54 protein-coding genes (2 of these 54 running past the window's edge) are annotated in these 56,044 nt (G+C 72.9%); 25 read left to right on the top strand and 29 right to left on the bottom strand.

All coding sequences use genetic code 11. From position 1 onward, the window contains the following. Both KBX43_RS08055 and KBX43_RS08050 read right to left on the bottom strand, forming a co-directional pair. On the bottom strand, window positions 1–138 hold the 5' portion of the coding sequence (locus tag KBX43_RS08055) for an inositol-3-phosphate synthase (protein WP_030499482.1). It extends 942 nt beyond the left edge of the window; 138 of the gene's 1,080 nt are visible here — the first part of the coding sequence; it begins with the start codon at window positions 136–138; its stop codon lies beyond the left edge, outside the window. A gap of 23 nt (window positions 139–161) precedes the next feature. Further along, complete coding sequence (locus KBX43_RS08050; RefSeq protein ID WP_030499481.1) at window positions 162–800, bottom strand: PadR family transcriptional regulator; 639 nt, start codon at window positions 798–800, stop codon at window positions 162–164. Between the two features lie 174 nt (window positions 801–974). On the opposite strand from KBX43_RS08050, the gene KBX43_RS08045 reads away from it, so the two are divergent. The 3 genes from KBX43_RS08045 to KBX43_RS08035 all read left to right on the top strand — a co-directional run bounded on the left by KBX43_RS08045 (window position 975) and on the right by KBX43_RS08035 (window position 6,120). Further along, the gene (locus KBX43_RS08045) at window positions 975–1,421 is read left to right on the top strand and encodes a DUF5318 domain-containing protein (protein ID WP_030499480.1); all 447 of its coding nucleotides are present in this window, start codon (window positions 975–977) and stop codon (window positions 1,419–1,421) included. Between the two features lie 194 nt (window positions 1,422–1,615). Further along, a complete protein-coding gene (locus tag KBX43_RS08040) occupies window positions 1,616–4,441 on the top strand; it encodes a transglycosylase domain-containing protein (RefSeq protein ID WP_210883934.1) in 2,826 nt (941 codons plus the stop codon). A gap of 122 nt (window positions 4,442–4,563) precedes the next feature. Further along, the gene (locus KBX43_RS08035) at window positions 4,564–6,120 is read left to right on the top strand and encodes a glycosyltransferase family 87 protein (protein ID WP_210883932.1); all 1,557 of its coding nucleotides are present in this window, start codon (window positions 4,564–4,566) and stop codon (window positions 6,118–6,120) included. Window positions 6,121–6,141: 21 nt separating this feature from the next. Here the strand turns inward: KBX43_RS08035 and KBX43_RS08030 are convergent, their stop codons facing one another. Together KBX43_RS08030 and KBX43_RS08025 are read right to left on the bottom strand one after the other, a co-directional pair. Further along, the gene (locus KBX43_RS08030; protein WP_210883926.1) at window positions 6,142–8,343 is read right to left on the bottom strand and encodes a hypothetical protein; all 2,202 of its coding nucleotides are present in this window, start codon (window positions 8,341–8,343) and stop codon (window positions 6,142–6,144) included. Then, window positions 8,340–9,122, bottom strand: coding sequence for a deoxyribonuclease IV (locus KBX43_RS08025; RefSeq protein WP_209963791.1), 783 nt, complete (start codon window positions 9,120–9,122; stop codon window positions 8,340–8,342). Before KBX43_RS08025 ends, KBX43_RS08030 begins: the two co-directional genes overlap by 4 nt. Window positions 9,123–9,761: 639 nt before the next feature. Here KBX43_RS08025 and rpsF point away from each other — a divergent pair. From rpsF to rplI, 4 genes are all read left to right on the top strand, one after another. Then, entirely contained in the window at window positions 9,762–10,052 is a 291-nt protein-coding gene (gene rpsF, locus KBX43_RS08020) for a 30S ribosomal protein S6 (RefSeq protein WP_013289357.1), read from the top strand. Between the two features lie 80 nt (window positions 10,053–10,132). Next, on the top strand, window positions 10,133–10,660 hold the full coding sequence (locus KBX43_RS08015; RefSeq protein WP_018788497.1) for a single-stranded DNA-binding protein: 528 nt from the start codon (window positions 10,133–10,135) through the stop codon (window positions 10,658–10,660). Between the two features lie 41 nt (window positions 10,661–10,701). Further along, window positions 10,702–10,941 (top strand): 30S ribosomal protein S18, encoded by a 240-nt coding sequence (rpsR, locus tag KBX43_RS08010; protein ID WP_007073789.1) that lies wholly within the window; start codon window positions 10,702–10,704, stop codon window positions 10,939–10,941. 14 nt (window positions 10,942–10,955) lie between these two features. Then, a complete protein-coding gene (gene rplI, locus KBX43_RS08005) occupies window positions 10,956–11,402 on the top strand; it encodes a 50S ribosomal protein L9 (RefSeq protein ID WP_013289354.1) in 447 nt (148 codons plus the stop codon). 92 nt (window positions 11,403–11,494) lie between these two features. Here the strand turns inward: rplI and KBX43_RS08000 are convergent, their stop codons facing one another. After that, window positions 11,495–13,213, bottom strand: a complete 1,719-nt coding sequence (locus KBX43_RS08000) for a hypothetical protein (protein WP_210883925.1) — start codon at window positions 13,211–13,213, stop codon at window positions 11,495–11,497. Between the two features lie 397 nt (window positions 13,214–13,610). Between KBX43_RS08000 and dnaB the strand changes: the two genes are divergently transcribed. Then, the gene (gene dnaB / locus KBX43_RS07995) at window positions 13,611–15,020 is read left to right on the top strand and encodes a replicative DNA helicase (RefSeq protein ID WP_043327703.1); all 1,410 of its coding nucleotides are present in this window, start codon (window positions 13,611–13,613) and stop codon (window positions 15,018–15,020) included. 6 nt (window positions 15,021–15,026) lie between these two features. Here the strand turns inward: dnaB and KBX43_RS07990 are convergent, their stop codons facing one another. From KBX43_RS07990 to KBX43_RS07970, 5 genes are all read right to left on the bottom strand, one after another. Beyond that, entirely contained in the window at window positions 15,027–15,707 is a 681-nt protein-coding gene (locus tag KBX43_RS07990; protein ID WP_043330810.1) for a maleylpyruvate isomerase N-terminal domain-containing protein, read from the bottom strand. A 107-nt stretch (window positions 15,708–15,814) separates the two neighbouring features. Next, a complete protein-coding gene (locus tag KBX43_RS07985; RefSeq protein ID WP_210883924.1) occupies window positions 15,815–16,195 on the bottom strand; it encodes a zf-TFIIB domain-containing protein in 381 nt (126 codons plus the stop codon). Window positions 16,196–16,218: 23 nt separating this feature from the next. Continuing rightward, window positions 16,219–16,851, bottom strand: coding sequence for a phosphoribosyltransferase (locus KBX43_RS07980; RefSeq protein WP_069089303.1), 633 nt, complete (start codon window positions 16,849–16,851; stop codon window positions 16,219–16,221). Then, a complete protein-coding gene (locus tag KBX43_RS07975) occupies window positions 16,848–18,191 on the bottom strand; it encodes a glycosyltransferase 87 family protein (RefSeq protein ID WP_209963785.1) in 1,344 nt (447 codons plus the stop codon). Before KBX43_RS07975 ends, KBX43_RS07980 begins: the two co-directional genes overlap by 4 nt. A gap of 40 nt (window positions 18,192–18,231) precedes the next feature. Further along, window positions 18,232–20,727: a putative bifunctional diguanylate cyclase/phosphodiesterase gene (locus KBX43_RS07970; protein WP_370446811.1), complete on the bottom strand. Its 2,496-nt coding sequence runs from the start codon at window positions 20,725–20,727 to the stop codon at window positions 18,232–18,234. 670 nt (window positions 20,728–21,397) lie between these two features. On the opposite strand from KBX43_RS07970, the gene KBX43_RS07965 reads away from it, so the two are divergent. The 5 genes from KBX43_RS07965 to KBX43_RS07945 all read left to right on the top strand — a co-directional run bounded on the left by KBX43_RS07965 (window position 21,398) and on the right by KBX43_RS07945 (window position 27,335). Then, on the top strand, window positions 21,398–24,382 hold the full coding sequence (locus KBX43_RS07965; protein ID WP_307851484.1) for a tetratricopeptide repeat protein: 2,985 nt from the start codon (window positions 21,398–21,400) through the stop codon (window positions 24,380–24,382). A 236-nt stretch (window positions 24,383–24,618) separates the two neighbouring features. Then, complete coding sequence (gene moaC, locus KBX43_RS07960) at window positions 24,619–25,110, top strand: cyclic pyranopterin monophosphate synthase MoaC (protein ID WP_043327705.1); 492 nt, start codon at window positions 24,619–24,621, stop codon at window positions 25,108–25,110. Then, a complete protein-coding gene (locus KBX43_RS07955; RefSeq protein ID WP_187693502.1) occupies window positions 25,083–25,577 on the top strand; it encodes a molybdenum cofactor biosynthesis protein B in 495 nt (164 codons plus the stop codon). The genes moaC and KBX43_RS07955 overlap by 28 nt, the downstream gene beginning before the upstream one ends. 37 nt (window positions 25,578–25,614) lie before the next feature. Next, a complete protein-coding gene (locus KBX43_RS07950) occupies window positions 25,615–26,874 on the top strand; it encodes a molybdopterin molybdotransferase MoeA (protein ID WP_210883923.1) in 1,260 nt (419 codons plus the stop codon). Window positions 26,875–26,909: 35 nt separating this feature from the next. After that, window positions 26,910–27,335 carry a molybdenum cofactor biosynthesis protein MoaE gene (locus KBX43_RS07945; protein WP_187693504.1) on the top strand — a complete coding sequence of 142 codons (426 nt, stop codon included), beginning with the start codon at window positions 26,910–26,912 and terminating at the stop codon, window positions 27,333–27,335. A 4-nt stretch (window positions 27,336–27,339) separates the two neighbouring features. On the opposite strand, the gene KBX43_RS07940 is transcribed toward KBX43_RS07945, so the two are convergent. Further along, window positions 27,340–28,761: a glycosyltransferase 87 family protein gene (locus KBX43_RS07940; RefSeq protein ID WP_210883922.1), complete on the bottom strand. Its 1,422-nt coding sequence runs from the start codon at window positions 28,759–28,761 to the stop codon at window positions 27,340–27,342. Window positions 28,762–28,966: 205 nt separating this feature from the next. Continuing rightward, window positions 28,967–29,512 carry a DoxX family protein gene (locus KBX43_RS07935; RefSeq protein ID WP_030499461.1) on the bottom strand — a complete coding sequence of 182 codons (546 nt, stop codon included), beginning with the start codon at window positions 29,510–29,512 and terminating at the stop codon, window positions 28,967–28,969. Between the two features lie 135 nt (window positions 29,513–29,647). Here KBX43_RS07935 and KBX43_RS07930 point away from each other — a divergent pair, with 135 nt between their 5' ends. After that, window positions 29,648–30,196 (top strand): GNAT family N-acetyltransferase, encoded by a 549-nt coding sequence (locus tag KBX43_RS07930; RefSeq protein WP_043330817.1) that lies wholly within the window; start codon window positions 29,648–29,650, stop codon window positions 30,194–30,196. 13 nt (window positions 30,197–30,209) lie between these two features. On the opposite strand, the gene KBX43_RS07925 is transcribed toward KBX43_RS07930, so the two are convergent. Next, entirely contained in the window at window positions 30,210–31,445 is a 1,236-nt protein-coding gene (locus KBX43_RS07925; RefSeq protein WP_030499459.1) for an ATP-binding protein, read from the bottom strand. 153 nt (window positions 31,446–31,598) lie between these two features. Further along, window positions 31,599–32,417 carry a flagellar basal body protein FliL gene (locus KBX43_RS07920; RefSeq protein ID WP_187693500.1) on the bottom strand — a complete coding sequence of 273 codons (819 nt, stop codon included), beginning with the start codon at window positions 32,415–32,417 and terminating at the stop codon, window positions 31,599–31,601. A gap of 85 nt (window positions 32,418–32,502) precedes the next feature. Between KBX43_RS07920 and KBX43_RS07915 the strand changes: the two genes are divergently transcribed. Beyond that, a complete protein-coding gene (locus tag KBX43_RS07915; RefSeq protein ID WP_231915612.1) occupies window positions 32,503–33,510 on the top strand; it encodes an EamA family transporter in 1,008 nt (335 codons plus the stop codon). A 10-nt stretch (window positions 33,511–33,520) separates the two neighbouring features. Further along, the gene (locus tag KBX43_RS07910) at window positions 33,521–34,150 is read left to right on the top strand and encodes an A24 family peptidase (protein ID WP_113974498.1); all 630 of its coding nucleotides are present in this window, start codon (window positions 33,521–33,523) and stop codon (window positions 34,148–34,150) included. An 11-nt stretch (window positions 34,151–34,161) separates the two neighbouring features. Here the strand turns inward: KBX43_RS07910 and KBX43_RS07905 are convergent, their stop codons facing one another. The 5 genes from KBX43_RS07905 to KBX43_RS07885 form a co-directional block, all read right to left on the bottom strand. Next, entirely contained in the window at window positions 34,162–37,347 is a 3,186-nt protein-coding gene (locus KBX43_RS07905) for a UvrD-helicase domain-containing protein (protein ID WP_210883920.1), read from the bottom strand. A gap of 94 nt (window positions 37,348–37,441) precedes the next feature. Then, the gene (locus KBX43_RS07900) at window positions 37,442–38,704 is read right to left on the bottom strand and encodes a metallophosphoesterase (protein ID WP_222949068.1); all 1,263 of its coding nucleotides are present in this window, start codon (window positions 38,702–38,704) and stop codon (window positions 37,442–37,444) included. Between the two features lie 20 nt (window positions 38,705–38,724). Further along, a complete protein-coding gene (locus KBX43_RS07895) occupies window positions 38,725–38,970 on the bottom strand; it encodes a MoaD/ThiS family protein (RefSeq protein ID WP_043327712.1) in 246 nt (81 codons plus the stop codon). A gap of 2 nt (window positions 38,971–38,972) precedes the next feature. Next, window positions 38,973–39,989: a GTP 3',8-cyclase MoaA gene (moaA, locus tag KBX43_RS07890; RefSeq protein ID WP_187693496.1), complete on the bottom strand. Its 1,017-nt coding sequence runs from the start codon at window positions 39,987–39,989 to the stop codon at window positions 38,973–38,975. Further along, window positions 39,986–40,900 carry a fructosamine kinase family protein gene (locus KBX43_RS07885; protein ID WP_187693495.1) on the bottom strand — a complete coding sequence of 305 codons (915 nt, stop codon included), beginning with the start codon at window positions 40,898–40,900 and terminating at the stop codon, window positions 39,986–39,988. The genes moaA and KBX43_RS07885 overlap by 4 nt, the downstream gene beginning before the upstream one ends. Window positions 40,901–41,052: 152 nt before the next feature. Here KBX43_RS07885 and KBX43_RS07880 point away from each other — a divergent pair, with 152 nt between their 5' ends. Beyond that, on the top strand, window positions 41,053–42,162 hold the full coding sequence (locus tag KBX43_RS07880) for a DUF4192 domain-containing protein (protein ID WP_187693494.1): 1,110 nt from the start codon (window positions 41,053–41,055) through the stop codon (window positions 42,160–42,162). Between the two features lie 4 nt (window positions 42,163–42,166). Here the strand turns inward: KBX43_RS07880 and fdhD are convergent, their stop codons facing one another. Then, window positions 42,167–43,021 carry a formate dehydrogenase accessory sulfurtransferase FdhD gene (fdhD, locus tag KBX43_RS07875; protein ID WP_043327716.1) on the bottom strand — a complete coding sequence of 285 codons (855 nt, stop codon included), beginning with the start codon at window positions 43,019–43,021 and terminating at the stop codon, window positions 42,167–42,169. A gap of 246 nt (window positions 43,022–43,267) precedes the next feature. Here fdhD and KBX43_RS07870 point away from each other — a divergent pair, with 246 nt between their 5' ends. From KBX43_RS07870 to KBX43_RS07860, 3 genes are all read left to right on the top strand, one after another. Further along, window positions 43,268–43,954, top strand: coding sequence for a molybdenum cofactor guanylyltransferase (locus KBX43_RS07870; RefSeq protein ID WP_210883919.1), 687 nt, complete (start codon window positions 43,268–43,270; stop codon window positions 43,952–43,954). Then, window positions 43,951–44,208 carry a DUF6457 domain-containing protein gene (locus KBX43_RS07865; RefSeq protein ID WP_210869753.1) on the top strand — a complete coding sequence of 86 codons (258 nt, stop codon included), beginning with the start codon at window positions 43,951–43,953 and terminating at the stop codon, window positions 44,206–44,208. Before KBX43_RS07870 ends, KBX43_RS07865 begins: the two co-directional genes overlap by 4 nt. 65 nt (window positions 44,209–44,273) lie before the next feature. After that, window positions 44,274–45,428, top strand: a complete 1,155-nt coding sequence (locus KBX43_RS07860; protein WP_064448079.1) for a hypothetical protein — start codon at window positions 44,274–44,276, stop codon at window positions 45,426–45,428. 6 nt (window positions 45,429–45,434) lie between these two features. Here KBX43_RS07860 and KBX43_RS07855 read toward each other — a convergent pair whose 3' ends face one another. Continuing rightward, complete coding sequence (locus KBX43_RS07855; RefSeq protein WP_069089579.1) at window positions 45,435–46,391, bottom strand: zinc-binding dehydrogenase; 957 nt, start codon at window positions 46,389–46,391, stop codon at window positions 45,435–45,437. A 55-nt stretch (window positions 46,392–46,446) separates the two neighbouring features. Beyond that, complete coding sequence (locus KBX43_RS07850) at window positions 46,447–46,905, bottom strand: Lrp/AsnC family transcriptional regulator (protein ID WP_030499444.1); 459 nt, start codon at window positions 46,903–46,905, stop codon at window positions 46,447–46,449. Between the two features lie 59 nt (window positions 46,906–46,964). Here KBX43_RS07850 and ddaH point away from each other — a divergent pair, with 59 nt between their 5' ends. Further along, window positions 46,965–47,798, top strand: coding sequence for a dimethylargininase (gene ddaH, locus KBX43_RS07845; RefSeq protein WP_176722883.1), 834 nt, complete (start codon window positions 46,965–46,967; stop codon window positions 47,796–47,798). Between the two features lie 67 nt (window positions 47,799–47,865). Here ddaH and KBX43_RS07840 read toward each other — a convergent pair whose 3' ends face one another. After that, a complete protein-coding gene (locus tag KBX43_RS07840; protein WP_043327721.1) occupies window positions 47,866–49,089 on the bottom strand; it encodes an ABC transporter substrate-binding protein in 1,224 nt (407 codons plus the stop codon). 48 nt (window positions 49,090–49,137) lie between these two features. Beyond that, a complete protein-coding gene (locus KBX43_RS07835) occupies window positions 49,138–49,965 on the bottom strand; it encodes a S9 family peptidase (RefSeq protein ID WP_210883914.1) in 828 nt (275 codons plus the stop codon). A gap of 57 nt (window positions 49,966–50,022) precedes the next feature. Here KBX43_RS07835 and KBX43_RS07830 point away from each other — a divergent pair, with 57 nt between their 5' ends. Beyond that, window positions 50,023–50,613: a bacterial proteasome activator family protein gene (locus KBX43_RS07830; RefSeq protein WP_043327723.1), complete on the top strand. Its 591-nt coding sequence runs from the start codon at window positions 50,023–50,025 to the stop codon at window positions 50,611–50,613. A gap of 35 nt (window positions 50,614–50,648) precedes the next feature. Here KBX43_RS07830 and KBX43_RS07825 read toward each other — a convergent pair whose 3' ends face one another. The 3 genes from KBX43_RS07825 to KBX43_RS07815 form a co-directional block, all read right to left on the bottom strand. Then, window positions 50,649–51,461: an HAD family hydrolase gene (locus KBX43_RS07825; protein WP_210883912.1), complete on the bottom strand. Its 813-nt coding sequence runs from the start codon at window positions 51,459–51,461 to the stop codon at window positions 50,649–50,651. After that, a complete protein-coding gene (locus tag KBX43_RS07820) occupies window positions 51,461–52,282 on the bottom strand; it encodes an HAD family hydrolase (RefSeq protein ID WP_043327725.1) in 822 nt (273 codons plus the stop codon). The genes KBX43_RS07825 and KBX43_RS07820 overlap by 1 nt, the downstream gene beginning before the upstream one ends. Before the next feature lie 155 nt (window positions 52,283–52,437). Continuing rightward, window positions 52,438–53,130, bottom strand: coding sequence for a hypothetical protein (locus KBX43_RS07815; protein WP_307851483.1), 693 nt, complete (start codon window positions 53,128–53,130; stop codon window positions 52,438–52,440). 162 nt (window positions 53,131–53,292) lie between these two features. On the opposite strand from KBX43_RS07815, the gene KBX43_RS07810 reads away from it, so the two are divergent. From KBX43_RS07810 to KBX43_RS07800, 3 genes are all read left to right on the top strand, one after another. Further along, window positions 53,293–53,721 carry an OsmC family protein gene (locus KBX43_RS07810; protein WP_013289315.1) on the top strand — a complete coding sequence of 143 codons (429 nt, stop codon included), beginning with the start codon at window positions 53,293–53,295 and terminating at the stop codon, window positions 53,719–53,721. Window positions 53,722–53,810: 89 nt separating this feature from the next. Then, window positions 53,811–54,155 (top strand): metallopeptidase family protein, encoded by a 345-nt coding sequence (locus KBX43_RS07805; protein WP_176722904.1) that lies wholly within the window; start codon window positions 53,811–53,813, stop codon window positions 54,153–54,155. A gap of 86 nt (window positions 54,156–54,241) precedes the next feature. Continuing rightward, window positions 54,242–54,961 (top strand): AIM24 family protein, encoded by a 720-nt coding sequence (locus tag KBX43_RS07800; RefSeq protein ID WP_043327727.1) that lies wholly within the window; start codon window positions 54,242–54,244, stop codon window positions 54,959–54,961. 43 nt (window positions 54,962–55,004) lie between these two features. Here KBX43_RS07800 and pheA read toward each other — a convergent pair whose 3' ends face one another. Continuing rightward, complete coding sequence (pheA, locus tag KBX43_RS07795) at window positions 55,005–55,961, bottom strand: prephenate dehydratase (protein WP_043327728.1); 957 nt, start codon at window positions 55,959–55,961, stop codon at window positions 55,005–55,007. 10 nt (window positions 55,962–55,971) lie between these two features. Further along, on the bottom strand, window positions 55,972–56,044 hold the end of the coding sequence (locus KBX43_RS07790; protein ID WP_064448084.1) for a hypothetical protein. Its footprint extends 467 nt past the window's final position; only the last 73 of its 540 coding nucleotides appear in the window; its start codon lies off the right edge, out of view; it ends in the stop codon at window positions 55,972–55,974.

Below are 56,044 nucleotides of genomic sequence, written 5' to 3'. Positions count from 1 at the left end.
GTGGTAGTCGCCGAAGGTGACGTGCATGAGACCCGGGACGCGGTCGTTCGGGTCGGCGTTCCGGTAGTACTCCACGCCCTGGACCAGGGACGAGGCGCAGTTACCCACACCGACGATGGCGACGCGGACGGAGCCCATAGCGTCTGCCTCCTTCTTCTTCATCACGGCCGCTCTGTCCTGGACGTTCCAGGCGTGGGCGGGCTGTCGTTGTCTCGTCGGCCGTCGGCCGTCCCGGTTCGCGGGTCGGCCGGGGCCCGGCCGGAGCGCTCGTTGGCGATGAGCTCCTCCAGCCAGCGGACTTCGCGCTCACAGGCGTCGAGCCCGTGGCGTTGCAGTTCCAGGGTGTACGCGTCGAGTCGCTCGGCTGCCCGGCCGAGCACGTCACGAAGACCTTCGCGACGTTCCTCGATCTTGCGACGACGACCTTCCAGGATCCGGAGCCGGGTGGCCTGGTCGGTCCGGGCGAAGAACGCGAAGTGCACCCCGAAGCCCGTGTCGTCGTACGTCTCGGGTCCAGCCTGCGCTATCAGCTGGGCGAAGCGTTCCTTGCCCTCCGCGGTAATGGTGTAGACCACCCGACCACGTCGGCTGGTCAGCGCGGGAACCTCCTCGGCGGTCGCGGGTGTCTCAGCGGCTTCGGTGATCCATCCCGCCGCCTGCAGCCGGCGCAGGGTCGGGTAGAGCGAGCCGTAGCTGATCGCCGCCCGGATGGCGCCGAGCTTGGCGGTCAGCTCCTTGCGCAGTTCGTAGCCGTGCATCGGCGCCTCCTGCAGGAGGCCGAGGATGGCGAGCTCGAGCACGGGCCATCCCTTCTTTCCCCCTGCGCGGAGCACTAACCACCGCGATGTATCGGACCGATACATCGCACGTTAGCGGACGCCGATGTACGGGGCAAACCCTGTCTTACGCGACGCGATCATCACGCATCGTGACCATGGTCGCCTGGGTTCGTCGGAGCGCGTACCCTTTGCCGCATGCGTACGCAGCGCCAGGTCGTCGACTACTCGCTCCAGAAGCGGGCGGTGCTGCGTGAACTGCTCGCCGGGCGGATCGGCACGTACGACGTCTGCGACGCCTCGCCGTACCTGAAGAACGCTGCGCGCTTCCACGGCGAGCCGACCGATCACCGCTGCCCGATCTGCCGCAGCGAGAACCTGATCCACGTCCACTACATTTACGGTGACGAACTCAAGCAGTCGGCCGGCCAGGCGCGTACCCGGGCCGAGTTGCCCGTCCTGGCCATGACGCTGCGTGAGTTCCAGGTGTTCGTGGTGGAGGTCTGCCCCGGCTGCGACTGGAACCATCTCGTCGAGCAGTTCCTGCTCGGCCGGGACGGTCTCGTGGGCGAGGCGGAGGGCGCGGAGGATTCCGTCGCGGCCAACGGCTCCACCCCTCGGCGAAGGCGAGAGGCGCAACGGTGAACGTGGCTGTCCCGATCTCTGCCGGCCCATTCCCCGGGTGGCGGAATCGACAGCCCTTAGACGTAATTAGTCCGAATAGATCGGATTTGACGGGCAACCGCGGGCACGGCCGGCGGGTAACGTCCCGTGTTCCAGCTCACGGCAACCCGGTGGCGGCGCCCCCGCGCCCCACCGCGACCGGCAGGGTGTGAGGAATGAACTACGGCGATCCCAGTTCTTCGCGTGGGCGGGCCCAGATCCCGGGCCCGAACGGCGACCCCGGTTCCGAGTGGAACCAGGGCGGGAACGGTTGGTCCGGCTCCCCGGACGGCGGCGCCTCGGCGCGCGCCTCCGCGACACCGTACGGCTCGGGCGGCCGGGCCTCGGTCGGTGGCGCCGCTCCGGCGCCGCGCCCGGCATCGGGCTCGGCCTCGGTGGGCCGGGCCGGCGCGGGTGGCCGCGCCTCGGTGCCCGTCTCGCCGGCACCCGGCGCCTCCGGGCGCGCGGGCGCCGGACGGGCGTCGGTTCCGGTCTCCCCGGCCGCTCCGGCCGGACGTGCCGCGGTCGGCGCGGCGAGCGTGGGGGCGGCGAGCGTGGGCGGGCGCGCGAGCGTCGGCGCCCGGGCGAGCGTCGGCGCGGCGGCGGTGGGCGGCCGCGCCCGGGTGCCCGGCTCCGCCGGTGGCGGTCCCGGCGGTCCCGGCGGCCCGACCGGCCCCGGCCGGGGCGGTCGCGGCGAGGACCCGGCGCGCGCGAAGAAGCGCCGCCGGATCAACATGCTGATCGCCGGCTTCGCCGTGTTCATCATGCTCGCCGGCATCGGCGTGGTGAGCTTCACCTGGTACTCCACCAAGGTGGTGCTCCCGGAGGACACGATCCCGCCGCTGTCCACCACGATCTTGGACTCGAGCGGCAAGGCCTTCGCGCGGATCGGTGACCAGAACCGCCAGCTCGTCACCATCGACCAGATTCCGGAGCACGTCCAGCACGCGGTGGCCGCGGCGGAGGACCGGAACTTCTACAAGCACTCCGGTGTGGACTACAAGGGCATCACGCGGGCCGCGTGGAACAACCTCACCGGCGGCGACAAGCAGGGCGCCTCGACCATCACCCAGCAGTACGCGCGCAACGCGTTCGACCACCTGGACCAGGACACGTACGGCCGCAAGGTGAAGGAGGCGATCCTCGCCTCCAAGCTGAACGACAAGTACGACAAGCGCGTGATCATGCAGCACTACCTGAACGTCATCTACTTCGGCCGGGGCGCCTACGGCATCCAGTCGGCGGCGCAGACGTACTTCGCCAAGAACGTCAAGGACCTGAACGTCGCCGAGGCCGCGGTGCTCGCCGCCCTGATCAAGCAGCCGGAGCCGAGCGCCACGCACAAGGGCTACGACCCGGCGATCAACGCGCAGGCCGCTGTCGACCGGTGGAACTACGTGATCAACGGCATGATCACGGAGAAGTGGCTGGACGCGCCGAACACGCCGCAGCACCCCACCGAGTACCCGAAGAACATCCAGAAGCCGTCGAAGAGCAGCGCTGGTGGCTACGGCATCGACACCCCGTACGGCAACGTCGTCAACTACGTCTCGCAGGAACTGCGCGAGATGAAGCTCTGCACCGACAACGAGGCCGAGGTGACGGACAAGAAGCCGCTGTGCGCCAAGGCGCTCAGCCGCGGCGGCTACAGGATCACCACCACGATCAACCGGAAGATGCAGGAGGCGGCGCTCGACGCGGCCCAGCGGGCCAGGAAGAAGTCCGAACTCGCCGGCCAGCCGTCGAACCTGATGGCCGCCGTGGTGGCGATCGACCCGAAGACCGGGCGCGTGCTCGCCTACTACGGCGGCGACAACGGCACCGGCACCGACTACGCCGGCAAGAACGTCGACAACGGCGTCGTGAGCGGTGGCCACTCACCGGGTTCGAGCTTCAAGATCTACACGTTGGCGGCGGCGCTGAAGGAAGGCATCTCGCTCAAGTCCCGGTGGAAGGGATCGGCGTTCACGCCGAAGGGCACCAAGTTCAAGGTCAGCAACGCCGGCGCGGACAAGGTCTCCTGCGGTGACTCCTGCACGCTCGAACTGTCGACGCTGAAGTCGCTGAACGTGCCGTTCTACTACATCACCGAGCAGATCGGCCCGGACAAGGTGCTCGACATGGCCAAGCAGGCCGGCGTCACCACCATGTGGCAGACCGACACCAACCCGGCCAAGGCGCACGACCTGACCAAGGCCGACCCGAAGGACCTCGCACCGTCGCCGTTCTTCCACGTCCTCGGTTACGGCCAGTACCCGATCACGGTGCTCGACCACGCAAACGGTGTCGCCACGTTCGCGAACCAGGGCATGTACCACAAGGCGCACTTCATCCGGAAGGTGGAGAAGCAGAACCCGGACACGGGTAAGTGGGACCTGGTCGGCGCGGAGAAGCTCAAGGGGCAGCAGCGGATCGACAAGGACATCGTCGCGGACGTCACCTCCGTGCTGAAGCAGTACCCGGGCCAGATCAACAAGCGGCTCGACGAGGGCCGCCAGGTCGCCGAGAAGACCGGCACCTGGGAACTCGGCGACAAGACCACCCGCAACGGCGACGCCTGGATGATCGGCTACACGCCACAACTCGCCACCGCCGTCTGGGTCGGCAACGTCAAGGACCGCAAGGCGATCCAGTACAAGGACGGCCGGGACATCAGCGGCGCCCGGATGCCCGGTGACATCTTCCAGCGCTTCATGAACGACGCGCTCAAGGGCAAGGACAAGGAAGAGTTCCCGCCCGCGGCGAACGTCGGCAAGGACGACGCCGGCAACGGCGAGGCCCCGCCGCCGCCGGCGAACGAGCCGGGCCAGCCGGGCGGGCCGGGCTGCGACCCGCTGGGCCTGTTCTGCCCCGGCGGTACGCCCGGCGGCGGCAACCCCGGCGGCGGCGACCAGGGTGGTAACCCCGGCGGGGGCGGGCTACCCGGTGGCGGCGGACGCCCCGGCGGTGGTGGCGGCGGTGGCGGGCTGCTACCGAGCACGCCACCGACACGCCAGAATTGACGCGCACGACCTGACGGCGGCGGCCGGACCCGAGCGGTCCGGCGCCGCCGGCGTTTCGCGTACCGGAATTTCTCCGCGCGCGACGGGACGGCGACCCCCTGTGTACGGCAGGATGCCTCTCCATGAGCACCCAGTCGCCCGCAGGCATCGATGAGCCCGGCGCGTCCGAGGCGGCGCCGCGATCGGCAGAGACGATTGACCACCCGTCCCGCTCGGACTGGTTCGTCCGCGGCGCCTCCGGTCTGATCGGGGGGCCGCTCGGCGACCACGCCGCCGCCCTGGACCGGCCGGCCGACCGCGAGAGCCGGTTCTGGACCGCCAGCCGGATCGTGCTGGCGCTGGTCTGCCTGACGCTGGCACTGCACTGGGTGCAGAAATCCCCCTGCCAGGACGGCGCGTGGCAGAACAACATCCAGTACACCCGCATGTGCTACACCGACGTGCTGGCGCTCTACTACGCCGAAGGGCTCAACGAGGGCAAGGTGCCCTACGCCGACCACCCGGTGGAGTACCCGGTGCTGACCGGCTACTTCATGGGCGCGCTCGGCCTGCCGGTGCACGCCCTCGGCGTCGACAACCCCGCCATCAACCAGGGACAGTGGTTCTACAACCTCAACGCGCTGGTGCTCGGCGCGCTCGCCGTCGCCACCGTCGCGGTCATCCTCAGCCTGCGCCGCCGACGACCCTGGGACGCCGCGTTGTTCGCGCTCTCCCCGGCCCTGGTGCTCACCGCCACCGTCAACTGGGACCTGCTCGCCATCGGCCTGGCCGCGTTCGGCCTGCTGGCCTGGGCACGCGCCCGCCCCGACCGGTACGCGATGCTGCTGCCCGCGGTGGCGGGCGTCCTGATCGGACTCGGCGGCGCGGCCAAGATGTGGCCGCTGTTCCTCCTCGGCCCGATCCTGGTGCTCGCGCTACGGGCCGGAAAACTGGCCGCCGGGCTCGTCGCCACCGCCACCGCACTGGTGTCCCTCGTGGCGGTCAACCTGCCCGTGGCGATCCCCTACCGGGAGAACTGGGAACGCTTCTTCGACCTGAACACCACACGACCCATCGACTGGGGCACGCTCTGGTACATCGGCCGCTACCTGGACGGCCGGATCAGCCCGTCCGCACCCGGCGAACTCGGGCCGTTCGAATGGCTCAACGCCAACATCCCCACGCTCAACTGGGTGTCGTACCTGCTCTTCGGGCTGGCCTGCCTCGGCGTGGCCGGGCTGGCGCTGCTGGCGCCGCGCCGGCCCCGGCTGGCCCAGCTCGCCTTCCTGGTGGTCGCCGCGTTCCTCATCTTCAGCAAGGTCTGGTCCCAGCAGTTCGTGCTCTGGCTGCTGCCGCTCGCGGTGCTCGCCCGGCCGCGCTGGGGCGCGTTCCTCGCCTGGCAGATCGCCGAGGTCGGCTACTTCGCCGCGTTCTACGGCGAACTGCTCGGCACGGCCATGTCCCGGCCCGTCTTCCCCGAGGGCGTCTTCGTGCTGGCGTCGAGCCTGCGTCTGATCACCGTGGCGGTGCTCTGCGGATTCATCATCCGGGACATCATGCGGCCCGAACTCGACGCGGTCCGGCAGACCTACGCCGACGACCCCGACGGCGGGGTGCTCGACGGCGCGCCCGACGCGCCCTGGCACCAGCGCTGGCGGGCGCGCGCCGCCGAACAGCCCGCCGAACCCGTGCCGGTGTGACCGAGACGGTCGTGTTCCGGTCTACAGCCGGAACACGACCGCCTCGCCGACCTGCTCCCGGGCCACGCCCAGCGCGTCGACCGGCCGGTCCAGCATCCCCTCCCACGGGGTGCCCTCCAGCTCGTCGCGCAACACCACCACGTTCTTCACGCCGATCTGCCGCAGGTAGTCGACGCTCGCGTAGTCCGGGAAGCTGACAGTGGCCTCCCGGATCCGGGCCTGCGACCGGGGCGTGAAGCCGCTGCCGCCGTTGACCATCGGCTGGAACCGGTCGGTGGACCAGAGCATCACCGGCTGATCCAGGTTCTGACTGCTCGGCAGCACGAGCATCGGCCCGTCCACGGTCCGCAGCGCCGCCGGCTGCCGCGGCACCACCGGCTGCGGCGTGGCGTTCAACCCCTCCACCAGCACCAGCGCCAACGGCAGCAGCGTCGCCAGCCGCAGCCACGGACCCGGCCACGGCGGCACCCGCTCGGCGGCCAGCTCGCGTACCCGCATGCAGAACGCGGTGACCGCGCCCGCCGCGAGCAGGCCAAGCAGCAGCGTGGTCCAGAGCATCATCCGGCCCGGCGTGCGCAGCCCGCTCCAGCCCGGCAGATAGTCGAACAACGGCACGTAGGTGAACCGGCCGCCGAAGAACCGGGTGCCCATCGCCAGCGCCATCGTGACGAGCACCCCGGCGAGCAGGAAGATCCGGTGCCGGACCCGCCACACCGAGAAGAACAGGCCCCCGGCGGCGAGCGCGTAGAGCACGAAGCCCGGCAGCAACGTCATCTCCGGATGCCAGGGCAGCACGGCCCGCGCGCCCTCGTGCAGGCCACCCCAGACCCGGGACTCGGCCGGCGCGGTGAAGAACCCGCTCGCCGGCGGCGAGTAGAGCCCGATGTCGCCGATCGTGCGCTCCGCGTTCGGGTGCAGCTCGGCGACCTTGAAGTAGGGCACCGCCAGCGCCGCGCCCACCGCCGCGAAGACGAGCCCGCCCAGCACGTCGGCCAGGAACAGCCGCCGGCCGAACGGGCGCTTCACCTTGCGCCGCCGCACGAACCACAGCACCACCGAGACCAGGACCACCCCGGCCAGCATGTACGCGAACGGCAGCCCGATGCCGAAGCCGAGACTGAGCTGCCAAGCGGCCACCAGCCACCCGGCGAACGCCCAGCCCGCGTGCCGGCGGCGCGGCCGGTACCCGTACCGCAGTGACCAGCCGTGCCCCCGGGCCAGCATGGCCAGCGCCAACGGGATGCCGCCGTTGGAGATGATGTGCAGGTGGCCGGCCTGGGCCAGCAGCCACGGCGCGTAGGCGAAGCTCGCCCCGGCCACCGCGCCGCCGATCCGGCCCGCGCCGAGCTGCCGGGCCAGCGCGTACGCGCCGAACGCGGCGAGCGCGTGCGCCAGCACGAACATGATGTTGTAGCGCAGCACGGCGTGCTCCGGGCCGACCCCGATCAGGCCGGCCGGGGCGTACCCGAGGAGCGTGTCGGAGAACGCGAAGCTCCAGTTCTCCGGATAGAACGTGTTCGAGTGCCACAGCTGCGCCGGGTTCGTCCGCAGGATGTGCCCGGACCAGGCCATCTGCCACGCCTGCAGGCTCGGGTCCCAGTAGTCCTGCGGCAGCGTGTGCCGCGGATAGCGCAGCGTGGGCCAGGTCATCGCCGCCGCCAGCGCCAGCGCGGCGACGACGGCGAGCGTCCACTCGTGCACCAGGAACCGGCCCACGGCGCGGACGGCCCGGCGGGGGCGGCCGAGCACCGGCTCGGGTGCCGGACCGAACGCGGACCAGGGGTCGGCCGGCTCGTCGTCGCCCGTACCGTCCTGCTTCGCGGCGTCGCTCTTCTCCGCGGCGTCGCCGTCCTTCTTGGCGGCGTCCGCTCTGTCCCGGGCCTCGGCCTCGGTCCCGGCTTCGGTGCCGGCCTCCGCCTTGTCGGTGCCGGCACCCGCCTTGTCGGCGGTGCTCGTCTTGTCGGCGGTGCTCGCCGCGCCTGCCGCCTTCGCCGCGCCGGTGCGGCGAGCCTTGCGGGTCCGCTTCGCCTTGCCGGCACTCGTCACCGTGCCCGCGGTGTCGTCCTCGCCGGAGCTGTCCGCGCCGGACGCGCGCTCGTCGGGCGAGCCGCTCCCCGGCCCGGCCCCGGCCGCGTCGTCCGGCGGGTTCTTCGCGCCGGTCCCGTCCGCCCGGGTCTCGGCGCCGGACCGGCGGCCGGTCGTGCCGGACTTCTCGGCGGTCACTCCGCCGCACCCAACTGCCCGCGCAGGAACGCGATGTCGGCAACCTGGCCCTCGACGCCGCCGGGGGTCTCCACGATCACCGGCGCGCCTGCCGCGCGGATCACCGCCACCAGCAGCTCCGGGTCGATGGTGCCGCCGGTGAGGTTGTCGTGCCGGTCCTGACCGGAGTTGAAGGCGCCCTTCGAGTTGTTCGCGTGGATCAGGTCGATCCGGCCGGTGATCGCCTTCACCCGGTCGACCAGGCCCAGCAGCTCCTCGCCGCCCGCGTGGGCGTGGCAGGTGTCGAGGCAGAAGCCGACCTCGTGGTCGCCGAGCGCGTCCCAGAGCCGGGCCAGCGAGTCGAGGTGCCGGGCACAGGCGTTGTCACCGCCGGCGGTGTTCTCGATCAGCACCGGCAGCGGGAATCCGCCGGACTCCGCCGCGTACGCGAAGGTCTTGCGCCAGTTGTCGAAGCCGACGGCGACGTCCTGGCCGGCGTTGACGTGGCCGCCGTGCACGATCAGGCCCTTGGCGCCGACGGCCGCCGCGGCGGTGGCGTGGGCGAGCAGCAGCTTGCGGCTGGGGATGCGGATCCGGTTGTTGAGCGTGGCCACGTTGATCACGTACGGCGCGTGCACGTAGAGGTCGACGTCGGCGGCGCGCAGGCGCTCGGCGTCCTCGCGCGGCTTCGGGGCCTTCCAGCCCTGCGGGTCGGCCAGGAAGAACTGCACCGCCTCGGCCTGCCGGGCGGCCGCCTCGGCCAGCGGGTCGGTCGGATCGACGTGGGCTCCGATTCGCATGCAGGGCAGCCTACGTCGCGCCTGCGACGGTCGCCGCGCTCGCCGGAGACGCCCGGCGGGTCGGAGGCGTCACCACCCGGCCCGGCGGTCGTTGTCCGAGGTGGGATCGATGGTCGACGCTCCGCCCGGACGTGGTCCACAGCACGTACGGGTGAGGGGGCCGACGCCCGGTGACGGGACGCCCCGGCGTGCGGCCCGGCACGACGGGGCGGGATCCATCAGGAATCCGGCACACCAAATGGAAGTCCGGACTAAATCCTCAATTTACCCCAAGTGGTGACGAGAGCCATTGTATGGTCAGCACAGGTGACAACACGATAAAGCTCCGCGGGGCGTCTTCGATCCAACCTCATCGGTGTGGTCGTTCCTCCCCAGGTCCCACCCAAGGAATGCGGACGGGACGCCCCGCGGCCCCGTGGACAGGGGTCCACCTGCCGGCTCTCGAGGCCGAAGGTGGGCCCCTGTCGCCGCGTCCGGGCCGTGCCGGCCGACCGGTCCGTCCATGATCGTCCGCACCGGCTATCCTGGTCCGGTTGTCCGTGTCCAGCCGGGTTCCCCCGGAACCGGTCACGGCAACGACGCACGACCTCCTGCCACGGAAGGACCGTGGCCGCTTAGCCCACAGGAGGTGAGCACGTCTTGCGTCATTACGAAGTCATGGTGATCCTCGACCCCAGCCTCGAGGAGCGCACCGTCGCCCCGTCGCTCGACACGTACCTGAACGTGATCCGGACCGCGGGTGGCTCGGTGGAGAAGACCGACGTGTGGGGCCGCCGGCGCCTCGCGTACGAGATCAACAAGAAGGCCGAGGGCATCTACGCCGTCATCGACCTCCAGGCGACGCCGGAGGCCGTTGGCGAGCTGGACCGTCAGCTCCGACTCAACGAGTCGGTGCTGCGCACCAAGGTCATCCGTCCGGAGATGCGCTGAGCATCTAGTCCCGGCACGTCCGGATCAAGCCTCATCCACGCTGTCGTACGGCTCTGAGAGCCTGTACCGCACAAAGATGAGTGCGCGAGGAGATGGTCATGGCAGGAGACACCACCATCACGGTCATCGGCAACCTGACCGATGACCCCGAGTTGCGTTTCACCCCCTCCGGCGCGGCGGTCGCCAAGTTCCGGGTCGCTTCGACGCCCCGCTTCATGGACAAGGCCTCCGGCGAGTGGAAGGACGGCGAGCCGCTGTTCCTCTCGTGCACGGTCTGGCGCCAGGCCGCCGAGAACGTCGCCGAGTCGCTGCAGCGTGGCGCTCGGGTGATCGTGTCCGGCCGGCTGCGTCAGCGGTCGTACGAGACCCGTGAGGGTGAGAAGCGCACCGTCATCGAGCTGGAGGTCGACGAGATCGGCCCGTCGCTGCGCTACGCCACGGCGAAGGTGCAGAAGATGTCCCGCTCCGGCGGCGGTGGCGGCGGCTTCGGTGGTGGTGGCGGCCAGGGTGGCGGCGGAGGCAACTTCGACGACCCCTGGGCCTCTGCTGCCCCCGCCCCCTCCCGCGGTGGTTCGGGCGGAAACTTCGACGAGGAGCCTCCGTTCTAATGGCGCCGAGCGCCCGCGATCGCAAACCAGGAGCACGAGCAATGGCTAAGGCTGCGGCACTTCGCAAGCCGAAGAAGAAGGTGAACCCGCTCGACAAGGACGGGATCACCTACATCGACTACAAGGACACCGCGCTGCTGCGCAAGTTCATCTCCGACCGCGGCAAGATCCGCGCTCGGCGGGTGACCGGCGTGACCTCGCAGCAGCAGCGGCAGATCGCCCGTGCGGTCAAGAACGCCCGCGAGATGGCGCTCCTGCCGTACACGGCCACGGCCCGCTGAGAGGAGGCACGGACATGAAGATCATCCTCACTCAGGAGGTGTCCGGCCTCGGCTCTCCGGGCGACATCGTCGAGGTGAAGGACGGCTTCGGCCGTAACTACCTGCTGCCGCAGGGCTTCGCGATCGCCTGGACCAAGGGCGCGGAGAAGCAGGTCACGGTCATCAAGCGGGCCCGCTCGGCCCGCGAGATCCGCGACCTGGGCCACGCCACCGAGGTCAAGACCCAGATCGAGGGTCTGAAGGTCAACCTGAAGGCCCGCGCCGGCGACGGCGGCCGGCTCTTCGGCTCGGTCACCCCGGCCGAGATCGTCGACGCCGTCAAGGCCGCCGGCGGCCCGACCCTGGACCGCCGCCGGCTGGAGCTGCCCGGCCACATCAAGGCGCTCGGCTCCTACCCGGTCAGCATCCGGCTGCACCCCGAGGTGACCGCCAAGTTCGACCTGAACGTGGTCAAGGGCTGACACCCGTAGCACGACGCGAAGGGCCCGCACCGGACACCGGTGCGGGCCCTTCCGCATCTCCGTCACCACGGCCCCGGCCGCACCTCCGGGTCTCAGCCGAGGGGGTTGCCGGTCACCGCGCTGATCACCACGGTCGACAGACCACCGCCCACCACGGCAGCCGCCAGCGCCACCGTCGCCGCCCGCCAGGTCGTCCCGACCTGCCGTAGCAGCACTGCCACCACCAGGCTGCTCACCAACGCCAGACCGAACCGCGGCGCCGCCGACACCAGCGAATCCAGGGCATGCGTACGCGGCGAGTCGCAGCCGCCACCGGTGATGTCGGTGACGCAACCCTCCGGCGGCTGACCGCTCAGGAACAGCAGACCGACGAGTAGCAGCACGGCCGGGACCAGATAGCAGGCCATCGTGTAGACCAGAGGCCGCAGCGGACCGCCCGGATCCGGATCCAGCAGGTCGTCTTCCAGCCGCCGGCCCCACGAGCCGCCACCGATCGTCTCCACCCGCCGGCGCAGCGTCGACCCGGCCGGCGCCACCGGCCGACCGCGCGGCACGGCACGCGGACGCGGAGCCGAGTACGCCACCGCCGGTGACCTCGGCGCCGACGGCGGTGTCTCCATCCACCGCGGATCGTCCCCGGCCAGCCGGGTACCCGACCAGAACGCCTCGGCCCGCTCCGGTGACGCCCATCCCTCCCGCACCGGCGGAGCCGTGCGATCCCACGGATCGACCTCGTCGCGCACCGGCTCCAGATAACCGGTGTCGGTGAACCGGTCCCACTCGCCCGTGTGCTCCGTGCGGTCCCACCGGCGTTCCGCCTGCTCCCAGCGGCCACCGGGCGCCGACCGGCCCCAGGCGTGCACGCCCGACGCGTCCCACGGGTCGACCGCAGGCGGCGGCTCCGGCGGCTCACGGTCGGCCGCCCGACGCCGCTGCCAGGGATCCGCCGCCGGCCGGGACTGCTCCGAACCCGACGGGGCCACCGACCGCGACCAGCCCGTCTCCGAAGCCGCCGAGGACGACCAGCCCGGCTCCGAAGCCGACCGGCCCGACGACGCCGACCGCGACCAGCCCGACTCCGACTCCGACGCCGGCCGCCGCAACTCCGGCACCGCCGACGCGGGCCAGTCGGCATCCGACGCGGCCGGACGGGACCGGTCCGGGCCCGCAACCGCCGAACGCGACCAGGCGGAGTCCGACGCCACCGGCGGCGGCCAGGAAGAACCCGACGCCGAACGACGCCGCCCGCTGTCCCGCGCGGCTTCCTCGTCGCCCGAGCCCGCCGAATCCGGCAGCCCGGACCAGATCACCTGCGGACGCCGGGTCGCCGCGCGACGGGGACGACTACGCGGCGACACCCCCGACACCGGCTCGTCGTCCGAGTCGGCACGCCTGTTCCCCACATACCCCCGCTCCTGGGGGGCGTCCATCGTCCACTCGGCGGTGTGGTCCGACAACGGACCCGCACCGATCGCCCGCGGCTCCGGCCGATCGCGCCGACGGCGGCCCGCCTCCGTGCGCCGGCCACCCTCGGACGACGGCGTCTCGACCTCGATCTCGTCGTCGTCGGGCGCCGCGTGCCGCCCGCCACCGTCCGCGCGGCTCACCCCGGACTCCAGAGCCCAGCGGGGAAGGTAGGTGTCCACCGGCTCGTCCTGGCCGCGCTCGATCGCCCGCCGCCGACTCGGCGTGCGGTAGCTCTCCGGCGCGTACGAGTCGGCCCGGCGCGGCCCGGCGGGCTCGTCCCAGGAACCGCTCGGCCGTCGCTCGCGCGGGCTGTCCTCCCCGCTTCCCCAGTCCCGGTGTCTCACGGCCGGAGCGTGACCTCTCTCAACCCGAAAGTAAACCCGCTGTCCCAGGTGTCGCCGTTCGCAGCGATAGTACGGGACGAACGACGACAAAGCTCAGCCGGAAATCTTCCGTCCACAGGGTGGGGACAGTAAAAGCGCAGGTCAGAGGCGATACGCCCGGAATTCCCCATCACTTTTCCACACCCTGTGCACACCCTGCGCACATGCCGGTCCCCAGGCGTCCACAGGTTGTCCCGAGGCTCATCCACCGGCCTTGTTGAGTCGCTGACCTCGGGTTCCGTATCGTGGTCCCCCCGACCGCCGGGCGATGACCCCCGATCGACCGGAGGGGTCGGCGGAAGTTGTCACACCCCAGCGATAGAGCTGGACTCGATCCGACGCAGCAAGGGGGGCACCCGTGTCGGTCACCGACGAGGCGCGTACGGAACGGACCGGGGGGCAACCGTCGTCCGAGCCGCCGCCGCCGCGCGACGCGCCGTTCGAGAAGACACCACCGCAGGACGTGGCCGCCGAGCAGTGCGTACTCGGCGGCATGCTGCTGTCCAAGGACGCCATCGCGGACGTCGTGGAGATCCTGAAGACCAACGACTTCTACCGCCCCGTCCACGCCACCATCTTCGACGCGATCCTCGACATCTACGGACGCGGCGAACCCGCCGACCCGATCACCGTCGCCGCCGCGCTCGCCGACTCCGGCGACCTCGCCCGCATCGGCGGCGCGCCCTACCTGCACACGCTCATCGCCAGCGTGCCCACCGCCGCGAACGCCGCCTACTACGCCCGCATCGTCGGGGAACGGGCGGTGCTCCGCCGCCTGGTCGAGGCCGGCACCCGGATCGTGCAGCTCGGCTACGGCACCGGGCCGAGCGGCAGCCGCGACGTCGACGACATCGTCGACCTCGCCCAGCAGGCCGTCTACGAGATCACCGAGAAGCGCGTCAGCGAGGACTTCGCGGTCCTGGCCGACATGCTGCAGCCCACGCTCGACGAGATCGAGGCGGTCGGCGCCCAGGGCGGCGTGATGACCGGTGTGCCGACCGGCTTCACCGACCTGGACCGACTGCTCAACGGCCTGCACGCCGGCCAACTTATTATCGTGGCCGGCAGGCCTGGTTTGGGCAAATCAACCGCATCTATGGACTTTGCCCGAAATGCGGCGATCCGGGCCAACCAGGCGTCGGCGATCTTCTCGCTGGAAATGAGCAAGGTCGAGATCGTCATGCGACTGCTCTCGGCCGAGGCGCGCGTACCGCTGCACGTCCTGCGCAGCGGGCAGCTCTCCGACGACGACTGGACCAAGCTGGCCCGCTGCATGGGTGAGATCAGCGAGGCACCGCTCTTCGTCGACGACACCCCGAGCATGAACCTGATGGAGATCCGGGCGAAGGCGCGGCGGCTCAAGCAGAAGCACGACCTGAAGCTGATCGTGGTCGACTATCTCCAGCTGATGACCTCACCGAAGCGCACCGAGAGCCGGCAGCAGGAGGTCGCGGACCTGTCCCGTGGCCTGAAGCTGCTGGCCAAGGAAGTCGAGTGCCCGGTGATCGCGGTGAGTCAGCTGAACCGTGGCCCGGAACAGCGTACCGACAAGCGTCCGCAATTGTCCGACTTGCGTGAGTCGGGATCAATTGAGCAGGATGCGGACGTTGTTATCCTTTTGCACCGCGATGACTACTACGACAAGGAGTCACCGCGCGCGGGCGAGGCGGATTTTATTGTTGCCAAGCACAGGAATGGGCCGACCGACACGGTGACGGTTGCCGCGCAGTTGCACCTGTCGCGCTTCGTGGACATGGCGATCGTCTGAGCGGCGTCAGCCGAGCAGCGGGAACCAGCCGGCGGCCTCGCCCAGCTCCAGCCGGTCCCGGTCGGTCAGCGGCACCCGGCCGGCGGCCTTCAGCAGGTACTCGTGGTCGTCCCAGCCGGCCGGCCGTACCGCCTCGTCGCTGAGCAGCCCGTCCATGGTGGTCACCGCGACCCGCGTCGGGTCCGCCGCCGGCAGCGGCGCGTCCGGCAGGTCCACCACGAGGTCGAGGTGGTGGATGACCGCCTCGGTGGTCAGGGTGGCGAGCAGATGGGGTACGCGCAACACGTGACCCTGGGTGGTCACGTACCCGTCGGGGTCTATTGCGGTGGCCGCGCGGACGGCGGCGGGCGCGGTGTCGGACCAGAGCCGGACCACGCCGGTGGGCCGGTCGAAGGCGACGGCGGAGCGGCGTGCCCACCAGGCGTGCCGGGCGCTCGCGTCGTCGTCGCCGGGAGGGAACGCGCGCCAGTAGCTGACGTCGTCCACGTCGGGCGGCCCGGGTGCGGGGCTGGCCAGGGCGACGAGCGCGCGCTGGGCGTCGCAGAGCACGTGGAAGAGCAGGTCGGCGACGAGCCAGCCGCGGCACCGGGTGGGGCGTTGCAGGGCGGCGTCGTCGAGCGGGGTGACCACGGCGGTGATGCCGTCGTACGCCTGGGCCAGCGCTTCGTGCTGCCGGATCGGGCTCATGCCGTGCAGCCTGCCACGGCGCGCCACGCCCGGCACGGTGAAGAAAGACGACGACGGGCACGCCGGGTCGATGCGGCGCACCGGCCCGGCGTGGGCGACGTCGGCGGTCAGTCGAACAGTTCGCCGAGGAAGCCGTGCTTCTTCTTCCGGCGGTAGTGGCCGTGGTAGCCGTAGTGCTGCTGACCGTGGCCGTACGCGGGCTGGGCGTAGCCGTGGCCGGGCGGCGGCGGAGGCGGGGGCGGGGGGACCGCGCCGTAGCCGGGCTGGTGCGGCGCGGCGGGCGGGGGCGGCGGGTAACCGGCGCCGGACGGCGCGGGCTGGCGGGCGCCGCCGTGCTGCTGGTTCCAGTTGGCCTCGGCATCGAACAGCTTTTCCAGCTCGCCGCGGTCGAGGAAGATGCCCCGGCATTCGCCGCACTGGTCGATGACTACTCCGCTGCGCTCGTACTGGCGCATCTCTCCGCGGCACTTGGGACAGGTCATCTGCATGACAACGACGGTACCGGGTGTTTTCACGCAGCGGCGGTCAGCGCCTGCGTGACCTCGTCGTCGGTGACCTCGTGGAAGTCCTCGTAGTACGCGCCGACGGCGGCGAAGTCGGGCGGGAGTTGGCAGCTCACGACCGTGTCGGCTTCGGGCGCGAGCATCTCGTACGCCTGCTCGGAGCCGACCGGGACGGCGACGAGGACGCGGGCGGCGCCGAGGTGGCGGGCGACCTGGACGGCGGCGCGTGCGGTGGCGCCGGTGGCGAGTCCGTCGTCCACGACGACGGCGGTGCGTCCGGTCAGGTCCAGTGGCGGGCGGCCGCCGCGGTAGCGCTGTTCGCGGCGTTCCAGTTCGGCCTGTTCGCGGCGGCGGACCTGGGCGCGGTCGTTCTCGCTGATCCGGCCGGCGACCATCTCGTTGAGGATCTGCACGCCGCCGGGGCCGAGCGCGCCGTACGCGACCTCGGGCGCCCAGGGCACGCCGAGCTTGCGGACGACCAGCACGTCGAGGGGGGCGCCGAGCCGGTCGGCGATCACCCGGGCGACGGGTACGCCGCCGCGGACCAGGCCGAGCACTATGACGTCGGGTCGGCCGGCGAGGTCGGTCAGACGTTCGGCGAGTTGCCGTCCCGCCTCGGCCCGGTCGCGGTAGGTGGTCATCCCTCAGGTGTACGCCTTCCGGCCGCATCGCGCGGGGCGGTTGCCGGGAATGCCGTCGGGTCGCCTGGTCGGGTGAGCGCCAGCGCCGGGGCGAGCACGAGCAGCGCGATCGGGTAGAGCAGGTAGCCGAAGCGGGTGGAGGGCATGAGCAGGATCGCGGCGAGCAGCCCGTACCCGCAGATGATCGTGGTGGCGGCGGCGGTGCGCGGCGGGCGGCGCAGCAGCCGGACGGCGATGGCTCCTCCGGCGGCGACGAGTAGCGCGGCGGCGACCGCCCGGCCGGCCGGGAGCGTCTCGGCGATCAGGTGGCCGGGGAAGGGTGACTGGGCGGGGCTGGTGACCAGGCCGTGGCCGAGGGGGAAGCGCAGCACGTTCTCGACGAGGGCTTCGCGGTCGACGAGCAGCACCGGGATCAGTGCGAGGACTGGTAGGCCGAGGGCGCCGAGGGCGGTGCGGAGGGTGGCGCGGCGGGTGGCGGCCCAGAAGAGCAGCACGAGGGCGATCGGCCAGGCGAAGAGTTTCAGCGCGCCGGCGGCGCCGACGGCGAGACCGGCGCGGCCGGGTCGGCCGGTGGCGGCGAGTGCGAGGGCGAGCAGGCAGAGCGCGAGTACGGGCAGGTCGTCGCCGCCGGTGGCGAGGGTGAGCGCGCAGACGGGCAGGACGGTGGCGGCTTGGACGGCGCGCAGCACGGCGGCGTCGCGGCGGGGCGCGGCCGGGCCGCCGCTCGCGCGCAGTGTGGCGACGAGGGCGATCACTGTGAGCGCGGTGACGACGGCGAACCAGACGCGGGCGTCGGTCCACCAGGCGTCCACCGCGGCGCGGGGCAGCCCGAACAGGGCCATGCCGGGCTGGTAGGGGGTGTAGCCGAGGAGTTGTTCGCCGGGGGGCAGCGCGGCGATGGCGTCGGGACCGAGGTAGGGGGTGCCGTGCTCGGCGAGGCGGGCGCCGGCGTGTTCGACCACGATCACCTCCTCCTGGGCGCGGTCGGTACGCCCGCCGGCCCGTTCGAGGCTCTGCGTGACGATCGGCAGCAGCGCGGTGGTGGCCCAGGTGATTCCGGTGACCGTCCAGCGTGCGGGCAGCGCGGCCAGGGGTGTGCCGGGGGCGCGGCGGCGGGCGAGCAGTTGCGTGGTCGCGGCGAGGGTGGCGAGCGCGTACCCGATGGTGGCGACGGCGCCCCAGGCGCGGTGCGGCGGCAGTGTGGAGGTGGCGGCGGTGACCGCGGCGAAGACGGTGGCGGCGGCGTAGAGGCCCAGGTCGAGGGCGAGACCACCGGCTGCGGTGTCGAGTGCCGACCAGCGGCGGGAGACGGTGGTTGCGGGGTCGGCGTGGGCGGTCACGCGGGCCAGTCTGGCAGACCGGCGCGGTGGCCCGGCGGGGTCAGGGTTGCCGGGAGTCGCCGGCGGCGGACGGGTTGGGGCGGGTGCGGGCGCCGCCGGCGCGGCGTCCGGGGAGGCGGATCACGGCGCCCGCGTCGTGCAGTGCCGGGGCGAGCGCGCCGGTGCGGCCGCCGTGGCCGCGCTGGAGGCTGGCGAGCAGCGCGGCGGCGGGCAGTGGCCGGGCGAACAGGTGGCCCTGGCCGGCGGCGCAGCCGAGTTCCCAGAGGGCGCGGCGCTGGGGTTCGCTCTCCACGCCCTCGGCGACGACTGTGAGGTTGAGGCTGCGGCCGAGGTCGAGGGTGGAGCGGATGACGGCGGCGGCCTCGGGCGCGGTCTCCATGGCGGTGACGAAGCTGCGGTCGATCTTCAGTTCGTGTACGGGGATGCGGGAGAGCAGGGAGAGCGACGAATAGCCGGTGCCGAAGTCATCGAGCGCCAGGCGGACGCCGGAGTCGCGCAGGCGGCTGAGGACGCGGTCGACGACGTCGAGCTGGCTGAGCGTGAGCGTCTCGGTGAGTTCCAGCACGAGCCGGTCCGGCGGGAGGTCGTGGGCGCGCAGCCGGGCCAGGACCGCGCCGGGGAAGCGGGCGTCGAGCAGGCTGCGGGGTGACACGTTGACCGAGACGGGCAGGTCGAAGCCGGCGTCGCGCCAGGAGCCGGCGGCGATGAGCGCCTGGTCGAGGATCGCCTCGGCGAACGCGGGCAGCAGGCCGGAGCGTTCCACCGCTTCGAGGAAGCGCAGTGGGTCGATGAGCCCGTGGGTGGGGTGGTGCCAGCGGGCGAGGGCCTCCGCGCCGATCACCTCGCCGCCGGCGAGGTCGACGATGGGCTGGAAGTTGACTGTGAACTCGTGGTCGGCGACGGCGCGGGGCAGTTCCCCGCCGAGGGTGAGCCGGCTGAGGTCTGCGGTGTCGCGGGCGGGGGCGTAGGTGGCGAGTCGTTGGCCGGCGCGTTTGGCCTGGTACATGGCCACGTCGGCGCGGCGAAGCAGCTCGGGCATCCCGCCGGTGGCGGGGGCGACCGCGATGCCGCCGCTGGCTTCCACGCTGATCCGCATGCCGTCCACGTCGAGCGGGTCGTGCAGGGCGTTGAGCAGGGCCTCGGCGCGGTGGGAGGCGACGGCCGGGGCGGGCAGGCCGCGCAGCAGCACGGCGAACTCGTCCCCGCCGAGCCGGGCGACCAGGTCGTCGGGGCGGGCGGCGTCGCGCAGCCGCTCGGCGACCTGGATCAGCACCTGGTCACCGGCGCCGTGGCCGAGGGTGTCGTTCACTTCCTTGAAGTGGTTGAGGTCGATCAGCACCAGCGCGGTGACGCCGTCGGCGTGCCGGGTGGTGAGCTGGGCGCTGCCCTCGTCCAGCAGGTGGCGCCGGTTGGACAGGTCGGTGAGGGCGTCGTGGGTGGCGGCGTAGGCGTGGTCCTCGGCGATGCGGGCGAGTTCGGCGTACGCCTGGGCGTTGCGGACCGCGGTGCACAGGGCGGAGGCGAAGGTACGCAGGGTGTACTGCTCGCGCTCGGAGAGTTCGACCGGACCGGCGAACCGTAGCCGCAGCACGCCGAGGTCGTCGGTGCGGTTGTGGCCTTCCAGCGCGACCGGCATGACCCGGCCGTCGATGTCGCTGGGCTGGGGCGACGTTCCGTCGTACGCGATGCCTGCGGCGTTGCCGCGGACGGTGCGTCCGCCGTCGCGCAGTTCGATCTCGATCTCGTCGGCGGAGAAGAGTTCGCTGGCTTCGGTGACTGCGGTGGTCAGCACCTGGTCGAGGTCGACCACGTTGAGCGCGTCGGTGGCGCGGGCGAGTCGTTGCCACGCCTGCTGCTCGGTGCGGGTGCGGATCCGCGTGGAATAGGCCAGGTGGAGGCTGAGCACCAGTGCCGGCACGGCGAGCAGCAGCCGGGGGTCGGCCCGCAGGATGAGTACGGTGCAGGCGGCCACCAGGAAGCGGACCGCGAAGCCGGCCACCCGCAGGTCGAGGTCGGTGCGGAACTGCCGCACGATGGGCGTGCCGGACGCGAGCGCGATGACCGGCATCGCGAGTAGGTCGTCGAGCACGGCCGCGACGAGGTAGACGACTCCGAGCAGCAGAACGATCTGGAGCGGCTCGCGGGGCGGCCACGCGTTGCCGAGCAGCAGGATGACGAGAGCGCTGCCCCCGGCGACCAACGTGTGCTTCGCGACGCCGAATGCGGTCTTGATGGGCGCGAGTCGCGTGACCGAGCCGCAGGCTACGCCGATGCCGGTTGCCAGGATCAGCCAGGAGGCCGGCGCGACGGCGAGACCGACGACGATCGCAGTCTCGACCCAGGCGAAGGCCACTGTGGTCGACCGGATTCGCACCGGCGTCTTGATGACTGTGGCCAGGGCGACCGTCACCACCAGGGCCGTGACGGTGACGAGGTCACGTACGGAGTCCGGTGGCTCTGCCCAGACGGCGATCAGTGCGGCGAGCGCGACGAACGTCGCGCACACGCTCAAGACGGACACGATCACGCGCAGCATGGGCTCGACGGCTTGTCGGCCGTCCGCTGTTCGGCTCAACCGGCATCACCCGCCGCTCACCGTCGGAATGCGATGAGCGGCAGCCTACCCCTTCGCCGGAAATATGAGAACTCTCAGTTCCATTCGGTGCTACGCATTTTGCCGCCTCCTCGGATATCGAAACGGGTCGTGGTTGCTTGATGACCAAAAGGTTCGTCAGTTCCATTCGGTGCTGCGCATTGTCACGACCCTCCTCGCATATCTCTCTTGGCGCTTCGTGGCGCCCCCTGTCTTGGAAGAGCAGGTTAGAGCGTAGGTAGGGCGATAAGGAAGCATTAATGTCGGTATGCGCAATATAAGTAACTATTGCGGAGTAAATGACGTTGTGTCCACGGGGTGTATGCGGAGCGGAGCCGATCGTCTCCTTCATGTACCCGCGTAGTCGCTCAGCGCCATGGGAATGGCCTGAGGAGCCTTACGTCGCCTGTAGCGTCGTCGTGGCGGCGGAACATTACAACCGTGCTTTGGGCGGCTTTCACCGCCGGGTCGGACGAGAGTGGTGTCGGTGTGCGAGACCGCTGCCGGGGCAACGGGTTTGTGACTAATCGATTACGCTCCCGTGTGCCCGTGGACAAGAGCCGACTGGGGCCGGAACAGCAGCATGGAAATCCAAGTGGTCGGTGGTCTGGCGGTGCGGATCGGCGCCGCGGGCCTTTCGCTTGGAACCCCCAAACAGCAGCTGGTTCTGGCGCTGCTGGTCGTGCGGGCCAATCAGTTGGTCCCCATGCACGACCTGGTGGACGAGTTGTGGCCCGACGATCCGCCTCGCTCCGCGATCGCCAATGTCCGGACCTACGCCGGCAACCTGCGTCGCAGCCTCGACTCGTACGCGGATGACAGGCTCAGGATCGTCCGTGAGCCCGGTGGCTACCGACTCCTCGCCGACGAGAGCCTCATCGACCTGTACCGGCTGACCGCGCGCTGGCGCCACGCTCGGGAACTGATGCGGGCGGGAGCGCCGGCGCAGGCGGTCCCGTTGCTGGAGGATGTGGGCGCCGCGGCGGCCCCGCTGCTCGCCGGGCTGACGCTGGGGCCGGTGCTGACCGCCCGGCGAGAGGCCGCGAGCCAGGAACGCCGGGCAGCCCTGGAGTCGCTGGCGGAGGCGCATCTCATCCTGGGGCGCCCGGAATCGGCGGCGTCGCTGCTGCGTGAGGAGGTCTCGCGTCAGCCTCTGTGGGAGCGCGCGCAGTGTCTCCTGATGCGTGCCCTCACCGCGGCCGGTGACGCGGGTGGCGCGCTGGCCGTCTACCGCGCCGCGCGCGAGGCCCTCACCGGCGAACTGGGCGTGCCGCCCAGCGAGGAGATGGAGCAGTTGCGGGTCGCGGCCGCCCTCGCCCGTCGGCGGGTCCCGAACTCCGTCACCGAGGCGGAAACAATTCGGAAAAGATCCCGTACGCATGACTGGCTGCCGCGCACGGTGCCGGATTTCGTCGGCCGGAAGGAAATTGTCGATCGCTTGTTGCACGACGTGCGCGAGCGGTCCGGCGGAGTCCCGACGATCCGCCTGATCGACGGCATGGCGGGCTGCGGCAAGACGACTCTCGCCCTGCACGTGGCCTCGCGGTTGGCCGAACGCTTCCCCGACGGGCAGCTCTTCGTCGACCTGCGCGGGCACACCGAGGACACGCGGATGACGCCTACCGCAGCGCTTGACATCCTTCTTCGCCAAATGGGTGTGCCGGCCGGCCGGATACCGATGGAACTGCCCGATCGATTGGAAATGTGGCGGCGAGAACTCGCCACGAGGGCCGCGATGGTGGTGCTCGACAACGCCGCCGACAGCCGGCAGGTCGAACCGCTGCTGCCCACCTCCGGGCCGGCGGTGGTGCTCGTCACCAGCCGGCGTCGCCTGCTGGCGCTCACCGAACGGCCGCCGGTGTCCCTCGCCGTTCTCTCCGAGCCCGAGGCGCTGCAACTGCTCACGACACTTGTCGGGGACGGGCGGGTGGCAGCCGAACGGGAGGCCGCACGCCGCCTGGTCGGCATCTGCGGCTGTCTGCCCCTCGCGGTCAGGCTGGCCGGCACCCGCCTCGCTCACCGGCCGGACTGGCGGATCTCCGATCTCGTCGACAGGTTGAACGACAGATCGATGATCCTTCCCGGTCTCCGGACCGAGGCGCGGAGCGTGATCGAGGCGTTCGCCGAGTCGTACGAGCCGCTCGACGAGGCGTGCAGGAGAACCTTCCGATCCTTCGGGTTGGTCACCGGCGGTCACCTCGACACCGCCATGGTCGCCGCCCTAAACGATCTGCCGTGGCGGGAGGCGGCGGACGTCCTCGACGAACTGGTGGACCGCAACCTCGTGCAGGAGACCGCGGCGGGCCGGTACCGCCTGCACGATCTGATGAGGCGGTACGCCGCCGAGTTGGCCCGGGAGGAGGACGAGCGGCCGGCGCGCCACGCGGCGGTACAGAACCTGTTGGATCACCTGCTGCACTCGGTGGTGCGGGCCTCGGCGCAGACCGAGGACAGCGGCGTACTCGCGCTGCACCTGCGGCTCGGGGAGCCGCGCCGCGCGGACCTGCTCGTCGGACGCGAGCACGGCGATCTGGACTGGCTGGAGGACCAGCGCCTGAATCTGATCGCCTTCGCCCGCCAGGCGGCTGAGGAGGGCCATGAACCGATGGCCTGGCGGCTCGCGCGCGCCAGCTGGCGCTTCTTCTACACCCGGGGCTACTTCGACGACATCTCGGTCACCCACTCCGCGGGTCTGGCAGCGGCCCGACGGTGCGGAGATCGGCACGCCGTGGCTCTCATGCACAACTACCTCGCGTCGGCCTGTGTGCGTACCGGCGCTTTCCAGGACGCCTCCACCCACCTGCACGAGGTCGTCTCGATCCTCACCGGGCTCGGGGACGCAGCGGGCGCGCAGCGGGCGCGGTTCAACCTCGGTGTGGTGTACTGGCTCACCGGTCGACTTCAGCAGTCGCTGGAGATCAACCGCCTGACTCTGCGCAGCAACGTGCTGGACACCCTTCCCGTTCTGCCCAACCTCGGCCTCACGCTCCGCTGCCTCGGCCGGTACGACGAGTCGATGGCCGTTCACCGGCTCCACCTCTTCGTCGCGCGCACCAGGCAGGACCCGTTCCACATGTCGAACGCGCTGGGGCACCTGGGAGGCGTCAGGTACCGGCTCGGGCAGAACGCGCAGGCCGAGCGCCTGCTACGCGCCTCGCTGGCGCTCCGGGACCGCACCGGCAGCGGCTTCGCCCGCGCCGAGACGATCAGCGACCTCGCCGGGACCTACCGCCAGCTCGGCCGCTACGAGGAGGCGTTGCGGCATCATGAAGCCGCCATCGAGGCCGCCGCCGCTTCCGGTGAGCAGCAGGTCCAAGCCGAGGCGCGCAACGAGCTGGCCGTCACCCTGCGAGCCGTCGGCCGAGGCGGGGAGGCCGCCGCCGTGCTCGAGGAAGCCCTCGCCATCGCCACCCGGATCGCCCACCCGTACGAGCAGGCCCGCGCCCTCAGCGGTTTGGCGGAGCACCTGGTGGACGAGCAGCCGGTCGAGGCGCGACGGTACCGGCAACGGGCCCTGGCGATCTTCGAACGGATGGGCGCCCCGGAGCGTCACGAGTTGCGGCGGCAGCTCGCCGCGATGCCGTCACCACCGACCTGACCCGCCTTATCGATTTCTTATCGCAGCGTTCGTTAGCGTCCCGCCATCGGCCACGGGGAGGGCTCACCGCCAGGGCGGGCCAGGCCGAGCGAAGGCCCCCACCGCCAGTTCCCCCCAGCGAATCGGCGGTGGGTAGGTGAGGGAGGGGCGTCGTGGATCTGCACCCGACACGGCGCTCCTCCCCGCCGACGGCCGGGAGCACGCGCGTCGTCGTACCCGGCGGATAGGGTCGGGCCGTGACCGAACCCGCGCAGCTCACCCACGTCGACCCGGCCGGCGCGGCCCGGATGGTCGACGTCTCCGCCAAGCCGGTCTCGGGCCGGCTCGCGGTCGCCGCCGGCCGGCTCCGCACCACCGCCGAGGTGGTCGAGCTGCTGCGGCGCGACGGCCTGCCCAAGGGCGACGCGCTGGCCGTCGGCCGGCTCGCCGGCATCATGGGCGCCAAGCGCACGCCCGACCTGATCCCGCTCTGCCACCCGATCGCGCTGCACGGCGTCACCGTCGACCTCGACCTGACCGCCGACACGGTCGAGATCACCGCCACCGCGAAGACCGCCGACCGGACGGGCGTCGAGATGGAGGCGCTGACCGCGGTGGCGGTCGCCGGCCTCGCTCTCATCGACATGGTGAAGGCGGTCGACCCGGCCGCCTCGGTGGAGGCCGTCCGGGTGCTCCGCAAGGAGGGCGGCAAGACCGGCGAATGGGTCCGGCCGGAGGACCGGCCGTGATCCGGGCCCGGGTGATCGTGGCCTCCAACCGGGCCGCCGCCGGGGTGTACGAGGACACCAGCGGCCCGCTGCTCGTGACCGGCCTGCGGGAGCTGGGCTGCGAGGTCGACCCGCCGGTGGTGGTGCCGGACGGCGATCCGGTCGGTGAGGCGCTGCTCGCCGCCCGCGAGGAACGTGTGGACGTGGTGCTGACCAGCGGCGGCACGGGCATCACCCCGACCGACCGCACGCCCGAGGTGACCCGTGCGCTGCTCGACTACGAGATCCCCGGCATCGCCGAGGCGATCCGCGCGTACAGCCGCGACACCGTGCCGACCGCGGCGCTGTCCCGCGGGCTGGCCGGGGTGACCGGCCGGACGCTCGTGGTCAACCTGCCCGGCTCGCGGGGCGGCGCCCGCGACGGCCTTGCGGTGCTCGGGCCGATCCTGCGGCACGCGGTCGACCAGCTTCGCGGCGGCGACCACTGAACCCGCGGGCCACGTGCCCCGGCGCTAGGCTCGCCGGATGAGCACGGAAACCGAAGCCGCCGCGGCCGAGGCGGGCACGCCACCACCGGCCGGGTGGGAGGAGGCCCGCTCCCGGGTGTACGCGGTGGGCCTGTCCGCCGCGCTCCCCGCCGTCGCCCGCCCGCTGGCCGAGGCCGACGGGCACACCCTCGCCGAGCCGTTGACGACGCGTACCGACCTGCCGGCGTTCCCCACCTCCAGCGTGGACGGCTGGGCGGTGCGGGGCCCAGGGCCGTGGCGGGTGGTGGGCCGGGTGCTCGCCGGGCACACCGCCGCGCCGCTGGAGACCGACGGCAGCACCGTCGAGATCGCCACCGGCGCGATGGTGCCCGAGGGCACGACGGCGATCCTGCGGATCGAGGAGTCGACCCGCACGGCGGACGGCCTGGTGACCGGCACGCCCCGCCCGGCGCCGGAGTGGCGGGAACCGGGCGAGGAGGCGTACCTCGGGGAGGAGCTGTTGCCCGCCGGCACGCCGGTGGATCCGGCGGTGCTCGGCCTGGCCGCCTCCTGCGGGCACGACACGCTGCGGGTCCGCCGCCAACCCCGGGCCGCGCTGCTGGTCTTCGGCGACGAACTGCTCACCTCGGGCCCGCCGGGCGCGGGCCGGGTCCGCGACGCGCTCGGCCCGTCGGTGCCCGCCTGGCTGCGCCGTTACGGCTGCCAGGTGCGTACGGCCGACGTGGTCGGCCCGGTCGCCGACACGCTGCCCGCGCACGTGGCGGCGGTGCGGGGCGCGCTCGCCAACGCCGACCTGGTCTGCACCACCGGCGGCACCATGCACGGGCCGGTCGACCATCTGCACCCGACGCTGGAGGCGCTCGGCGCCGACTACGTGGTCAACACGGTGGCGGTGCGCCCGGGCTTCCCGATGCTGCTCGCCCGGCTGGTGGGCGACGACGGGCGGGTGCGGTTCGTGGCCGGTCTGCCGGGCAACCCGCAGTCCGCGGTGGTGGCGCTCGTGTCGCTCGTCGCGCCGCTGCTCGCCGGTCTCACCGGCCGGCCGATGCCGGTGCTGCCGCACGTGACGCTGGCCGAGCCGATTCCGGGGCGCGGCGACTACACCCATCTGGCGCTGGCCCGCTGGGACCGGGTCGCCGGCACGGCGTACCCGGTGCGGCACGTCGGGTCGGCGATGCTGCGCGGTCTCGCGGGCGCGGATGGTTTCGCGGTGATCCGGCCCGGCGCCAGCGGCGCGGCCGGCGACCGGGTGCCGCTGGTGCCGCTGCCGCTGACCCCCGGGGAGCGTGCCGGGTGAGCGCGACGAACGAGCCGACGGGAGACGTCGTGACGGTGCGGGCAGGCGTGGTGCTCGGCGCGGTGACCGACCGGCCGCTCGACCTGGCCGCGCACGAGGCGGCGGTCGCCGACCGCCGGGCCGGCGCGGTGGTCTCCTTCCAGGGCGTGGTCCGCGACCACGACCACGGGCGGGGGGTCACCCGGCTGGAGTACGAGGGCCACCCCACCGCCGAGGCGGTGCTGCGTGAGGTGGCGGCCGAGATCGCCGCCGACCCGGCGGTGTACGCGGTCGCGGTGTCGCACCGGATCGGCCCGCTGGAGATCGGCGACGTGGCGCTGGCGGCGGCGGTCAGCACCGCCCACCGGGCGGCCGCGTTCGCCGCGTGCGCGCGGCTGGTCGACGAGGTGAAGGCGCGGCTGCCGATCTGGAAGCGGCAGGTCTTCGACGACGGCACCGAGGAATGGGTGAACTGCCCCTGAGTGCTCAGCGCCGGCCGGCGAGCGCGGCCGCGCGGCTGAACCGGTCGTGGTAGAACGCGGGCTCGGCTCCCGGACGCCACGGCAGCGCCGCCACCAGCACGATCAGCGCGATGGCCAGGGAGTTCTCCATCAGCGCGCCGAACAGGCCGTCCTGGTAGTGGGACACCTCGGGGAGTTGGTGCTCGTACGGCCAGATCGGTGAGATCAGGAACAGCAGGTAGAGCCCGAGCGCGCCGACGCCGTGGCGGAGCCCGGTCAACGTCGGGTACCAGATCGGCGGGCGCAGCGCCGGCACACCGTTGGCCGAGGGGCCGCTGCCGCGCAGGGGCAGGCCACGGCTGGCGTCGCGGCGGCGTACCGCGGCGTCGGCCAGCACGATGATCGCCGGGATGACCCAGATCAGGTGGTGCGACCAGGAGATCGGGCTGATCACGTTGGCGGTGAGCCCGACGAGTGTGAACGCGGTCAGCTCGTCGCCGTCGGCGCGGGCGCTGAGCGCGCGGGACAGGCCCAGCGCCAGGAGCAGCACCGAGAAGGCGAGCCAGAGCAGGCCGGGCGTCTCGATCGAGTCGTAGAGCCGCGCCAGCAGCCCGGCGAGCGACTGGTTGGCGGTCATGTCCGCCGCGCCGACCCGCTCGGTCTGCCACAGCACGCTCGTGAAGTACGCGCGGGACTCCTCACCGACCAGGCCGAACGTCGCGATGGTCACGCCGATCGTGGTGCCGACGGCGGTGAGCGCGGCGCGCCACTGCCGGGTGAGCATCAGGTAGGCGACGAACAACGCCGGGGTGAGCTTGACGGCGGTGGCGAGCCCGATGCCGACGCCCGCCCACGCGCCGCTGTAGACGAAGCGGGCCAGCGGCGAGGCGGCGGTCTCGTGGTGGGTGCCCCGCTTGGCGCGCCAGCGCAGGCCCACCATGTCGGCCATGACGAGCGCGAACAGCAGCAGGTTGACCTGGCCGTAGCCGAGCGTCTCCCGGGACGGCTCGATGGCCACCGCGAGCGGGGTGGCGATGCCGACGGTGAACCAGAGCGGCCAGCCGAGCCGGTCCACGATGGGGCGCAGCAGCGCCGCCAGGACGACCGCGAGCGCGGCGATGCTGGCCAGGGCGTTGACGAAGCCGGCGCCGTCGACGGGCAGCCAGGACATCGGGAGCATGACCACACCGGCGAACGGTGGATAGGTGAAGCCCAGTGTCGTCGACGGCGCGACGAAGTCGTACAGCTCGTTTCCGCTGGCCCACCACACCACCGCGCCGTGGTAGATCTTCATGTCGAAGAAGTTGTACGGCCGTCCGAAGGCGCCGATGGCCAGCCACGCGGCGTACGACACGGCGGCCACGATCCCGAGGCGCACGACGGTCCGGCGGTCGACGCGGGAGGTCGGGGCGAGGCGGTTGGTCCGTCTACCGACTGACGTCGGCATGGCGTGGCCACCCCCGTACCAAGGTCGTCGTACCCGTCCAGGTCCAGAACGGAGCCTAGAACGGCGCCTCACGTTGCTGCCTCCCGCGTTACGCGACCGTGTCCGATCCCACACGTGTTTGCGACATTTCCACCGCGTTAACGGGTCTCGGACGGTTCAGGTGATTGGTGGCCTTGCGGGGGGTGGTGGCCGTACGAAAGGGGTGTCAACCAGGGATTCGGCGGGCGGCCGCCGCGGAGCGTACGGCGATCTTCGCATCGCGGCGGGCGGTGCGGACCGCGCGCGTGACCGACCGGCGCGAGTGGTCGATCCGGTGGCCGGCGCGCCAGCGCAGCCCCGGCTTGCCCTCGGTGTCGGCGGCGGCGAGGAGGAGGCCACCGAGCAGGCCGAGGTTCTTCAGGAAGTGGACCTGGTTGTTGTTGCGCGCCGCCGGGTCGTCGTTGTTCCAGAAGGCGTGACCGGCGGCGGTGGTCGGGATCAGGGAGCCGGCGAGCACCAGCGCGGCCGGACGGGTGAACCGGCCGGTGGCCAGCATCAGACCGCCGACGAGCTGGGTGGCGGCGTTGGCCCGGATGAGCGACACGGTGTCGGTGGGGATGCGCGGGTGCACGTTGCGGATCAGCGGGGCGACCTTCCCGGTGACCGGCTCCGCGGCCTGCACCAGGCGTTCCGGGTTGCGCAGGTTGCGGGCGCCGCTGACCACGAAGATGCCGCTCAACATGACTCGGGCGAGGGAGCGCACGGGCTTCATGGCTCAGTCTTACCCCGTCGAGGGCGTCGTCATCCCCGCAACACACGAAAGGTATCGGCCGACGTGGACGTCCGGACGGTATCGATTTCAGCGACCGTCGCGGATGGACCGGTCGCGTTCGGTAAGGTCGCGCGGGTGACGACGCTGCGACTACGCCCGGAGGGCCCCGCCGACGAGCCGGCGGTGGCCCGGGTGCTGGCCGCCGCCTTCGCCCGGCCCGACGTGGCCACCCCGCCGGAGGTCGGCCTGGTCGAGGAGCTGCGGCACAGCCCGGCGTGGATTCCCGAGTTGGCCATGGTCGCCGAGTACGGCGGCGAGGTGGTGGCGTACGCGCTGCTCACGCGCGTCGGCGTACGCACCGACGACGGCCGCGTGTGGCCGGCGCTGGCGCTGGGCCCGGTGGCTGTGGCACGGCACCGGCAGCGGCTCGGTCACGGCACGGCGGCGGTGCAGGCGGCGCTCGACGCCGCGACCGAGCTGGGCGAACGGCTGGTGGTGGTGCTGGGCGACCCGGCGTACTACCGGCGGTTCGGGTTCGGCCCGGCGGACCGGCTGGGCCTGACCAGCCCGTGGTCCGGGCTGGGCGAGCCGTGGCAGGCGCTGGTGCTGCCGCCGTCGGCGAGCGAGGAACCGCCACCGCCGTCCGGCGAGGTGGTCTTCCCACCACCGTGGTCGCGGGTCTGAGCGGTCGCGGCCGTCACGCGGGCTGGGTGCGCAGGTAGCGGCCGAAGTGCGGGACGGTGAACGCCACCGTCCCCCGCTCGCCGGAGTAGATCAGCCCCTTCTTGATCAGCGCGTCGCGGGCCGGGGAGAGGCTGGCCGGCTTGCGGCCGAGCGCGCGGGCGATCTCGGCGGTCGGCACCGCGGCGTCCATGTCGTCGCGGCTGCCCTCCTCGCCGTCCACCAGCGCCAGCGTCGCCATGGCGCGCATGTACTCGCGTTCGGCCGGGGTGGCCCGCTCGAACCGGGAGCCGAAGAACCCCACCGCCAGTTCCGCCTCCGCCTCGGGCGCGGCGACCCGGACGTCCGCCGCGGTGATCGGCGAGCGGGGCGCGTGGTCCCAGGTGGCCTTGCCGTACGCCTGGACGAAGTAGGGGTAGCCGCCGGACTTCTCGTAGAGCAGGTCGAGGGCCTTCTGCTCGTACTCGACCTCCTCCCGCTCGGCCGGCGCGCAGAGCGCCTGGTCGGCGGCGATCCGGTCGAGCCGGTCGATGCGCTGGTAGCGGTAGAGCCGCTCGGAGTAGGACTTGGCGGCGCTGAGCACGGCGGGCAGGTGCGGCAGGCCCGCGCCCACCACGATCAGCGGCGCGCCGAGCTGGGACAGCTCGTGGCAGGCGGCGCAGAGCGCGGAGACGTCCTCGGCGCCGACGTCCTGCATCTCGTCGATGAAGATCGCGATGCCGGTGCCGACGTCGGTGGCGACCGCTGCCGCGTCGCTGAGCAGTTCGACCAGGTCGATCTCGATGTCGCCGGAGTCGGCGCGTCCGCTGCTCGCGGGCACGTCGATGCCGGGCTGCCAGCGGTCGCGCAGCTTGGGCGCCGCGCCGCCGCGCCCGGTGGGGGCGGACCGTTGCGCGAACGCCTTGAGTACGCCGAGGAAGGCGTCGATCCGGTCCGGGGCGCGGTGCCGGGGCGCGAGTTCGCGGACCGCCATGTGCAGCGCGGCGGCGATCGGGCGGCGCAGCGACTGGTCCGGCCGCGCCTCGATCTTGCCGGTGCCCCAGAGGTGGTTGATCGCCTCGGACCGCAGCGTGTTGAGCAGGACGGTCTTGCCGACGCCGCGCAGCCCGGTGAGCATCAGGCTGCGTTCGGGCCGGCCACGCGCGATGCGTTCCAGCACCACGTCGAACACGTCCAGTTCCCGCCCCCGCCCGGCGAGTTCGGGCGGGCGCTGGCCGGCGCCCGGCGCGTACGGGTTGCGGACCGGATCCACGAATCGCACAGTATCGGCTTCTCTAGCGGCCAGGCTAGACGTGCGTAGATGCAGCTACCGCGTGTCGGTCTCGACATAAAACTAGGGCTGTCTAGCGTGAAAGCTAGACAGCCCTAGTTTTGGTTACCGACGAGCCGGGGCGTCAGTGGCGCGTCAGCGGCGCTTCAGGCAGAGCACGAAGTCGAGCGTGTCCAGCTCACTGTCGAAGAAGTACCAGTCGGTGTACCCGTCGACCTTCCCGCACTTCGCCTCCGCGTCCTTCTTGCCGCTCGTCGCGCCGTCGATGCGCCGCAGCACCTCGTACGTCTTCGGGGCGCAGTCGGCGATCACCAGCTTCGGCTGACCGCCGCCACCCTCGTTGGCGACGCACTGGCCCGCCTTCACGAAACGCGGATCGGTCGAGGAGGCCGGCGCGGGCGCGGTCGGCGTGGCCTCCGCCGGATCGCTCGGCGCCGCCTCGGTCGGATCAGCGGCCGGCGCGGTGGCCGCCGTCGTCCCGGCGGTCGGGCTCTCCTCGTCCCGGCCGAGCATCCAGTACGCCCCGGCGCCGCCGAGCAGCAGCACCGCCAGCACGACCACCACCACCAGCAGCGGGCCCTTGCCGCGCTTCGGCGGCGTCGGCTCGGCGTACTGCGGCTCCCCGCCGTACTGCGGCCCGGCGTAGGGGTCGGCCGGGTGACCCTGCCGCGGTGGGCCGGGGGACCACGCCGGCGCCGGCTCGTAGCGCTGCGTCGGCGGGCCGTACTGATCGGCCGGCGGGCCGTACCGGTCGGCGGGCCCGTACTGCTGGGCCGGCGGCCCGTACTGATCGGCCGGCGGGCCGTACGGTTGCGCGCCCGGCGGGCCGTACTGCGGGTCGTGACGCGGATCGGGCTGCGCGGCGTAGCGGGGATCGGGCTGCGGGGCGTAGCCGTCGTCGGGCCGTCCCCAGGGGTCGGGGGAGCCGCCGCCCGGTGGACCGAAGTTCGACATGAACGCCTCCTGCGTACGCCAGTGCTGAGAGGCCGGCCACCAACTGGGGACGCCGACGCCGTGGTCACCGTAGCGTGGACCCTCGATGAGCTCACGCCCCACGAGTGCGACGAACGCTGTCGATTCCGCGACGCCGCCGACACGCACCGCCCTGATCTGGACCGCACTCGTGCTGGTCTACCTGCTCTGGGGCTCGACGTACCTGGGCATCCGGGTCGCCGTCGAGTCCCTGCCGCCGCTCATCTCCGCGGCGATGCGGTTCGCCGGCGCGGCCGTGGTGCTCGCCGTGGTGCTGCGCCTGCGGCGCGGGCCCGGCGCGCTGCGGGTGCCCGTGCGCCGCGTCGGCTCCGCCGCGCTGATCGGCGTGCTGCTGCTCGCCGGCGGAAACGGACTGGTGGTGCTCGCCGAGTCGGGTCCGGCCGGCACCGCGGTTCCCTCGGGCGTGGCCGCGCTGCTGGTGGCCACCGTGCCGCTGCTGGTGGTGGTGCTGCGGACCGTGGGCGGGGACCGGCCCCGGCCGTGGACGTTCCTCGGGGTGGCGCTCGGGTTCGCCGGCCTCGTCGTGCTGGTGCTGCCCCGCGACGGCGTGGACGGCGTGCCGGTGGCCGGCGCGCTCACAGTGGTCGCGGCCGCCACCAGCTGGTCGGTCGGCTCGTACCTGTCCGGGCGGATCCGGATGCCCGCCGACCCGTTCGTGGCCACCGTCTACGAGATGCTGGCCGGCGCGGCGGTGCTCGCGCTCGTCGGCGTCGCCCGCGGCGAGCTGCGCGGATTCAGCTTCGCCGAGGTGACCGGGCGGTCCTGGGCGGCGCTGGCGTACCTGATGGTGGCCGGTTCGCTCGTCGCCTTCACCGCGTACGTCTGGCTGCTCGCGCACGCGCCGATCTCCCTGGTCTCCACGTACGCGTACGTGAACCCGGTGGTCGCGGTGGCGCTCGGCGCGTTGTTCGTCGCCGAGCCGATCACCTCGCAGGTGCTGCTGGGCGGTGCGATCATCGTGGTCGGCGTGGCGGTGGTGGTGAGCACCGAGCGACCCCGCCGGTCCCCGCCACCAGCCGTCGACGGGGCAGCCGGGGAACCCGCCGGGCGGTAGCGTCCCGCCCGTGTCGGCGCTGCTGGTGACAGGGGCCGCGCTGGTGGGCGCGTCGGCCGGGTGGGTGGCCGTACCGGTCGGCCGGTCGTTCGTCACAGTTCCCGCCGGCGACGCTCCGCGCCGGGGCGCGTTCGCGCTGGCCGGCGCCGTGGCGTTCGGCGGGCTCGCCGCCACCCGGGCCGCCGACCCGGCGCTGCCCGCGCTGCTGCTGGTCGCCGCCGTCGGGCTGGCGCTCGCGGTCACCGACGTGACAGCGCTGCGGCTGCCCGACCCGCTCGTCGGCATGGTCGCGCTCGGCGGCGGGCTCGGCCTCACCGCTGCCACGGCGGCGACCGGCGAACCGCGCCGCCTGGCCGTCGCGGTGGCCGGGGCCGCGCTCTCCTTCCTCGGGTACGCGCTGCTGGCGCTGCTGCCCCGGGCCCGGCTCGGCTTCGGCGACGTGAAGCTCGCCGCCGCGCTCGGGTTGCCGCTGGGCTGGCTCGGCTGGCCGGCGCTGCGCCTCGGGCTGCTCCTGCCGCACGTGCTCGCCGGAGTCGCGGTGCTCGTCCTGCTCGCCGCCGGCCGGGTACGCCGGGACACGCCGGTGCCGTTCGGCCCGGCGCTGCTCGGCGGCGCGTGGCTCGCCGCCGTCCTCAGCTGAGGCGTGCCCGGTCAGATCAGCCGGAGCTGGTGGTCCTTCGGGCGGCGGGGCTCGGTCGCGTCCAGGCGCTCGAACAACGCCGGGTCGATCACGTCGAGGAACGGCGACGGGCGGGTGTCGCGTTCCGCGCCGTGCCGGGCACGGCGGCCCGCGTGGCTGACGTAGAGCCGGTCCTGCGCCCGGGTCAGCCCGACGAAGAACAGCCGCCGCTCCTCGGCCACCGCGTCGTCGTCCGGCTCGCTTCCGGGCCAGCGCAGCGGCAGCAGCCCGTCCTCGGCCCCGACCAGGAACACCACCGGGAACTCCAGGCCCTTCGCGGCGTGCAGCGTCAGCAGCGTGACCGCCTCGGCGCGCGGGTCCAGCGCGTCCACCTCCGCGCCGGTGGCGAGCTGGTTGAGGAACAGTTCCAGGTCGTCGTCGCAGCGCCGGGCCAGCGGGGTGAGCAGGTCCACCGCCGTGCGGACGTCCTCGGGGCGTACCGCGCCGGAGCCGTCGAGCGTCGGCACCGCGAAGCGCTCGGCCAGGATCTGCCCGGCCTGGCGTACCCGGGCGGGGAGCGAACCGTCCAGACCGGCGTGGCGCAGCTCGCGGGCGATGGCCGGCACGCCGGGACGGTCCCGCAGCCGGTCGTGCGAGCGCTTCTGCACCGGGATGTTCGCCCGGGCCAGCGCGTCCACGATCGGCGCGGCCTGCGCGTCCGTGCGGTACAGCACCGCGATGTCGGAGAAGGACAGCGACGTGGTCCGCCCGTCGATCCGCCCCGAGTCCAGCGAGCGGTGGGACAGGCCACCGACCAGCTCGTCCACGGTACGGACCACGAAGTCGGCCTCGTCGTACGGCGAAGCCGCCGCGTACCGGCCGACCAGCGGCGCCTCCGGGTCGAGCCGGGCCGGGTCGAGGCGACGGCCCCGCACCAGCGACGACGGCGCGATGGCCTGCACCGCGGCGGCCAGGATCGGCGCCGAGGAGCGGTAGTTGCGGTTCAGCCGGACCAGCCGCGCGTCGGTGAAGTCCTGCGAGAAGCGCAGGAAGTAGCCCACGTCGGCGCCCCGGAACGAGTAGATCGCCTGGTCCGGGTCACCGATCGCGCAGAGGTTCCCGTCCGGCGGGCTGAGCAGCCGCAGCAGGTCGTACTGCACCGCGTCGACGTCCTGGTACTCGTCGACGAAAATCCACTTCCACCGCTCGCGGTACTCGCGGACCAGCTTCCGGTCCCCCTTGAGCAGCGACACCGGCAGCGTCAGCAGCTCGTCCAGGTCGACCAGGTCCCGCTTGCGCAGCAACGCCGCGTACCGCTCGTCGTCGTCACCGGCCTCCGCGCGCGCCGCCGCCCGGTCCGCGTCGTCGGCGATCCGGAAGTCCGCCGGCAGCCCCGCCGCCGCCGCGTTCTCCCGCAGCACGGTCAGGCCCAGCGAGTGGAACGTACCCACAGTGACGTCCTCGGCGACCGGGCCGAGCAGCCCGTCCAGCCGGTGCCGCAGCTCCTCGGCCGCCCGCCGGGTGAACGTGATCGCCAGGCACTGATCGGGGAAGACGTTCAACTCCGCGCACAGGTACGCGATCCGGTGGGTGAGCGTGCGGGTCTTCCCGGTGCCCGGACCGGCCACGATCAGCAGCGGACCACCGGGCGCCGACGCGGCCACCCGCTGCATCGCGTCCAGCCGGTCCAGCAGGCCGGTGCCGACCTCCTCCATCCCGGCGAGCATCGGCTCGAACGGCTCGTGCGGGGACGGCGGCGTCGCGATCGGAGGTGCGGGCGGCGGCGTCCGCTTCGGCTCCGGCCGGACCGCCGCCGGGCGCTTGGCCTTCGGCTTCGGCGCCGGCTCCGCAGGCCGCCGCTGCGCGGGCACCGGTACGTCGAACAGCGTCTCCTGCCCCGCCCCGGCACCCGGGCCGCCCAGTTCCGCCGGGTCGAACAGCGTGATCACGCCGTACTCCCCGTCGTAGCCCGGCACCCGGCGCACGTCGCCGCGGCGCAGCCGGCCGATGCCCTCCGCGAGCAGCTCGCCGCCGACCCGGCCGATCTCCTCCACCGGGGTACGGGTCAGGATCTCCAGCTCCGGGCCGAGCGCGGCGACCAGCTCGTTGAGCTTGCCCTCGACCTTCTTCGACCGCGCGCCGACCCGGTTCAGCTCGCCCAGGATCTCGGCCAGCGGCACCAGGTGGGTCACCTCGCGCGCGTGCGCCGGACGGTGCCCCTCCGGCCGGTCCGCCAGCTCCTCCACCCGGCTGAGTACGCCCACGGTGAGCGGCTTGCCGCACTCCGGGCAGCGTCCGCCCGCCGCACGGGTCCGCTGCGGCGGCCAGTTCACCCCGCACAACCGGTGCCCGTCGGCGTGGTACTTGCCCTCCTCCGGGAAGAACTCGACAGTTCCGGCGAGCCCGTTCCCGGTGCGCAGCGCCTCGCGGATCGCGAAGTAGTCACGGTCGGCGGTGAGGACCGTGGCCTCCCGGGCCAGAGCCGGCGGCGAGTGCGCGTCCGAGTTGGACACCAGCTGATAGCGGTCCAGGCTGCCGACCCGCCAGTTCATCTCCGGGTCGGACGACAGGCCGGTCTCCACCGCGAAGATGTGCTCGGCCAGATCCGCGTAGCAGTCGGCGATCGCGTCGAAGCCCGACTTCGAGCCGAGCGCGGAGAACCACGGCGTCCAGATGTGTGCCGGCACCAGATAGCCGTCCGGACTCGCCTCCAGCGTGATCTCCAGCAGGTCGCGGGAGTCCAGCCCGAGGATCGGCCGCCCGTCCGAGCCGAGGTTGCCGATCCGGCCCAGCGCGGTGTTGAACCGGGCCACCGCGTCCAGGTCCGGCAGGTAGATCAGGTGGTGCACCTTCCGGGTGCGGTCGTCGCGCTTGTAGATCGTGGAGATCTCCACGCTCAGCATGAACCGGACCGGGTCCGCCTCCGCCTCACTGGCGAGCCGGGGCGGCAGCCGCCGGGCGACGTCCCGCTCCGCCTCGGGCGCGAGGCGGTACAGGCCCGGCTCGGCCGGGTGCAGCGTCTCGCGCAGGTGGTCGTACCAGGCGGGATGGGTGAAGTCGCCGGTGCCGAGCACGCCGATGCCCTTGCGCCGGGCCCACCAGGCCAGGTTCGGCAGGGTCAGGTCGCGGCTGCACGCACGCGAGTACTTCGAGTGGATGTGCAGGTCCGCCACGTACGGCGGGAGGCCACCGGAGGGTGCGGCGCTGAACGGAGGCACGCCGCATCCTGTCACGTCCGGTCCCCCGCCCGCCCGCCGCCACGCGAACGGGTGACCTGAGCAATGCGGTGCTGGACTCGGCGGCGGGTGCGCGCTATGGGGCGCGCAGCTCCACGAGCGTCACCTGGGGAGGCGCGCCCACCCGCACCGGCGGACCCCAGAAACCGGCGCCGTTCGTGACGTAGACCTTCGTGCCGTCGATCTCGCCGAGACCGGAGACCACCGGCTGTTCGAGCTTCACCGCCAGGTTGAACGGCACCATCTGGCCGCCGTGCGTGTGCCCGGAGAGCTGGAGGTCGACGCCGAACTTCGCCGCCTCCTGCGCGGCCACCGGCTGGTGCGCCAGCAGCACGACCGGCCGACTCGGGTCACGGTCGCCGAGCGCGGCGGCGTAGTCGGCGGGCGCGGCCACCCCGGTGCCGGCGGCGCTCACGTCGTTCACCCCGGCCAGGTCCAGCACGCCGCCCCGGGCCTGGATCTCCTGCCGCTCGTTCTGCAGCACGCGCAGGCCGAGCCGGTCCACCTCGCGGACCCACTCCTCCACGCCGGAGTAGTACTCGTGGTTGCCGGTGACGAAGAAGCTGCCGTACCGGGACCGCAGGTCACGCAGCGGTTCGGCGGCCTCCCCCAGCTCGGCCACCGTGCCGTCGACCAGGTCACCGACCACGGCGACCAGGTCGGCGTCCATCCGGTTGATCATCGCGACGATCCGCTCGGTGTGCGCCCGGCCGCGCAGCGGCCCGAGGTGGATGTCGGAGACGGTGGCGATGCGCAGCCCGTCCATGCTCCGGGGCAGCTTGGCCAGCGGGATCTGCACCCGGTCGAGCTGCGGCGGACCGATGGCGGTGCGGACGCCGTACCCGGTGACGCCGGCGGCGGTGAGCCCGGCGAAGATCGCCGCCCCGCGCGCGAGCAGCAGCCGCCGGGAGGGGTCGTGGTCCGGCGCGAGGGCGCCGGCCGGTGGCGCGTCGGCGCTGTCGACCGGCGGTGGCGTCGCACCCTCCGCCGTCGCCGCGCCCACGAGTGCGGGCTCGGGCTCCGGGCCGGTGGCGACCACCGAGCGGGCGCGGCGGCGCAGCACCAGCCGGACCACTGCGGTCGGCACTTCGAGCACCAGCAGGATCACCAGCAGGTAGAACATGAGCGCGACCCAGAGGTAACCGGGCCAGGCCAGCCAGTACCAGCCGTTGCGGGTGCCCGCCAGAGTCACCGGTACGAGCACCGCCAGCGCCGCGATCGCCACCCCGCCGACCCGGCGCCACCGCCCCGGGCGCGTGGTGTCCCGGACCAGCCGCTTCCACAGGTAGAAGTGGATCAGGCCGATCACGAGCACGACGAAGCCCAGGAATGTCGCCATGGCCAGCACGTGTGCCCCCCTCAGCCGCCCGCGAAGGGCGGCAGCACGTCCACCGTCACCCCGGCCGGCAACAGCGCCCGTCGATCATGACAGGCCACGCCGTCGACCAGGAAACTCGCCGCCTTCAGCACCACCGCGAGGCGTTCGCCGTGGCGGGCGGCCAGGTCATCGAGGAGTTCGTCCAGGGACCGGCCGGCGGATGCGGTCTCCTCGGAGAGTCCGGCCGCCGCGCGGGCGCCGGCGAAGTAGCGGACGGTCAGCTCCACCCTCAGCCTCCGATCGCGGACATCGAACGCGCGGGCTGGAGGAACGTCGGATCGTCGATGCCGTGACCGGCCCGCTTGGCCCACATCGCGGCGCGCCAGCGCCGGGCCAGCTCCTCGTCGTCCGCGCCGTCGCGCAACGCGCCGCGCAGGTCCGACTCCTCCGTGGCGAACAGGCAGTTGCGCACCTGGCCGTCGGCGGTGAGCCGGGTGCGGTCGCAGTCGCCGCAGAACGGCCGGGTCACGCTGGCGATCACCCCGACCCGGGCCGGCCCGCCGTCCACCAGCCACGTCTCGGCCGGTGCCGCGCCCCGCTCGGAAGGGTCCGGCGTCAACGCGAACGCGGCCTTCAGGGAGGCCAGGATCTCGTCGGCGGTGACCATGGTCGAGCGGTCCCAGCCGTGCTGCGCGTCGAGCGGCATCTGCTCGATGAACCGCAGCTCGTAGCCGTGCGCGAGCGCGAACCGGAGCAGCGCGGGCGCCTCGTCGTCGTTCGTGCCCCGCATGAGCACCGAGTTGACCTTCACCGGGGTCAGCCCGGCTTCGGCGGCCCCGGTCAGCCCGGCGAGCACGTCGGCGAGCCGGTCGCGGCGGGTCAGCGCGGTGAACCGGTCGCGGTCCAGCGTGTCGAGCGAGACGTTGACGCGGTCCAGCCCGGCGTCGCGCAGCGCCGACGCCATGCGGGCCAGGCCGATGCCGTTCGTGGTCAGCGAGATGCGCGGCCGGGGCGTGAGCGCGGCGACCGCCGCCACGATGCCGGGCAGGCCGGGCCGGATGAGCGGCTCACCGCCGGTGAAGCGCACCTCGGTGATGCCGAGCCGGGTCACCGCGACACCCACCAGCCGGACGATCTCGTCGTCGGTGAGCAGCTGCGGACCGGACAGCCAGGGCAGGCCCTCGGCCGGCATGCAGTAGGTGCAGCGCAGGTTGCACTTGTCGGTCAGCGAGACCCGCAGGTCCCGGGCGACGCGGCCGTACCGGTCGGCGAGGACGCCGTCGGTCGTCGTCCGGGGGGCGCTCATCCGTCGACCGTAGCGCGGTCGAGGCCCCGGAGGGCGGCCCGGGCGGTGGCGGCCACCGCGTTCGCGTACGCCGCGCCGAAGATCGCGGTGTGCACGAGCAGCAGGTGCAGCTGATGCAGCGGCACCCGTTCCCGCCAGCCGTCGGCCAGCGGCCATGCCTCCCGGTAGGCGGCCAGGACGCGGTCCAGGTGAGGCGGGCCGCCGAAGAGGGCGAGCTGCGCCAGGTCGGTCTCGCGGTGCCCGCCGTGCGCGGCCGGGTCGACCAGCCAGACCCGGTCGTCGGCGCCCCAGAGCAGGTTGCCGGGCCAGAGATCGCCGTGCACCCGGGCCGGCGGCTCGTCACCGCCGAACTCGCCGATCCGGGCGACGACCTGCTCGACCAGCGCCGCCCCGGAACCGTCGAGCGCGCCGCCGTCGACCGAACTGCGTAGGTAGGGCAGGAGGCGGCGCCGGGCGAACCAGTCCGGCCAGGGACCGGGATCGGGCGTGTTGTCCTGCGGCAGCGCACCGATGAACCCGGCCCAGTCCGCGCCGAACGCGGGCGCCCCGGCCCGGTGCAGCCCGGCCAGGTCACGCCCGAACGCCTCCGCGGCCTCCGGCGTCGGCTCGCCCGGCTCCACCCAGTCGAGCGCGAGCAGATCGGGCAACGCCACGATCACCTCCGGCACCGGCACCGAACCCGCCTCGCGCAGCCAGCGCAGCCCGGCCGCCTCGGTGGCGAAGAAGCCCTCCGGCAGTGGACGCGCCGCCCGCTCCGGCCACGTCTTGGCGAACACCGAGTGCCCGTCGTCCAGCGTGAGCCGGGAAGCGGCGCAGATGTCGCCGCCGGAGACCGGGGTCTCCCGGATCCGCTGGTGGGTCAGGAAGGTCGGCAGGTGCTCCGGGTGTGCCCGCAGGTACGCCAGGTCCATGAGCGCAAGGTAGCGGGTACCCCGGACAACCGTGGGGCAAGCGACGCCACGGATCGCCCCTGACCTGGACCGATACGCTCCGTATCTGTGGACGGACCGCGTGTCGTCCACAGGGGCGGACGCGGTGGCACTCCACCGCCCACGCTCCCGGCATGAACTCCACCGAGCAACCCCGCCTCTCCGTCCGCTCGCCCGCCGACATGGTCACGGCCGTGCCCTACCTGCTCGGCTTCCACCCGGCCGACAGCGTCGTGGTGGTCGCGGTACGCGGCCGGCGCGTCGTCTTCGCCGCCCGGGGAGACCTGCCCGCGCCCGGCGCCGACCCCGGCCCGGCGGCCCGGCACCTGGCACACGTGGTGGCCCGGCAGGACGCCGACGCCGCCACAGTCGTCGGCTACGGTCCGGCCGCCCGGGTGACCGGTGCCGTGGACGCGATCGGCGACGCGCTGACCGCTGCCGGCCTGGTCGTGCTCGACGCCCTGCGGGTCACCGACGGCCGCTGGTGGTCGTACCTGTGCGCCGAGCCGTCCTGCTGCCCGCCCGAGGGCACCCCGTACGACCCGGCCGCCAGCCAGGTCAGCGCCGCGGCCGTGTTCGCCGGCCAGGTCGCCCTGCCCGACCGGGCCGCGCTGGCCGCGCAGGTGTCCCCGCTCGACGGGCCGGTACGCCTCGCCATGCGCCGGGCCACCGGCCGGGCCCGTCTGCGCCTGGCCGCGCTCACCGGCGGGACGCCCGCGCAGTCCGGCCGGAGCCCGGAGGCCGGCAGTTCCGTGCCGGGGGACGGTGATGTGCGGGCCGACGGTGGAGGTCCGGAGGATTCACCACGCGCGGTGCGGAGCGCGGGCACGGCGGCGGTGCGGGCCGCGTTCCGCAGGCAGCGGCGTGGCGAGCGGCTCGACGACGACGAGGTGGCCTGGCTGACCGTCCTGCTCACCCACATCCCGGTACGCGATCACGCCTGGTCCCGGACCGACGGCCGGGACGCCGACATCAGCCTCTGGACCGACGTGACGCGGCGTGCCGAGCCGGACCTGATCGCCGCGCCGGGCTGCCTGCTCGCGTTCTCCGCCTGGCGCTCCGGGCACGGGGCGCTGGCGGCTGTCGCCCTGGAACGGGTGCTGTCCGCCCACCCCGGCTATTCGCTCGCGCTGCTGCTCGACGAGGCGCTTCGGCGCGGGGTGGCCCCGTCCGAGCTGGACGGCTGGCCCGGTTCCGACGGAGGCCCGGTGCTGCGCCGTCGCCGTCGCCGTCCACGGCGCTGAGCCGTCAGCCGCCGATCCGGGCCGCCCCGGTGTAGACGTTCATGGTCGGCCCGCGCAGGAAGCCGACAAGCGTCATCCCGGCCTCCTCGGCCAGCTCGACGGCGAGCGTGCTGGGCGCGGACACCGCGGCGAGCAGCGGCACGCCCGCCATCCACGCCTTCTGGGTGAGTTCGAAACTGGCCCGCCCGGAGACCAGCAGCACGTGCCCGGCCAGCGGCAACCGCCCCTCCCGGGCGGCCCAGCCGATCACCTTGTCCACCGCGTTGTGCCGCCCGACGTCCTCCCGCAGCACCACCATCTCCCCGTCGGCGGTGAAGAGGCCGGCCGCGTGCAGGCCGCCGGTGCGGTCGAAGGCGCGCTGCGCGGCCCGCAGCCGGTCCGGCAGCGCGGCCAGCAACTCGGCGGTGACCACCAGCGGGTCGTCCCGCACGGCGAACCGCGAACGGGTACGCACCGACTCGATGCTCGCCTTGCCGCACACGCCGCACGAACTGGTGGTGTAGAAGTTGCGCGACGGATCGGTGACCGGCTCCGGAACACCGGGGGTGAGCGCCACGTCGACCACGTTGTAGGTGTTCGGGGTCTCCGCGCCGGCGCAGAGCTGTGCGGTGTGCACGTCCTCGGCCGACCGGATCAGTCCTTCGGTGAGCAGGAAGCCGATCGCCAGGTCCAGATCGTCGCCGGGCGTACGCATAGTCACCGCGAGCGGCCGACGCCGACCCGGCCCGGCCGCGCCCACGCGGATCTCCAGTGGCTCCTCCGCGGCCAGGGTGTCCTGGCGGCGGATCCGGCCCCGGCCCTCGCCCGTCGCGTCGAGGTCGATCCGCAGCACGCTCCGCCGGTCTGTCGCCCGTCCCATCCCGCCATCCTCCCCGGCCCCTCCACTGCCCGCACCCCACCCCACTCCTTCACGTGCCCCGCCGGCCCAGCCGATCATGATCGACACCAGATCGCCGAAGTGGCGGTATCGGACGGCCCCGGATGCCGCCACTTCGGCGAGATGGAGTTGATCAACGTCGGAAAACCGCCAGCGAAGCCGGGCACGGGCCCGGGCCTCGTGTCCGAGCCGGGATTCGACGGTCGTGGCCGTGGATAGGGTGAGGCGGTGACGGGGTACGCGGCGGTGGTCCTTGCCGGTGGCGCGGCCCGGCGGATGGGCGGCGTCGACAAACCGGCCCGTCCGGTCGGCGGCCGGCCGATGCTGCACCGGGTACTGGCCGCGGTGGCCGACGCGGACCAGCGGATCGTGGTCGGCCCGTCCGGTCCGGTGCCCGGCGGCGTCCGGACGACACGTGAGGAGCCACCCGGTGGCGGGCCGGTGGCCGCCATTGCGGCCGGGCTGGCGCTGCTCGACCCGGGTACGACAACAGTCGCCCTGCTCGCCGCCGATCTCCCGCTGCTCACCGCCGCCGCCGTGACCGAGCTGCGGCGCGCCCTCGACACCCCGGCCGCCGAGCGGGAACACGATCGGGCCGCCGAGCGGGAACGCGAACCGGCCGCCGAGCGGGCATCAACGCTCCCCCCGCGCGGACCGACCGTCGCCCTCGCCTGTTACGTGGACGGCGACGGCCGCCGCCAGCAGCTCTGCGCGGTGTGGCGGTTACCGGCCCTGCGGGCCGCCCTCGACCGGCTCGCCGCGACGCGGGGCGGCACCCTCGACGGGGCGCCGGTACGCGGACTGCTGACCGGTGTCGCCGTACGCGAGGTGTCGTGGTCCGGCTCGGGTCCTCCGCCCTGGTTCGACTGCGACACTGACGAGGACGTACGCCGGGCGGAGGAGTGGTCGAGATGACGGTGCTGGACGACTGGGTCACGGCGGTCTGCGCCGAGCTGGACCTGGACCCGGCCGGGGTGCCGGTGCCGACAGTGCTGGACGTGGCCCGGGACGTGGCGCATCAGGTGGTCCGGCCGGGGGCGCCGGTCACCGCGTACCTGTTGGGGGTGGCGGTGGGGCGCGGGGCGGACCCGGCGGCGGCGGCCGAGCGGCTCAGCGCGCTGGCCGGCTCGTGGCCGGTGGATCTGGGTGGGTCCATGCCCGCGGAATAGCGCCTTGCGCGTGATTCGGTGGCCGCCGCGCGTGGGTAGGGTGGCGGGGACGGACGGAGGCGATCATGACGGCAGACCACCCCTCGGCGCCGGTCGACAAGCCTGCCGGCAGCGCGCCGGAGCATCACGCCGCCGGCAGCGCGCCGGAACACCACGCCACCGGCAGCGCGCCGGAGCATCACGAGTCGATCCTGCTCGACGAGCCGACCACCGCTGATCTGCGGGCCAAGGTCACCGAGGCCTGGCGTGAGTTCGCGCGGGCGCTCGCCGAGCGGCTACGCGCACTGCCCGCCGGTGGTCACCTGGAGGTGACACTCGATCCGACCGCCTCCGGCACCGGGGACGCCGTCTACTCGGTGAGCGTGGACGCGGGCGAGGAGGGTCGCCTCTCGGCCCGGGCGGTCGGCAACGCCACGCTGCCCCAGGGCTACCGGTTGGACCGGGCGGCGGTGGCCGACATGGTGGCGCTCGGCTGGTCGCCGCCGGGCGTGGTGCCGGGTTCCGGTGAGCAGTTCGGGCTGGACTGCGGCACCGACGAGGCGACCCGGCTGGCCGCCGTGCTGTCCCGGACGCTGCGTGACGTCTACGGCGCCCCGCATCCCGCCTTCCTCGTCTACCTGGTGCACGACACCGAGGGTGAGCCGTTGCCGGTGGAGCCGCTCGGTACCGCCCGCAGCGAGTTCGGCCCGGACCGCGACGTCGAGGCCGACCTGGACGAGGCGTTGGCCGCGGCGGCGGCCGCGCAGTCCGGCGAGAACGACGTGCTGGCCCTGGAGGAGCGGGTCCGCACCGTCGTGTCGACCATGCTGAAGTCCGCGTCCGACCAGCTTCAGGTCGACTCCGACGGTGACATCAACATCCGGGCCGGCTCGGCCATGGTGTTCGTCCGGGTGCGCGACAACCCGCCGCTCGTGGACGTCTTCTCGCCGGTGCTGACCGAGGTCGAGCCGACCGAGCGCCTGTACGTGAAGCTGTCCGAGTTGACCAACCGGATGCCGATCGGGCGGCTCTACTGCGCCGACGACACGGTGTGGGCCTCGATTCCGGTGTTCGGCCGCAACTTCCAGCCCACCCACCTGATGCTCGCGGTGCAGGTGATGACCGGTCTTGCGGACGAGCTGGACGACCGTCTGCACGGCGAGTTCGGCGGCAAGCGCTTCTTCGGCGAGGGGGACAAGCCGGCGCGGGCCGAGGAGCACCGCACCGGCATGTACCTCTGAGCCGGGTCAGCGCACGTCGAGCAGGGTCTTGCCGACGGTCTGCCGGGCCTCGATCGCGGCGTGCGCGTCGGCGGCCCGTTCCAGCGGGAAGCGCTGCCCGATCTGCGGTCGCAGCCGGCCGGCGGCGCCCTCGGCGAGCGCCGCCTCGGTGAGGGCGCGCAGTTCGTCCGGGCCGGGCCGTGGGCTCAGCAGCGTGACGCCGCGTGCGGTGGCCGCCTCGGCCGGGATGTCCGCCCAGGCGCCGCCGGCGAGCCCGAAGCTGAGCATCCGCCCGCCCGGGTCGAGCAGGTCGAACGCCTCCCGGGCGAGCGGTCCGCCCACGCCGTCGAACACCACGTCGACCGCGCCGACGGCGTCCCGGACCCGGCCGGTCCAGCCGGGCTGCCGGTAGTCGACTGCCAGGTCGAGGCCGGCCGCGCGGAGCCCGGCCACCTTCGCCGGGCCGCCGGCGGCGGCCACCACCGTCGCCCCGGACGCCGCCGCCAACTGCGTGAGCAGCGACCCGACGCCGCCGGCCGCCGCCTCCACCAGGACCCGGTCGCCGCGCCGCAGCCCGGCCGCCCGGGCCAGCATCAGGGCGGTCCGGCCGTCGGCCATCAGCGCCACCGCCGCGTCCAGGGCCAACCCCGGGGGTACGGGGACAGGGGCGCTCCGGTCGACCACGACGCGCTCGGCGTACCCGCCGGTGCCGCCGGTGGCGGTGACCACGACGCGCCCGGCGAGCGCCGGATCGACGCCGGGTCCGAGTTCGGTGATCGTCCCGCCGACGCCGTTGCCGGGGATCAGTGGCAGTTCGGCGTCGAACGGCCCGAAGCCGGTGGCCCGGAACATCGTCTCGACGAACGTGATGTTCGCGTGTGCCACGTCGACGAGCACCTGGCCCGGTCCGGGTGCCGGATCGGGTGCCGTCCCGGGCACGAGCACCTCCGGTCCGCCGAACTCCCGCAGCCACACCGCACGCATACCGCCCCCTCGCTTCGAGCCGGTCACCAGTGCACGACATGAAGCGAGGTTGAGGTCAAGGCGTGGACGGTCCGACGCCGGGGGACTCGACCAGCCGGGAGAGCACGATGGTGCTGCGGGACGAGGTGACGAACGATTCGGCGCGGAGCCGCTCCAGCGCCTCCTCCAGGTGCGAGATGTCCGCGGCGCGCAGGTGCACGAGCGCGTCGGCCTCGCCGGAGACGGTGTACGCGCCGACCACTTCGGGGTGCCGTCGGGCGGCGGCGCCGATCTGTGCCGGGGTGGTCCGGCCGGCGCAGAACAGCTCGACGAACGCCTCGGTGGTCCAGCCGACAGCGGCCGGGTCGACGACGGCGGTGAATCCCCGGATCACCCCGGCGGACCGGAGTCGGTCGACCCGTCGCTTGACGGCGGGGGCGGAGAGTGACACCCGGGTGCCGATGTCCGCGTACGAGGCGCGGGCGTCAGCCACGAGCAACGCAATGATTCGCTGGTCTACCGCGTCTATCTGCAACGTTCTGCTCCCGGGAAGCAATGCTTGTGGCTGTTACCAAAGTTGTACCGTACCTACTCTTGGTGACCGTGAACCAGCAGCGAGTCTCGCGAAAGCGGACATATCTCATGTGCTCGCCCGAGCACTTCACGGTCGAGTACGCGATCAACCCGTGGATGGACGTGACCACGGCGGTCGACGCCGACCTGGCGGTCAAGCAGTGGGACCGGCTGCGGGAGACGCTCGTCGGGCTCGGCCACGACGTGCACCTGCTCACGCCCGAGGCGGGGCTGCCGGACATGGTCTACGCGGCGAACGGCGCGTTCGTGGTCGACGGCACCGTCTACGGCGCCCGGTTCAAGCACGAGCAGCGGACCGCCGAGGCCGCCGCGCACCGGGCGTTCTACGAGGAGCAGGGCTGGCGGTTCATCGCCCCGAACGAGACCAACGAGGGCGAGGGCGACTTCGCGTACCTGCCGGAGGCCCACGGCGGCCTGATCCTCGCCGGGCACGGCTTCCGGACCGAACCGGCCGCGCACGCCGAGGCGCAGGAGGCGCTCGGCCGCCCGGTGGTCTCGCTGCGCCTGATCGACCCGCGCTTCTACCACCTGGACGTGGCGCTCGCCTCGATCGACGACGAGAACATCGTCTACTACCCGGGCGCCTTCTCCGCCGCCAGCCAGAAGGTGCTGGCCCAGCTGTTCCCGGACGCGATCGTCGCCGACGACGAGGACGCGCTGGCGTTCGGCCTGAACCTGGTCAGCGACGGGCTCAACGTGGTGCTGAACAACGAGGCGACGCGGCTGGCCGGCAAGTTGAAGGCGGCCGGCTACCACCCGGTCCCGGTGGAGCTGTCCGAGCTGAAGAAGGGCGGTGGCAGCGTGAAGTGCTGCATCGCCGAACTGCGGCACTGAGCCACGCCTCGGCGCGAAGGGCGGCCTCCCGGTGGGGAGACCGCCCTTCGTCGCGTACGGGGGCCGGTCAGCCGAGCGTGGCCAGCTCGTTGATCACGATGTTGGACAGCAGTCGGCCGTCGGTCTGCACCCGGCGCAGGTACCACTTCTGCTGCGGGGTACGGGTCTGGTTGAACTGCCAGGGGCCGCGCGGGCTGTCCACCTGGCCGACCTTGCCGAGCGCCAGGTTGACCTGCTGCGGGGACGGGTTCGCCCCGGCCAGCCGGATCGCCTTGTCCAGCACCAGCGCGGCGTCGTAGGAGGCCATCGCGTACGTGGTCGGCGCGGAGTTGAACGTCTTCCGGTACGCCGAGGCGAAGATCCGGTTCGCGGTGTTGTTGAGATCGGCCGAGTAGTTGAGCGCGGTCTCGATGCCGTTCGCCTCGATCAGCTTGCGGTCGCGGCCCTTCTCACCGTCGTCGAGCTGGTCCAGCGCGGTGCCCTCGGTGAGGAACCCGGGGGCGTAGATCGGCCCCCGGTAGCCCAGGGCGTAGAGCTGCTTGACGAACTGGACGGCCTGGGCGCCCGAGTAGTGGCAGAAGACCGCGTCCGGCTTCCGCTCCAGCGCCTTGCGGATCGGCCCGGCGTAGAGATTCCGCGAGGGGTTGTCGGAGTCGTCGGTGTAGATCGGGTCCTCGGTGAGCCGGCGACCCCGCTCGTACGCGCGCCGCAGCCCTTCGACGACGTCCTGGCTGCCCTGGCCGCGGGTGCCGAAGATGGCGATGCGGCTCGACGCGTCGAGCTTCTGGCGCAGGTACTCCCCGAGCGCCTCGCCCGGCTCGGTCAGCACGTACGACGTGCGCCAGATGTAGACGACGCCCTGCAGCGTCGAGGGGGAGGCGTTGGAGCCGATCAGCGGCACCCGGGCCTGCTCGACCGAGTCCTTGATGCCGGTCATCACGGTGGGGCTGACCACGCCGGTGAGCGCGAGCACGCCCTCCTTGATCAGCCGCTCCACGGCGGCCTTGCCGCTGGCGGCGGTGGAGCCCTCCTCGGCCGGCACCAGCGTGACCGGATGGCCGGCGATCTGCTGGCCGCGCAGGCGGAGGTAGAGCTGGAAGCCGTTGGTGATCTCGTCGCCGATGGCCTTGTTCGCCCCGCTGCCGGGCACGATCAGCCCGATCTTGATCGGGCTGCCGGATCCGGCCTGCTCCCCGGTGTCGTCCTCCCCGGAGCCGCAACCCGCCGCCAGTCCGGTGGTGCCCAGCGCGGCCAGCAGTTGCAGAGCCCGCCTGCGGTTCATCTGTGCCACCGATTTCCTTCCCGACGGGGTGGCCATGGTGCACACCCCTTCGGCGTTCTACCTGGTCGGCGACGCTGCGTCAATGCCCGGAAGATCATCGTGAAGCGACCGCAACGCCTGTGTCACCCGGGGCCAGGCGGCCGCCTCCGGGTCGATCAGCCCGAAATGCTCGCATTCAGGCAGCTCAATCAAGGTGGAAGTGCCGCCGGCAGCCCGGTCGGCGGCCACCCAGGATCGGCTGATCGAGGTGGGAACCTGAAGATCCTGCTTGCCATGCACGACTACGGTCCGTGTTCGCATGGGTACGAAATTCGACGGATCCGCGTCCGCGTACCGGTCCGGCACGTCCTCCGGGGAGCCGCCGAGCAGCGCGGCCACCGCCCCGCCGTCCAGGTCCAGCCGGTACGCCTGCGCGAGGTCGGCCACCGGGGCCAGCGCGACCACCCCGGCGACCGTCTCCGGGGCGCGCGCGGCCACGTACAGGGCCAGGTGCCCGCCCGCGGAATGGCCGATCAGGATCGGCGGTACGGGCGCCACCCGGCCGGGCAGCGCGGCGGCGGCCAGACCGGGCAGGGCGGCGACCCCGGTGCGGACGTCGGTGAGGGTGTGCGGCCAGCCGCCGCCGGGCTGGCCGGTCCGGCGGTACTCGATCTGCGCGACCGGGTGGCCGAGCGCGGCCAGCGCCGCCGCCATCGGGCCGGTGTGGGCCCTGTCGTACTCGGCCCGCCAGAAACCGCCGTGCACCACGACCACGAGCGGCCGGGCCGGCCCGTCGCCGGCGGGCCGGCGCAGGTCGGCGAGCTGGTCCGGGTGGTCGCCGTAGGCGACTGTGGCGTCCGGCGGCGGAGACGGGCGGGTCAGCACCTCGCGTGGGTCGGAGAGCATGCGGCGACGGTAGCTCCCTCCGGTCCGGCCGCGTGCACATGGTCGGCGTGGGTAAAGATGGGTGCCATGACCGAAGCGCATTCCGGACGGGACGACGAGCAGGGCAACGATGGCATCCCCGGCACCGTGGTGGTGGTCGGGCCGGACGGCCGCCCGGTCGGCACGGTGCAGACCGACGAGGAGGGCAAGGGCGAGGACCCGACCCGCCTGGTCGAGCAGCCGGCCAAGGTGATGCGGATCGGCAGCATGATCAAGCAGCTGCTGGAGGAGGTGAAGGCGGCGCCGCTGGACGACGCCAGCCGGAACCGGATGCGGGAGATCCACGAGCGCTCGATCGTCGAGCTGAAGGAGGGCCTCGCGCCCGAGCTGCGCGAGGAGCTGGAGCGGCTCTCGCTGCCGTTCACCGAGCGGCAGACGCCGAGCGAGGGCGAGCTGCGGATCGCGCACGCCCAGCTCGTGGGCTGGCTGGAGGGCCTGTTCCACGGCATCCAGGCCGCGCTGGTGGCCCAGCAGATGGCCGCCCGTGTCCAGCTGGAGCAGATGCGCTCGGGTCGTCAGGCGCTGCCCAGCGGCCCCGGCGGCGTGATCCCGGGCATGCCCGGGATGCCCGGCGCCGGCGAGGGCCACGCGCCCGGCCAGTACCTGTGACCCGTCGGCCGGGGCGCGTCACGCGCCCCGGCCACTCAGTCCAGCTCGAAGACCTTCTCCAGGTACGCCGCCACGCCGTCCTCGGTGTTCGGCCCGGTGACCTCGTGCGCGATCTCCCGTACCGCCGGGTGGGCGTTGGCGACCGCCACCGCGCGTCCGGCCCAGGCCAGCATCGGCACGTCGTTGGGCATGTCGCCGAAGGCCAGCACGTCCCGCTCGCCGACGCCCAGCCGTTCCGCGTACCAGGCCAGGCCGGCCGCCTTCGTCACGCCGGCGGCCGAGATCTCGATCAGCCCGCTGTACGACGAGTGGGTCGCCTCGGCCAGCCCCTCCAGCGCGCCCGCCACCACCTGCACGAAGACGTCCGGGTCCTGCTCACCGGCGCGCGCCAGTAGCTTCACCGCGGGTGCGGCCAGCAGTTCCTCCGGCGACTCGACGGCCCGGATGGCGTCGAGGTCGGCGTCCCAGCGCAGCGGGTAGTGCGCCTCGTGCCGCATCTGCCGGCTGTCCACGATCTCCACCGCGAGACTGACCCCGGGCACCTCGGCCCGTAGTCGCCGGGCCACCTCCGCCAGCAGTTCCGGGGCGAGCGGGTCGGCCCGCAGCACCTGGTCGGTGACCGGGTCGTACACCACCGCGCCGTTCGCGCAGATCGCCGGCAGCGGCGCGGCGAGCTGCTCGTACACCATTTGCAGCCAGCGGATCGGACGGCCGGTGACCAGGACCACCGGCGTGCCGGCGGCGGCGATGTGGGCCAGCACGCCGGCGGTACGCGGGCTGAGCGTCCGGTCGTCGCGCAGCAGCGTGCCGTCGATGTCGGAGGCGACGAGCCGAGGTGGATCTTCCATCACCGGGACAGTAGTCGGTCCAGGTAGACGGCCACCCCGTCGTCGTCGTTGCGCAAGGTGATCTCGTCCGCCGCGGCGCGTACCTCCGGGTGGGCGTTCGCCACCGCCACCCGCGCCCACCCGGCCCAGTCGAACATCGGCAGGTCGTTCGGCTGGTCGCCGAAGACCAGCACGTCGGCCGGGTCGACGCCGAGCCGCTCGGCGATCACGCTCAGGCCGCTGGCCTTGTCGGTGCGGGGCGGGCAGATCTCGATGAAGCCGAGCCCGGCCTGGGTGAGCGTGGCCACCTCCGGCGGCACGATCGCCCGGGCGGCGGCCAGCAGCTCGTCCACGTGGTGGTCGGCGGTACGCGCGAACGCCTTGATCACGTCGCAGGACAGGCACTCCATCCGGCTGCGCGCCTCGAACCGGTCCGGGTAGGGCCAGCTCGGGTGGTAGTCGCCCCACAGCGGCGCGTCGTGCTCGTCCGACGCCTCGACCATCACGGTGAGCGGGCCGACCGCCGCCTCCAGGTCGGTGAGGATCCGGGCCAGCACCTCGCCGGGCAGCCGCTCGTCGCGCAGCACCAGCGGCCCGTCGGGGTCGCTCTGGTCCACCACCCGGCCGCCACCGGCCATCACCAGGAAGTCGGCGGCCCGGATGTCGTTACGGGTCAGCTCGGTCAGGCGCGGTCCGCGGCCGGTCGCGCCGACCACCGGAATCCCGGCGGACCGCACCCGGTCCAGCACCCGGTGGGTGTACGCGGAGACGGTCTCGTCGCTGCGGACGAGCGTGCCGTCGAGGTCGGTGGCGATCAGCTTGGGCAGTCCCGGGCGGGTCATGGTTCCTCCTTCGCCCGCGCCGTCACGCCGGCCGACCAGGTCTTCGGTGCCGCGACCACGGGACGGCGGGCAGCAACCGTATCTCGCGGAACGGGCGGCAACCACGGCTTTCCGGCGAATCGGAGGCGAAGCCGCGGTGGCCGACGTATGCGGCGTCAGCGGGACCGGTCGGGGTCCGCGAACGGCACCGTGGGCTGCACCGTCAGGTCCGCGGGGGCCGGCGGCAGGTCGTCCGTGGCGGCGCGCCCCCGCCAGGCGGGCCGGTCGTCCGGGTGGTCGTGGTCCGGTTCCTCGTCGGCGGGCGTGTCCCCGGCGCTCCGGCCGGCCAGGTGCAGCGCGGCGGCCAGCAGCGCCACGGCGAGGAACGCGGTGACCAGGCCGCGCCCGTGCTCCACGTCGAGGCGCTGGTCCCCGACGAAGAACAGGATGCGCCGGGCCAGCTGCTCGAGGGAGGCGGCGGTCGCGACCAGCACGCCGAGCACGCCCGCCGACAGGCCCAGCCCGGCGAGCGCGGCGTGCCGACGGACCGCCGGGGCGCCGCGCAGCGCCAGAGCCAGCGCCACGGACAGCCCGAGCAGGCCCACCAGGTACGCCACCCCGAACCCGCCGATCTCGGAGATGCCACTGGTCAGCCGGGTGGGCGCGTCGTCGTCCCGGGCCTCGGCCGGCACCGTGATGATCAGCCACTCGCCGATCAGCGAGGCGACAGCGGCCACCGTGGCGAGCCCGGCGAGCACTGTCGGCAGGCGGCGGTCCCGGCCCAGGGCGGCGAGCGAGCGTCCGGCCCGGCCGGGGGACTCCGGCTCGGCGTCACCCCACTCGACGACAGCGGTGTCGTCGTCCCGCACGGGGATTCGCTTCTCCTGGCGGGGGACGGGGAGATCCTGTGACATGGCCACCCTTCCCGTACGCGGGCCTGCGTCGAATCATGGCACAGCACACACCCGACGGCCCGGATCGTGGTCCACAGGTGCGGTGCGACGCGGCCCGCTTTCGCGTAGCGTCGTGCCATGCCTATCCGTACCGCATCCGCTCGCTGGCAGGGCAACCTCACCGAGGGGTCCGGCACCGTCCGCACCGGCAAGGGCGGCCTGTCCGGCAACTACTCCTTCAAGTCGCGCTTCGAGGAGGGCGAGGGCACCAACCCCGAGGAGCTGATCGGCGCCGCGCACGCCGGCTGCTTCTCGATGGCGCTGTCCAAGCAGCTCGCCGACGCCGGCGCCCAGGAAACGGCGGTGGAGACCACCGCCAAGGTGCACTTCGACAAGACCGACGCCGGCATGACAGTCACCCGGATCGACCTGGAGACCGTCGGTCAGGTTCCGGGCATCGACCAGGCCGAGTTCACCAAGCTGGCCGAGGCGGCCAAGGAGAACTGCCCGATCTCCCGGCTGCTGTCGCCGGGCGCGCAGATCACGCTGAACGCCCGCCTGGCCTGACCATCACGTACGGCACGGCGGGGGTGTCCTGCGGGCCGCCCTCGCCGTGTGACGTGCCGATTCTGGGGGAGTGACCGGGCCGCGTGGCCGTGGAGATGAGCCGGGACCGGTTCGAGGAACTGGTCGGCGAGGCACTCGACGAGGTGCCCGAGGAGCTGCTCGGGCTCATGAGCAACGTGGTCATCCTGGTCGAGGACGACCCGCCGCCGGGCGAGGACCTGCTCGGCCTGTACGAGGGGCACGCGCTCACCGATCGCGGCTGGGACTACTCCGGCGTGCTGCCCGACCGCATCCTGATCTACCGCAATCCGATCCTGGCGATCTGCGACACCGACGACGACGTCGTCGAGGAGGTCGCGGTGACCGTGGTGCACGAGATCGCCCACCATTTCGGCATCGACGACGAGCGTCTGCACGCCCTGGGCTGGGGCTGACCGGGTCCCCGCCCGGCTGATTCCGGCGGTTGCGCCGGTCCCCTAACCTCCGTGGTCAGGCACATTCTGACCCAGGAGGAAAACCCATGCGCAGCGCGCTGTTCTCCGCGGAGAACCTTGAGAAGGAGTCCCAGCAGCCGGGCATGCGGTTGCAGAACTCCAAGATGCTGAAGATCGAGCTGAACGGCGAGGCGATGGCCCGCGTCGGCTCGATGGTCGCCTACCAGGGCCAGGTGCAGTTCCAGGCCCTCGGCTCCGGCGGCATCGGCAAGTTCATCAAGCAGCGCCTCACCGGTGAGGGCGTGCCGCTGATGAAGGTCTCCGGGCGCGGCGACGTGTTCCTCGCCGACTTCGCCAAGGACGTGCACGTCATCGACCTGGAGCCGGGCGACGCGCTGTCCATCAACGGCTCCAGCGTGCTGGCCTTCGACTCGACCCTGCAGTACGACATCAAGATGGTCGGCGGCGCCGGTTTCGCGTCCTCCTCCGGCCTGTTCAACTGCGTGTTCACCGGGCACGGCCGGATCGCCATCACCACCAAGGGCACCCCGGTGGTGCTCAACGTGGACGCGCCGACGTACGTGGACCCGCAGGCGGCGGTCTGCTGGTCGGCGAACCTCCAGACCGGCTACCACCGCGCCGAGCAGCTCGGCCTCGGCACGCTGCTCGGCCGCAGCACCGGTGAGGCGTTCACGATGAGCTTCGCCGGTCAGGGTTTCGTCGTCGTCCAGCCCTCGGAGGAGCCTCCGGTGGCCGGCAGCGGCACCCAGCAGCAGGGCGGCGTGCTCGGCGGCCTGCTGCAGTGACCATCCGGTGCCCGGGGCGCCCGCCGTGGTCGCCCCGGGCCGGTCAGCTCAGCTCGCCGGACCGCAGCCGGGCCACCCAGGCCGCCGCGTCGGCGTAGTCGAGGTCGGAGGGCCCGGTGGACGCCGCCGCCGACCGGTCACCCGCCGCCGCGTTCCAGCGGTGCCGGGGGTACGACCCCAGGAACCGCACGTCGGCGCAGACCCGGCGCAGCCCCTGCAACGCCTCGCCGAGGCGTACGTCGGCGACGTGCCCGGCACAGTCCAGGAAGAACACGTACCGGCCGAGCGCCTCACCGGTGGGGCGGGACTCGATGCGGGTCATGTTCACGCCCCGCACCGCCAGTTCCATGAGCACCGCCAGCAGCGCGCCCACCCGGTCGTGCGCGATGTAGACGGCCAGCGAGGTGAGGTCGTCACCGGTCGGCGGCGGAGGCGGCCCGGGGCGGGACACCAGCGCGAAGCGGGTCACCGCGTCCGGGTGGTCGGCGATCTTGTCGGCGAGGACCGCCAGCCGGTGCCGGGTCGCGCCGATCGGGGCGCAGATGGCGGCGTCGTACTCGCCGCTCGCCGCGCCGGCCGCTGCGGCGCCGTTGGAGAGCACGTCGACAACTGTGGCGTCGGGCAGGTGCTCGCGCAGCCAGCCCCGGCACTGGGTGGACGCCTGCGGGTGGGCGGCCACGCCGCGCACGTCGGCGAGCGTGGTGCCGGGCCGGGCGGCGAGCACGAACTCCACCGGCAGGACGACCTCGCGGGTGATCACCAACGGGTCGCCCTCGGCCAGCTCGTCGAGCGTCACGCCGACGGCGCCGCCGATGGAGTTCTCCAGCGGCACCAGGGCCGCATCCGCGTCGCCGGCGCGTACCGCGTCGAGCGCCTCGCCGACGCTGCGCGCCGGTGTGCGCTCCCCGCGTTCGGCGGCGGGCACCGTTCGCAGGGCCTGTTCGGCGAAGGTGCCCTCGGGGCCCAGGTAGACGAAGCGGGTCGGCGGTGTTCCCGGCATGCCGACCAGCCTACGCACCCGGCGTGCCGTCGCAGGCCAGGGTACGGATGCCGGGCGGCGCGAGGGTCCGCACCTCGACGCCG

Source organism: Micromonospora sp. C41 (genome assembly GCF_018070485.1).
Lineage (GTDB): Bacteria > Actinomycetota > Actinomycetes > Mycobacteriales > Micromonosporaceae > Micromonospora > Micromonospora chalcea.
The sequence above is the reverse complement of the archived record's forward strand: the minus strand, read 5'-3'. Positions and strand labels throughout refer to the sequence as shown.

Bases quoted from the DNA above. Each gene is read 5' to 3' on its own strand.
- KBX43_RS08045 (WP_030499480.1), top strand. From the start codon at position 975: ATGCGTACGCAGCGCCAGGTCGTCGACTACTCGCTCCAGAAGCGGGCG.
- KBX43_RS08040 (WP_210883934.1), top strand. From the start codon at position 1,616: ATGAACTACGGCGATCCCAGTTCTTCGCGTGGGCGGGCCCAGATCCCG.
- KBX43_RS08035 (WP_210883932.1), top strand. From the start codon at position 4,564: ATGAGCACCCAGTCGCCCGCAGGCATCGATGAGCCCGGCGCGTCCGAG.
- KBX43_RS08025 (WP_209963791.1), bottom strand. From the start codon at position 9,122: ATGCGAATCGGAGCCCACGTCGATCCGACCGACCCGCTGGCCGAGGCG.
- rpsR (WP_007073789.1), top strand. From the start codon at position 10,702: ATGGCTAAGGCTGCGGCACTTCGCAAGCCGAAGAAGAAGGTGAACCCG.
- rplI (WP_013289354.1), top strand. From the start codon at position 10,956: ATGAAGATCATCCTCACTCAGGAGGTGTCCGGCCTCGGCTCTCCGGGC.
- KBX43_RS07990 (WP_043330810.1), bottom strand. From the start codon at position 15,707: ATGAGCCCGATCCGGCAGCACGAAGCGCTGGCCCAGGCGTACGACGGC.
- KBX43_RS07985 (WP_210883924.1), bottom strand. From the start codon at position 16,195: ATGCAGATGACCTGTCCCAAGTGCCGCGGAGAGATGCGCCAGTACGAG.
- KBX43_RS07980 (WP_069089303.1), bottom strand. From the start codon at position 16,851: ATGACCACCTACCGCGACCGGGCCGAGGCGGGACGGCAACTCGCCGAA.
- KBX43_RS07970 (WP_370446811.1), bottom strand. From the start codon at position 20,727: ATGCTGCGCGTGATCGTGTCCGTCTTGAGCGTGTGCGCGACGTTCGTC.
- KBX43_RS07955 (WP_187693502.1), top strand. From the start codon at position 25,083: ATGGGTCCGGCCGGAGGACCGGCCGTGATCCGGGCCCGGGTGATCGTG.
- KBX43_RS07950 (WP_210883923.1), top strand. From the start codon at position 25,615: ATGAGCACGGAAACCGAAGCCGCCGCGGCCGAGGCGGGCACGCCACCA.
- KBX43_RS07940 (WP_210883922.1), bottom strand. From the start codon at position 28,761: ATGCCGACGTCAGTCGGTAGACGGACCAACCGCCTCGCCCCGACCTCC.
- KBX43_RS07935 (WP_030499461.1), bottom strand. From the start codon at position 29,512: ATGAAGCCCGTGCGCTCCCTCGCCCGAGTCATGTTGAGCGGCATCTTC.
- KBX43_RS07920 (WP_187693500.1), bottom strand. From the start codon at position 32,417: ATGTCGAACTTCGGTCCACCGGGCGGCGGCTCCCCCGACCCCTGGGGA.
- KBX43_RS07915 (WP_231915612.1), top strand. From the start codon at position 32,503: ATGAGCTCACGCCCCACGAGTGCGACGAACGCTGTCGATTCCGCGACG.
- KBX43_RS07900 (WP_222949068.1), bottom strand. From the start codon at position 38,704: ATGGCGACATTCCTGGGCTTCGTCGTGCTCGTGATCGGCCTGATCCAC.
- moaA (WP_187693496.1), bottom strand. From the start codon at position 39,989: ATGAGCGCCCCCCGGACGACGACCGACGGCGTCCTCGCCGACCGGTAC.
- KBX43_RS07885 (WP_187693495.1), bottom strand. From the start codon at position 40,900: ATGGACCTGGCGTACCTGCGGGCACACCCGGAGCACCTGCCGACCTTC.
- KBX43_RS07880 (WP_187693494.1), top strand. From the start codon at position 41,053: ATGAACTCCACCGAGCAACCCCGCCTCTCCGTCCGCTCGCCCGCCGAC.
- fdhD (WP_043327716.1), bottom strand. From the start codon at position 43,021: ATGGGACGGGCGACAGACCGGCGGAGCGTGCTGCGGATCGACCTCGAC.
- KBX43_RS07865 (WP_210869753.1), top strand. From the start codon at position 43,951: ATGACGGTGCTGGACGACTGGGTCACGGCGGTCTGCGCCGAGCTGGAC.
- KBX43_RS07860 (WP_064448079.1), top strand. From the start codon at position 44,274: ATGACGGCAGACCACCCCTCGGCGCCGGTCGACAAGCCTGCCGGCAGC.
- KBX43_RS07855 (WP_069089579.1), bottom strand. From the start codon at position 46,391: ATGCGTGCGGTGTGGCTGCGGGAGTTCGGCGGACCGGAGGTGCTCGTG.
- KBX43_RS07835 (WP_210883914.1), bottom strand. From the start codon at position 49,965: ATGCTCTCCGACCCACGCGAGGTGCTGACCCGCCCGTCTCCGCCGCCG.
- KBX43_RS07830 (WP_043327723.1), top strand. From the start codon at position 50,023: ATGGGTGCCATGACCGAAGCGCATTCCGGACGGGACGACGAGCAGGGC.
- KBX43_RS07825 (WP_210883912.1), bottom strand. From the start codon at position 51,461: ATGGAAGATCCACCTCGGCTCGTCGCCTCCGACATCGACGGCACGCTG.
- KBX43_RS07820 (WP_043327725.1), bottom strand. From the start codon at position 52,282: ATGACCCGCCCGGGACTGCCCAAGCTGATCGCCACCGACCTCGACGGC.
- KBX43_RS07810 (WP_013289315.1), top strand. From the start codon at position 53,293: ATGCCTATCCGTACCGCATCCGCTCGCTGGCAGGGCAACCTCACCGAG.
- KBX43_RS07800 (WP_043327727.1), top strand. From the start codon at position 54,242: ATGCGCAGCGCGCTGTTCTCCGCGGAGAACCTTGAGAAGGAGTCCCAG.
- pheA (WP_043327728.1), bottom strand. From the start codon at position 55,961: ATGCCGGGAACACCGCCGACCCGCTTCGTCTACCTGGGCCCCGAGGGC.